The organism is Streptomyces sp. AC512_CC834 (genome assembly GCF_019049325.1).
In the GTDB taxonomy this organism is placed as follows: Bacteria; Actinomycetota; Actinomycetes; order Streptomycetales; family Streptomycetaceae; genus Streptomyces.
Genome location: NZ_JAGMUO010000027.1, coordinates 1 through 55,508, shown reverse-complemented (window position 1 = coordinate 55,508; position 55,508 = coordinate 1). Strand labels below are relative to the sequence as shown.

Here is a 55,508-nt window from a genome sequence, read left to right as displayed (position 1 = left end):
GGAGCGCATGCCTCCGGGGACCGGACGACGGTCACATTGTCCGGACATTGCGACGAACCCGCACGACGGGGGCGGCCACCGGACGGAGCCGGTCAGGGCCGCACGAGCAGCTGGAACTCGAAGGAGTAGCGGGACGGCCGGTAGGTGTGGGTGCCGAACTCGACCGAGCGTCCCGTGTCGTCGAACGTCGTGCGCTCCATGGTGAGCAGCGGGGCGCCCTCGTCCTCGCCGAGCCGCTCGGCCTCACCGGGGGTGGCGGCGCGGGCGCCGATGGACTGACGGGCGCTGTGCAGGGTGATCCCGGCGGCGCGCATCAGCCGGTAGAGGCCGGTGGCCTCGAGCTGGCCGGTGTCCAGGTCGAGGAGGCCGGGCGGCAGGTAGTTGCACAGGTACGCCATCGGCTCCCCGTGCGTCAGCCGCAGCCGCTCGATGCGGTGCACGTCGCTCTCCTCGGCGACGCCGAGCGCGGCGGCGACCTCGGCGGTCGCCGGGACGACGGTGTTGACCAGGACCTTCGTGGCCGGGCGCTGTCCCGCGGCCTCCAGATCGTCGTAGAGGCTGCTGAGTTCCAGCGGGCGCCTGACCTTGCTGTGCACGACCTGGGTGCCGACGCCGCGGCGGCGCACGAGCAGGCCCTTGTCCACGAGCGACTGGATGGCCTGGCGGACGGTGGGCCGGGACAGACCGAGCCGCGCGGCCAGCTCGATCTCGTTGCCCAGCAGGCTGCCGGGGGTCAGCGCGCCGTGCTCGATCGCCGCCTCCAGCTGCTGCGACAGCTGGAAGTACAGCGGCACGGGGCTGCTGCGATCCACGCTGAGGTGCAGCGACACGGTCGGGTCCACTTCTGGTTTCGGCACGGGCCGAGCGTAGCTCCGTGCGCAGGTGACGGGAAGTTGCGCAGTTCGATTGTCCGGACATACGCATTGACAGGGTGCGGGCTGTGAGCCCACTTTGATTCCATGCGCATCGGGATCATCGGAACGGGCCGCATCGGCACCGTTCACGCCAACACGCTCAGCCGCCATCGCGACGTCGGATCCCTGATCTTCACGGACGCGGACCTCGCACGGGCCCAGGACCTGGCCCATCGGCTGGGTGAGACGGCGGCACCGGGGGTCGACGAGATCTTCCACTGGGGCGTGGACGCGGTGGTGATCACCACCGCGACGCCGGCCCACGCCGAACTGATCGGCCGGGCGGCACGCTCGGGTTTACCGGTGTTCTGCGAGAAGCCCATCGCACTGGACCTGCCCGGCACGCTCCAGGCGATCGCCGAGGTGGAGGCGGCCGGGACGATCCTCCAGATGGGCTTCCAGCGCCGCTTCGACACCGGCTACACGGGCGCCCGGGAGGCGGTACGGTCCGGGCGGCTCGGCCGGCTGCACACCGTCCGGGCGGTGACCAGCGACCAGACGCCCCCGCCGGCCGAGTACCTGCCGCAGTCCGGCGGGCTCTACCGGGACACGCTCATCCATGACTTCGACGTCCTGCGTTGGGTGACCGGGCGGGAGGTCGTCGACGTGTACGCCGCAGGATCCGACGCCGGACCGCCGATGTTCCGGGCGGCGGACGACGTGGACACGGGCGCCGTCCTGCTCACCCTGGACGACGGCACGCTCGCCACGGCGACCGCGACGCGGCTGAACGGGGCCGGATACGACGTCCGCATGGAGCTGGCCGGGGAGCTGGACCAGATCGTGGTCGGCCTGGACGACCGTACGCCGATCGCGTCGACCGAGCCGACCGGCCCTCCGGCCGCGGACAAGCCGTGGACCGGCTTCGTCGAGCGCTTCGGGTCCGCCTACGAGGCGGAGCTGGCCGAGTTCGTGGAGGTGGTGCGCGGCGAGCGGGCCAACCCCTGCGACGGGCGCGAGGCGCTGCAGGCCCTGCGGATCGCCGAGGCCTGTGACATCTCCCGCCGCGAGCGCAGGCCCGTACGACTGACGGAGGTACCGGGAGCCACGGCCCCCATGGCTGGGTGAACCTACGCGCCCACCGACTACTGCCGGCCCTCCCGGCCCTCCTCCCGGCCCTCCTCCCGGCCCTCCTCCCGGCCCTCCCTCTGGTGCTCCTCCAGGAGTCCCGCGTCGTACGCCAGCAAGGCGATCTGGACCCGGTTGCCGAGGTCGAGCTTGGCCAGGACGCGGGAGACGTGCGTCTTGACGGTGGCGACGCTCATGTACAGCTCCCCCGCGATGGCGGCGTTGGCCATGCCCCGGCCGACCGCGACGGCGACCTCCCGTTCGCGGTCGTTGAGGGCGGCGATGCGCTCCCGCGCGCGTGTGCGGCGCGTGTCGGCGGCGCCACCGGCCGCGTGCTCCATCAGCCGCCGGGTCACGGCGGGCGACAGGACGGGGTCGCCGGCCGCGACCCTGCGCACCGCGTCGAGGATCTCCGCGGGCGGGGTGTCCTTGAGGACGAACCCGGCGGCACCGGCGCGCAGGGCCCGCAGCACCTGTTCGTCCGCGTGGAAGGTGGTGAGCACGATGATCTGCGGGGCGTCCGCGCGGTCCCGCAGCCGCTCGGTCGCCGTCAGGCCGTCCACCACCGGCATCCGGATGTCCATGAGGACGACGTCCGGTCGGGTGCGGTCGACGAGCGCCTCGACCTCGTCGCCGTCGGCGGCCTCGCCGACGATCTCCACGTCGCCGGCGCCGCCCAGCATCAGGGACAACCCGGCCCGCACCAGCGGGTCGTCGTCGACGAGGAGCAGTCTGATCGCAGTCATGGGGCATACGTAATCACGGTCGCCGGGAACCGACTTCGCCCCCGTGGTGACGGCGGCCCGGCCACCGGTCGCCGCCTCACCCCCACGGCAGCCGTGCCCGTACCTCGAAGCCGCCCCCGGGTGTGGGGCCGTGTTCCAGGGTGCCGCCCGCGAGCGTGGCCCGCTCGCTCAGCCCGATCAGGCCCTGCCCGGATCCGGGTACGTGCGGCACCTCGCCCTCGGGCGGGGCGTTGCGCACCGACATGGCGAGCCCGTCGCCCGGCGCTCCGGTGACCGAGACGGTGACCTCGGTGCCGGGGGCGTGCTTGCGGGCGTTGGTCAGCGCCTCCTGGGCGATGCGGTAGGCGGTGCGGCCGACGGAGGCGGGGACCGAGCCGGGGTCGGTGACGCGGCCCGCGAGGGCGACCTTCATGCCGGCCGCACGGGACTCGGCGACCAGCGCGTCGAGCGCCGCGAGGGTCGGCTGGGGGCGGCCCCCGTCGTCGGACTCCCCGGCCCGCAGTACGCCGATGATCTCCCGCAGGTCCTGGAGGGCCTCGTGCGCGCTCTCGCGGATGACCCCGGCCGCCCGCGCCACGTCCTCGCGGGGCGCGTCCGGCCGGAACTCCAGGGCACCCGCGTGCACGCTGAGCAGCGTCAGCCGGTGCGCGAGGACGTCGTGCATCTCGCGGGCGATGGCCTCCCGGGCCAGCCGCTGCGCCTGCTCGGCCCGCAGCCGCGCCTCGGCCTCGGCGTGCCGGGCGCGGTCACGCAGGCTGAGCAGGAGCTGACGCTTGGAGCGGACGAGCAGGCCCCAGCCGAGCACCGTGACGGCGAGCAGGAAGGCGATGAAGAGGGACGCCAGGAAGGGCAGGTCGGGTTCCGGGCGCATCCAGTAGTACAGGGGCATCACGGCGAGACTCGCGCCGCCGATCCAGGCCACGTACCGGAAGGGCCGGTGCACGGCGAGCGTGAACAGGGCGGCGAGGACGGCACCGCCCGCGGTGGCCGAGACCAGGGAGACGGGCAGCATCGCCACGGCGAGACCGACCGGCCACCGCCGCCGGAGCCAGACGGCGGCGCAGGCCAGGGCGCCGATCAGCTGGTCGGCGACGGCCATGGCGGGTGAGAGGTCCGGTTCCTTGTCCAGCCCGTCGGCGGACAGCAGCCCGATGCCGACCGCGAACAGGAAGCAGGCGAAGTCGACGATCCAGTCGCGTGCGGTGCGCCGGGTCCGGCCGCCGGGCCGCCGCGGCTGTGGGTACAGGTCCTCGACCAGCGCCGCCGGCAGTACCCAGCGCCGCTTCGCGAAGGCCGGGTCCACCGTGGCCTGCTTGTCACTGTTCACAGTCGACAAATCTATGCAGTGGTGGTGGCCCGGACGCCCCTGCGAGGGGGATCGCCGACCAAAGTCGGGCGACCGGCGACTTTCGGCACGCCGGGGCCCGTGCGACGACGCCTTCCGTCGGGCAGGACTCGCCCCGCGGCCGATGTGTGCGGGGGTACCGCGGGGCGAGAGTCGGTGCCATGAAGGAATTGCTGGAGTTCCTGGGCCTGATGGCCGTGATCCAGGGCGCGATGGGCCTGGTGCACGAGTTCACCGACTGGAACTGGGGCCTGGTGCAACGGATCGGTTTCCTCGACGGCTACGAGCTGTACGCGAGCGGCGCGCTGCTGGCTCTCGGCGGGGCACTGTTCGCCGCCGCCGAGAGCCGCAAACCCGGGTGAGAGAACCGCAGATCAACGATCAAGCGATCGAGGAGAGGTTTCAGGTGGCGAGGTGGGCTGCGAGCCGGTCAGCGGCGGTGCGGGGCTCGCGGCCGAGGAGTTCGGCCAGCAGAGGGCCGGCCTCGGCGAAGTAACCGGCGCGGGCGGCCTGGTACCAGGTGAGCATGAGTCGGGCCGCCTGCTCCGGGACACCGATCGCGATCTGGTCGGCAACCCACTGTTCGTCGTCGACCACGATGCGCTTGACGGTGCGGCCGGTGAGCTCTGAGGCGATCTTGGCGAGATCGTCGAAAGTGACGGCAGTTGGTGCGGTGAGGGTGACGGCGCCGTCGAGGGAATGGCCCCTGGCGAGGAGGGCCGCCGTGGCCTCGGCAACGTCGTCACGGTCGGTGTAGGGGGTGGGGCCGTCTGCCGGTTGGGCGATCTCTCCGGTCTGCTGCCACGGGCCGAGCACCTGGTCGAGTGGGCCGTAGGCACCGTTGCGCAGCGCGGTCCAGGCGACACCGGACTCGGCGAGGATCGCCTCGGTGGCGGTGTGGATGTCCGACGGCCGGTACGGGTTGCCGGGGACGGCGGCGTGCTGACTGGTGTAGAGGATCCGCCGGGCGCCGGCCTCGACGGCGGCTTCGACGGCATTGCGGTGCAGGCCGGCCATGTCGGCGGCCGGGTCGTTGCCGGACACCAGAAGGACCTGCTCGGCGTCGGCGAAGGAGTCGCGCAGCGCGGCCGGATCCTCGTAGGAGCCCTGCCGCACGCGCACGCCGCGGTCGGTGAAGTGCCGCGCCTTGGTGGCGTCGCGGACGCTGACCCCGATCTGGTCGGCGGGCATGCGCTCGAGGAGGTGCTCGACGGTGGCGCCGCCCAGCCCACCGGTGGCGCCGGTGACAACGATCATGTGCTTGGCCTCTTCCCGTGTGCCCACCGTGTCCGTCCTGGAGGTGGGCGGAATCACAAGTTGACCATGCTGGTCAGCTTCACTTCTGCCGACGACCGTAGGTAAGCTGACCAGGGGAGTCAAATTACGCCGCTGGGCGACAGCGAGAGATGGTGAGGTCCTTGGCCGGTGCGGTGCCTTCGGAATCCCGGCTGCGCGCCGACGCCAGGCGCAATTCCGAGCAGATCCGCGCCGCCGCGATCGGCGCCTTCCAGGGGCGGGGCCTGACGGTCCCGCTGGAGGAGGTCGCCAAAGCGGCAGGGGTGAGCAAGGCCACGATCTTCAACCGGTTCGGCGGGCGGATCGGCCTCATCGAGGCCGTCATCGAAGAGGTCGTCGCGACGGAGCTGCTCGCCGTCATCGACCACACCCGGACCATCGATGACATCGGCGAGCGGATCACCTACTACCTCACCGCGATCCGGGACCTCCAGTACTGCCAGCCCGCCGTCAACGACGTCCTACTGCAGACATATCCGCACTCGGAACAGCTCATGGACATCTGCCGGGCCGGGAGCGAGGCAAACGACGAACTCATCGCGGCGGCGCGAGCCTCCGGCGCACTGCGGCCGGAGTTCACGGCGGGCGACCTCCACGCACTCGTCGTCGACAACGCCCTCGCCCTCAAGCACGGCAAGCGGCCTCCCCGGGACGACTACGACCGCCGCACCACTTACCTCCTGGACGGAATACGCGGGCGCCCGTCCGCTTCCGGCGGACGATGACGGATGGATGATCTACGTCGGGTGATCTCGTTGCCGAGGCGTTCGGGTCGTTGCCCCGGCGGCTGTTCAACGGGCCGGGCCTCTCAGGTCTCCGGAGCCGGCTCGGGCTCGGTCTCCCAGCGCTGGTCGAGGAAGGCTCTGACGGGTCCCGACAGCTCGTCGGCTCTGCTGATGGTCAGCAGGTCCGGACCGGAGATGCTCTCGTCGAGGGGGCGGTAGGTGAGGTCGGGCAGGTCGACGCGCGCCGTGGCGGCGGGAACCACTGCAACACCCACGCCGGCGGCGGCGAACGCGAGGGCGGCCAGGGTTCCGCCGGCCCGGTGGACTCTGGAGCGGGGCCGGTCGACGTCTGGCCCGAGTTGGGCGAGTACCTGTCCCTCTTCCTGCTGGGTCGCATAGATCACGAGGTCCCAGCGAGCCAGCTCCGCGGCCGACAGTGGGTGCGTTCTGGCCAGTTCGTGGTCGCGTCGCAGAGCGACGGACAACGGGGTGGCGGCGCGCCGCCGCAGAGCGAGACCGTCGGTGTCGCCGAGGCCCAGGCGTGGGCCGTAGCCGATGTCGAGTGTGCCTTCGCGTACGGCCGTGACCTGGGCGGCGGGAGGAAGTTCGGTCAGGGTGATCTCTGTGGCGGGGTGGGCGTGGTGGAAGTCGCGCATGTCCGCGGTCAGCTGCCCCTGCAGGACGGCGACTCCCGAGAAGCCGATCCGCACCACGCCTGTCTTGCCCTGGATCGACTGGCGGGCGACGTGCAGGCTGTGTTCGGCCTGGGCGAGTGTGAAGCGGCCGTGGGTGAGCAGGAGCTCCCCTGCCTCGGTGAGTTCCACGCGTCGACTGGTCCGGCGCAGGAGGGGACCCCCGGCTTCGCGTTCCAGGGCCTGCACCTGGGTGCTGAGGGTGGACTGCGTGACGTGCAGCCGGTCGGCCGCGCGGCCGAAGTGCCGCTCTTCGGCGACGGCCACGAAGTAGCGCAGATGACGCAGCTCCACCAGCTCCACCCTTTCAGTAAAAGCGATTGATCCATCGTATTCATCCATTGGAACGATCACTTCGTCAAGCACAGGATGGGTGGTGTGACAACAACACTGCACGACCGTCAGGACATCGCCGATCTGATGACCGGCTGGATCCACCGAGACCTCGGCCAGTGGGACCGGCTGCGGGATCTGTTCCACCCGGACGCCAGGATCGAGATCACCTGGTTCGAAGGAAGGGCGTACGACTTCGTCGACGCCTCCGCCCGCATGGGCGCCTCCGATCTGCGCACCAAGCACCTGATTACGGCGCCGCTCATAGCCTTCTCGGAAGACGGCAGCCGCGCCGTCAGCGAGACCAACACCTCCATCATCGGCGAGAACATCAGCCTCGGCCTGGGCTGCAACGGCCACGGCCGATTCATCGACAGGCTGGAGCGCCGGGACGGCACCTGGCGGCTCCTGGACCGCAAGAGCGTCTACGACTTCGCCTGCCTCACCTTCCCTACCGCCCCGGTGGACGTCGACCACGCGGCGATGGCCGAGCACCCGCGCGAGTACGCGGCCCTGGCCTACCTGCTGGGGCTCAGCGACTTCCCCGTGGCACGCACCTTCGCCACCAAGGGCAGTGCACTGGAGGAGGGCATCAAGCAGTCCGCGTTCGACTGGTTGAAGGGCCTGTAACCGCGTCGGCCCTCTGCGCCGCCCCCCGTATTCTCGTATTCACGATGGAGTCGCCTTGAAGCGTGCGGCCAGTACGACGATCACCAATGTCCGGGTCTTCGACGGACATCAACTCACCAGCCCCCGATCGGTTTCCATGGCGAACGGGCTGATCTGCGATGCGATCGCGACGCCCGATCAGGTCGTGGACGCCGACGGGGCCACCATGCTCCCCGGTCTGATCGACACACACGTCCACGTCGAAACGCTGGACAATCTGAAGACCTACGGCCACTGGGGGGTGACCACGGTCCTGGACATGGCCACCCCTGATCCCGAGTCGCTACTGAAGCTGCGCCACCACGACGGGGTGACCGACCTCTACAGCGCCGGCTATCCGGCCGTGGCGCCGAAAGCGACGCAGATCACGAAGATGGGCTACCCCGAGTCCATCGGCGTGGCCGGCATCGCGGACGCGGGCCGATTCATCGACGCGCAGGCCCGCTGCTCCGTCGACTACGTCAAGATCATCATCGAGGACCCCAAGCAGCCCGGCACCCAGGCACTCTCCCCCGAGGTGATCTCGGCACTGGTCGAGCGCGCCCACGCCAAGGGTCTGAAAGTGATCGCTCATACCACGACCCCGGTATCCGTCCACAGGGCCGTCGTCGCGGGCGTCGACATCCTCACCCATGTCCCCATCGCCGGTGAACTGGACCCCGAGGTGCCGAGAGAGGTCGCCGCCAAGGGAATCGTGGTGTCGCCGACCCTGACCATGATGCGCGGGCTGACCTCCGCCCTCGGCAGGCGCCCCCTCTTGCGAGCCCAGGCCGCGGCCAGGCTGATGCCGAAGCTGGAGTACGCCGGCGCCCGCAGGTCCACAGCCGCTTACCTGGCGGCCGGCGTGACCGTCGTCGCCGGCACCGACGCCAACCAGGACTCCACAGCGCCGTTCTCCCCATCGGCGGGGGAAAGCCTGCACGACGAACTCGGCCTCCTCGTCGAAGCCGGCCTGACCCCGGTCCAGGCCCTGCGCGCAGCGACCGTCACCGCGGCCGAGGTCTTCGCACTGCCCGACCGAGGCGCGATCGAGACCGGCCGACGTGCCGACCTGCTACTCGTCGATGGCGACTCCACCCGAGACATCAGCACCACCACCCGCATCCAAGGCATCTGGATCAAGGGACAACGCATCCGCTGAACGACACCGGCACCGCCCGCGTTCTCACGCACGCCGCCGGTGCCGGGCGGCCCGGCACCCGGCACCCGTGCACTGCGACCCAGACCTCGGCGCGAAGGTGCCGGTTCGCCGCCATGCCCAACGCCCGCGGCCGTGCGGGGGCATCACCACCGCGTTCAACTCCGTGTCGGCGAAGGCCGCATCACCGACCTGAGGCTCCAGAAACGGATCATGGTCGGCCGCGCAGGAGTCCCGCCGCTACGGGCGACGGAGCACAACTGGCGCACGGCGGCACCTCAGTCGGTCCGTCTCCGCACCCCACTCCTCTAGTGTCGCCAGACTCGACGATATTCATACGGACGCACCCCTTGAGACGCGATAAGTGTCGACAGTATCGTCCATGTCGAACCTCACCGAGGAGAACAGCCATGCACGCCGGCCCCAAGACAGCTCTGTGCGCAGCGACTTCAGGGCCCGCGTCGCAGCCTGCCCCGGGGCCGGTCGGCCGCCCTGCCGCACCGGACAGCCGACCCCTCGGCTTCCCCTGAGCCAGGGCCGGGGGAACGGCAGCCTGCTGCCGTTCCCTCATCGGCCCACCCCTCGTTCCCTACCGTCCCGGCCGGCAGCGGTACCGGTCGGTCATGCCCGAACGCACTGGAAGACAAGGGAGTTCACAGTGGTACGCACGAGCACTACCGACGCCGGCCGCCCGGCCATCACCTCCTTGCAGGACCGCGAGGTCAGCTACCGCGCCCGGCCCCGGGCCATTCTGATCGCGGTCGCCGGGCTCGCGACGGTGCCGGCTCTGGTCACCCCGGCGGCGGCCCAGAGCAGGAAGAAGGGCACGGAGAACTGCAAGACCATCAAGGTGAGGTCCGGGGAGACCCTGGAGCTCACCGAGACGACCACGGTGGGTGCCCTCACCATCGAGGAGGGCGGCACCATCGCCGCCCCGGACGGACACGGTCTGACCCTGACCGTGAACGGAGTGGAGACGGGCGGCAAGCTCAGCGAACTCACCGACGGCTACGGGGGACTCGCCACCGCGATCGCCCCCGGGACCTACCGGGGCAAGGTGATCCTGACGGTCGCCGTGGCCAACGACGTCGACTACAGCGACCTGGTCTTCCCCATCCGCCAGGCCATCTACGTCGACGCGGACGGCGTCGACGAGAGCAAGTCCGTGCCGTCCGACGTCCGCGGCGGCACCGTCGGCGACACCGGGTCGCACAACATCACCCTGCTGTCCAACGGCGAGTCCTTCAACGGCGTGTACGTCACCGGCGGCGCCACCTACGAGCTGACCAAGCCGAAGATCGCCTTCGACGGCAACGGCCGCTGCGACTTCATCGGTTACGGCGCCTCCGTCGTCGGCACCGGCGAGGGAACCAACCTCGTCCTGGACGGCGCCACCATCAGAAACCAGGGCCTGGTCCGCACGGCGGTCATCGCCGACGCCACCGCCAACGTCGTCGTCAAGAACTCCACGATCCACTGTGCCGACGGCGAGCACGTGCCCGACGAGTACCCGGCGACCGGCACCGGCGACACCAGGTACATGATCACCGTGCCCTGGATGCTGGGCATCTCCGGCAACGTCCGCGCCACCAACCTGCTGGGCGCGAGCACCCGGGCCTCCTACATCAACTCCTCCATCTCCTCGGAGAAGTGGGGCGCGCTGTCGGTGGACGGCGGCAGCGACTGCGTCCTCACCGCCATCAACAGCAAGATCTCCAACACCGGCGGCGAGGGCTACGGCTCCTACGCCATCGGCGGCGTCACCGAGCACTTCCTCGGCTGCACCTACGACGTCGGCGACTACGCCCTCATCCACTGGGGCTCCTCGGCCCATTACGGCGACAGCACCCGCGAAGCCGTCGCCGAACTCAACGAGTCCCTCGAACTCGGCCTCACCAGCTCCGAGTTGCGCAAGCTGCCGGAGAAGTCGACCCACATCAGGGCCGGCCGGTTCATGGTGCTGTGGTACGCGGACGGGTCCGTCGACATCGACGGCGGCACTCGCGTCGACACCGGCGAGGCCACGTTCATGTGCAAGTCGGTCGCGGCCACGGTCACCGTCGACGGCAGCAAGGGTGCCCGCCTGAACCCGGGCAACGGCATCATCTTCCAGCTGATGGACACCGACCGGCCCAGCAGCGTCCAGGTCACGGGCAAGCCCTGGACGACCGAGATGATCGGCACCTACACCGACCCCACCGGCTCCGCCACCAAGTCCACGACCTGGGTCACCACCAGTGCCCAGGCCACCGACTCCACGGCCTCGTTCACCGACATCGACCTGGCCGGCGACTTCTACAACGCCGTCCGCGGCGGCGGCAACGCCGACCTCGAGGGCCAGAACCTCGTACTGGACTTCACCCGGTCCACCGTGAAGGGCGTCATCTCGGCCACCACCACCAAGCACCACGTCTCCACCATCACCATCGAGCAGTACCGCGAGATCAGCGAGGTCACCAACACCCCGGGCGCGGTCGTCAACAACGGCGTGGTCGTGACCCTCGGCAGCCGGTCCACCTGGACGGTCACCGGCACCTCGTACCTGAGCGCCCTCACCCTCGCCTCCAACGCGTCCGTCAAGGCGCCCAGGGGCAAGAAGGTGACGCTGACGGTCGACGGCACGCCCACCGCGATCAAGGCGGGCACCTCCTACACGGGGGCGCTCACGCTGACCGTGGCGTGACCCGCGTCTGAAATGGCCCCCAGGATGAGGAGACATCCTGGGGGCCGTTCACGTCGGCACACGGCTACCGCTTGCGGGCCGCGTGCCGACGCAGGAAGGAGAGCAGCAGGCGGTTCCACACCGTGGGCTGCTCCCAGTGGGGGTTGTGGCCGGACTCGTCGACGACATGCATCCGCGCGTCGCACAGGTGCCCGGCGGCGAGGCGCAGGATCGACGGCGGGGTGTAGAGGTCGGCGTCACCGGTGACGAGCTGGATCGGGAGTGTGAGCGTCGCCAGGGCGTCCCAGGTGATCTCGTGCGCGAGGGACTGGGCGAAGGAGTCCGCGGTCCGCGCGCGGGCATTGACCGCCAGCCAGGCCGCCACGCCGTCGGGGTCGCCGGCCCGGTAGGAGGGGCCCAGTTCCCGGAAGTCCACGGGCAGGTCCTCGAAGGGCTCGGGCCGCAGCCCCTCGCTCAGTTCCAGGTACGCGGCGTCCCGCACCCCCATGACACTGCCGGAGACGGTGAGGCTGCGCAGCCGGCCCTGGTGCGAGAGGGCGTAGTCGATCGCGACCGGGCCGCCAGCGGCGGAGCCGGACAGGTGGAAGCGGTCCAGGCCGAGGTGGTCGGCGAGGGTGTCGAGGTCCCCGGAGGCCGTGTCGGCCTCCGCCCTGGTGCCGGCCACCGAGCCGTACGCGCCGCGCCGCGAGTAGCCGATCACCCGGTGTCCCGCCACGGCGAGGACCGGCTGCTGGTACGGCCAGCTCTCGCCGCTGCCCGATCCGGGGTGCAGCAGGACGACGGGTTCGCCACGGCCGCCGGTGTCCCAGCACCACAGGCTGCCGCCACCCGCCACGGGCACCTGGTGCTCGGTGGCCGGCGCCTGCTCGGGCAGCGGCACCGGCTCCCACGGCTCCGCGTCGGTGCGGGAGGCGGCCCGGGCGGTGGTGCCCGCGGCGGTGCCGGCCGTGGCCAGCGCGGCCAGGACGGCCGAACCGACCACGGTGCGTCTGCTGACGGACGGACGGGTTCCACTGTTCTTCTCCACTGTTTCCCTCCAGGATGTGAGGATCGCTGCGGCCAAGTGCCCGTGGCGCCTGCCGAAACCGTCGACCATCGCGTCAGCTGTCGACAGCTGACGACAACAGAAGATGGATCGGCCCATGAGGGCGCCCGGGAGTGCGGTAGTGTCGACACCGTTGTATCGACTGTGAAATCTGCGAAAGAACCGATCACACAAGGGGACACGGCGCATGGCCGGTCAGGACATGGACCTGGTGCTGGAACGTCTGCTGCGACTGAGGGACCGGCGTGAGCCGCTGGTCGCGCAGATCGCCGGATGGGTCGGGGCCGGCATCATCGAGGGCCGGCTGGAGCCGGGGCAGGACCTCAACAGTGTCGAGCTGTCACGCCGGTTCGACACCAGCCGCACCCCCGTGCGTGAGGCCCTGATGCTGCTGGAGCAGGAGGGCCTGGTCGAGATGAAGGCCCGGCGCCGGCCCCGGGTCGCCGCCCCGTCCCTCGCCGAGATCCGGGACACCTACCAGGTACGCAGGCATCTGCTGTCGATGCTCGCCGGACTGCTGGTCGAGCGGGCAGGTGACGAGGAGCTGGCCGAGCTGCGCACCCGGGTCGAGAAGATGCGGGAACTGGCCGACGCCGGGGACGTGGACGCGTACTTCTGGAGCCATGTGCAGCTGCAGGAGCGGATGACCGAGATCGTCGGCAACACCACGCTGAAGCAGATCCTGGACTCCCTCGCGCTGCGGACATTGATGCTGCGGCACCTGAGCCTGACCCGGCCCGGCCGTCTCGCCTACAGCGTCGACGACCAGGAGCGGCTGATCCAGGCGTGCGAGGAGCGGGACGGCGAACTGGCCTCGGCCCTGATCGCCGGCGCGACCGTACGGGCGCTGCGCGCGGTGGAGGACCAGATAGCGCAGGACTCCGGGGCCGACCGGAAGCCGGCCCGCAAGCGGCGCGCGAGCGCCTGAACGCCACCTGGTCCGGGGCGGCCTGTCCGGGGCTACTTGGCCAGGACTCCGCCGTCCACGGGGAAGTTGCCGCCCGTGACCCACGTGGACTCCTGCGACACCAGGTAGACCGCGCACCAGGCGATGTCCTCGGGCCTGCCGACCCGTCCCAGCGGGATGCGGTCGAGCAGGGCCCGCTGGGTCGCGCCCTCGTGGGCGCCGGCCGACTCGGTGGCGGGGGTGCGGACCATCCCGGGCGAGATGGTGTTGGCGCGGATGCCGAGCGGTCCGCCCTCCACCGCGAGTTGCCGGGTCAGACCGAGCACGGCGGCCTTGCCCGCGCAATGGGCGACCATGCCGAAGTTCCCGCTGCCGCGGAAGGCGTTGACGGAGGCGAAGTTGACGATCGAGCCGCCGCCGGACGCCCGCAGATGGCGCCAGGCGGCCTGCACCGGCAGGAAGACGACGTCGACCTCGCCGCGCATGGTCGGGGTCCACTCCTGGTGGTAGTCCATGTCCGCGGCGGTGGCCATGTGCGGGGCGATGGCGCCCGCGGTGACCAGCGCGTCGATCCGGCCGTGCCGGGCGTACACCTCGTCCGCGAAGTGCCGGGCGTCGCCGGGGTCGGTCATGTCGAGCGGGCCGATCACGTCCACGGCGAGTCCGCGGTCGGCGGCGAGCTTGCGGGTACGTTCGGCCGCCGCCGGGTCGATGTCGCAGCCGACGACGGTCGCGCCCTGCTCCGCGAAGAGCAGGGCGCAGCCCTGGCCGATCCCGGCACCCGCGCCGGTGACGAGGGCGACCTTGCCGGAGAGCCGGCCGGTGGCGGGGGTCCGGGCGGGCTCGGGGTGGGGTGCGGTCGTCACATGTCCTCCTGAGTACGGCGGTCCGGGGTGGCGAATCTCCCCCACGCCCTTTCCTAGTGTCGACAGTATGGCCCAGTCAAGCACTTCATGGCCACAGAATGACGAAACTGTCGACAGAAGCTGCCGAGTGCGGCATGCTCTCGCGGTGGCTCCCCGTACATACGCCTCTGGCTCACCTCTGACGCATACCTCTGGCGCATACCTCCGAGAGGACCCCCGTATGAAGCTCAGCCGCACCTACCGCGCTGCTCTGGCCGCCGCCGGATCGGCACTGATGCTGGCCTCCGCCGGTGCCGCCGCCGGGACCGGCGGCCCCGCCCACGGGCCCAGCTGCCCGTGCGCGTTGTCCTACGTGCAGCAGCCCGGCGCCTCGGCCACGACGTCCACCAACCCCCGGCACGTGGTCTTCGCCGATCTGGACGGCGACGGCCGCCAGGACCTCGTGGCCGCGAATCTGGAGGGCGACTCGGTGACGGTGCTGCTCGGCCGGGGCGGCGGGACGTTCGCCCCGGGCGCGACCTACGCCGTCGGCACCCACCCCTACGAGACCGTGGTCGCCGACTTCGACGGCGACCACCACCCCGACCTGGCCACCGCCGACTTCGGTGGCGCCCAGGTCAGCGTGTTGCGCAACAACGGCGACGGAACGTTCGCCGCCGCCACCGCCCTGGACGTGGGCACGGCGCCGCGGGCGCTGGCCACCGGTGACCTCGACGGCGACGGCCACGCCGATCTCGTCGTCGCCGAACAGGGGCCGAACTCGGTGCGGGTACTGCTGGGCCGGGGCGACGGCACCTTCGAGGACCGGGGTGACACCCCGACCGGCGGCCAGCCGCACGGCATCGTCGTGGCCGACTTCGACGGCGACGGCGCGGCGGACGTGGCCACCGCGAGCGTCGGCTCGGACGGGGTGAGTATCCTGCTCGGCGACGGCACCGGGGCGCTCGGCGCCCCGGCCGACCAGCCGGCCACCGCCCGCCTCTACTCCCTGACCCAGGGCGACTTCGACAAGGACGGCACGGTCGACCTGGCCTCCGTCAGCAACGACTCCAACACCCTGGACGTCCTGTACGGCAACGGGGACGGGACCTTCCGGGCCGCCGTCTCCCTCACCACGCCGGCGCTGCCCGTCGCGGTCGCCTCGGCGGACCTGGACCGCGACGGCACCACGGACCTCATGGTGTCCTCGCTGAAGGGCAACTCCGTGACGGTCTACAGCGGTTCGGCCACCGGAACACCGCGGCAGACCGCCGAACTGACCGCGCCGGGCGCGTACGACGCCGCAGCGGCCGACCTGAACGGCGACCGCGTACGGGACATCGTGGTGGCGAACAGCACGGGCGGGCAGGTGGACGTCTTCAAGGGGCGCTGCGGGTAGCGGCCTCGGCGGGCCCGCGTGATCCACGACAGCGATCGTTCGACTGCCCGGCTACGAACCTGTGGTCGAGCCCGCCGGCAGCTCCACCTCCAGGGCGACCAGGAATCGGGACACCATGCTGTACGCGGCGGCGGTGGCGGTCAGTTCCACCAGTTCGGCCGGGGTGAAGTGGTCGCGCAGCGCGTCGAAGACGGGGGCGGGGACGTGCACGTGCCGGGTCATGGCATCCGTGTAGTCGATGACCCGGCGCAGGCGCTCGTCCAGGGCCGGGTGCACCCCGGCGTGCTCGTCGCGGACCGCGTCGAGCTGGGCGTCGCCGAGTCCCGCGGCGCGTGCGTCGCCCTCGTGGGAGGCCCACTCGTAGTCGGCCCGGTTGAGGACGGCGATCCGCAGGATGACGAGTTCGCGGACGTCGGCGGGGAGGGTGATGCGCTGCCGGATCGCGCCGAGCAGGCTGTTCCAGCCGTCCGCCAGCTGCGGGCTGTGCAGCAGCATCCGGTCGAGGGGGCGCAGGCTGCCCCCGCGCCGTTCACAGATGCGGGCGGCGATGTCCCCGTCTCCGTCGGTACCCGGCAGTCGTGCCACGGGGTTTGTCCTCTCTCAGTACTTACGGGCAGTGCTTACGGGCAGTGCTTGCGAGCAGGGGTTACGGGCGGGCGGGGCGGCGCAGGACGTCCTGGCGTACGGATGCACCGAAGACCAGGGCGGGGGTGGTGTCGGGGCCGGTGAAGCGCGGCCAGGACGGCAGTCTTGTGCCGTTCGGATCGCCCGACGTCACGAAGCGCGCCCAGGTGTCGGCCAGTAGCGCCGCCAGGCGCCGGTCGGTGCCCTGCCAGCGCCAGGTGGGGCGCTGGGCCAGGTTGTCGAGTACGTAGGGGAGTTCGGCGGTGTGGTGGACGCCGAGGTCGGGCAGTCCCGGTGGCAGCGGGGGACGGCGGGCGAAGCGGTACATCCACACCGGCGAGGTGCCGGTGTCGCGGTGAGTGCGGGCCCAGTGCCATACGGGGCCCACGAACCGGGCGTCGCCGACGGCCCCGGCGTCCTCGCCCGCCGCGGCGTACACCGTGCCCTCGTCCTCGTTGGTGCCGACCAGCAGCGGGACGTCGTGCTGGCGGCCGGACGCGAAGACGTCGTCGGTCGCCTCGGTCAGGACCCGGCCGTCGACGACCGGCCCGAAGTGGCCGCGTACGACCAGTTCGACGCCCGAGACGCGCCGCAGCGCGCCGATGTCCCGGCCGCCGAACCCGTCCGCGTAGGCCAGTCCCCCCTTCTGGGCGTCGGCCTGTGTCGGGAGCGGTCCCTCGGCCCGGCCCACGCCGGAGGCGCTCTGCCCGAGGGCGGCGCGAAAGAGCGGGCGGGCCGCCCGCGCCGCCATGAGGTGGCAGATGTGCGCGGCCCCGGCGGAGTTGCCGGCCAGGGTGATCCGGTCGGGGTCGCCACCGAAGGCCGCTATGTTCTCCTTCACCCAGGTCAGGGCGGCGACGATGTCGAGCAGGCCGTAGTTGCCGGACGCGCCGCGGTCGTCCTCGGCGGCCAGCTCGGGGTGGGCGAGGAAGCCGAGCGCGCCGAGGCGGTGGTTGAGGGTGACGACGACCACGCCCCGGCCGGCCATGGACCGGCCGTCGTGGATGTCCTGCGAGCCGTGCCCGTAGCGGTTGCCGCCGCCGTGGATCCAGACCATGACCGGCAGTCCGGTGCCCGGCGCGGGGTCGAGTGTCCACACGTTGAGGTAGAGGCAGTCCTCGCTCATCACCAGGGCACGCCGGTCGGCGAAGTTGGTGTGGTACATGACCGAGTCGGCGGGGGGCTGGGGCTGGAGGGGCGCCGGCCCGAAGGTGTCGGCGCGGCGTTCACCGTCCCAGGGCGCGGCGGGCCGGGGCGGTCGCCAGCGCAGGTCGCCGACCGGGGGCGCGGCGAAGGGAACGCCGCGGAAGACGGCGACCGGGCCGTCCCACTCCCCCCGCAGCCGGCCGGCGGCTGGGCGGGCGCGCGGGTCGGGCCCGCCCCCGGTCGCGGCGCTCACACCGACGCCTTGTGGAGCACGCCGTCCTTCATGATCGTCGTCAGCCGGTCGCGGTCCTGGAGGATGCGGATGTCGTCCAGCGGGTCGCCGTCGACGAGGACGAGGTCGGCGAGGAAACCCTCGCGGACCAGGCCGAGTTCGTCGCCCATGTCCATGACCTGCCCGCCGTACTGTGTGGCGGCGCGCAGTGCCTCGGCGGGGGTGAAGCCGAACCAGTCGACGAACAGTTCCAGGTCGCGGGTGTTGCGGCCGACCGGGTTCCAGGCGAAGCCGTAGTCGCCGCCGGGGACGACGCGGATGCCGCGCCGGACCAGTTCGGGGACGACCTGCTTGACCGCCTTCTGGGTGGCCTCGACCTCCATGCCGGGCTCGGGTTCGCTGTCGGCCTCGTGCAGGTTGGCGTGGATGATGCCGGGGGTGGGGGCGACGAACAGGCGGTCCTTCGCGGCTTCGAGGAGGTCGAGGGCCTCCTCGTCGGCGAAGGTGCAGTGGTAGACGGCGCGGATGCCGTGCCGGACGGCCATCTTGACGGACTCGGCGGCGTGCGCGTGGGCGGTCAGCCACACCCCGCGCCGCCGGGCGGTGGCCGCGGCGGCGGCGACCTCCTCGTCGGTGAACTGCACGATCCGCGAGGTGCCCTGCACGACCGCGCTCTCGCCCGACAGGGACAGCTTCACGATGTCGACACCCAGGTCAGCCATCTCTCCGACGAAGTCGCTCACCGAGTCCGGGTCGGAGGCCCGGTCGTCGATGCCGGGGAAGTCGTAGACGCCCGGTTCGCGCATGCCCGCGGTGCCCTCCCAGGAGGCAGCCTTGAAGCGCGGTCCCGGCATCCAGCCCTCCGCGAAGGCCTTGCGGGCGGCGAGTTCGGTGCGAGGCAGGCGGTTGCCGCCGGAGTAGGCGCTGGTGATGCCGTGGTCCAGCAGGACCCGGCCCGCGTGGGCCACCAGCAGGGCCTTCTCCTCGTCGGGCTCGTCGCGGCGGCGCGACATGTGCTCGGTGGTGGAGCCGAAGCCCAGGTGGGTGTGGGAGTCGACCAGGCCGGGGATGAGGGTGCCGCCGCCCCCGTCCACCACCCGGGCTCCCGTCCGCCTGGCGGCCGGGAGCTGCGGGGCGACGGCGGTGATGCGATCGCCCTCGACCAGGACCTCCGCGGGGAAGGGGTCGCGGCCGGTGCCGTCGAAGACCCGGACGTCGGTGAAGACGGTCGTGTCGCTCATGGTGCGCTCCTGAAGGTGTGCCGCATCTCGCCCAGTCCCTCGATCCTGCTGACCAGGGTGTCACCGGGACCTATGAAGCGCTGCGGGGTGCGGCGGTTGCCGACGCCCGCGGGGGTGCCGGTGAAGATCAGGTCGCCGGGGCGCAGGGGACAGATCGCGCTGAGGTGGGCGACCAACCGGGGGATCGGGAAGATCATGTTCGAGGTGCGGTCGTGCTGGACGACGTCCCCGTTCAGTTCGCAGGTGAGTTCCAGGTCGTCGCGGCCGGCGAGGGCGCCGGTGCCGACCAGTGCGGGGCCCACCGGGCCGAAGCCGGGGAAGGACTTGCCCAGCGAGAACTGGGCGGGGCGGCCGGCGAGCTGGGTGATCCGCTCGGACAGGTCCTGTCCCACGGTCAGCGCGACCACCGGGTCCCAGCCGTTCTCCTGCGGCACGCGGTGGGCGTCGCGACCGATGACCGCGACCGCCTCCAGCTCCCAGTCGACATGGCCGGGCGGCAGGTCGATCGTGGTGTACGCGCCGGTGAGGCAGGTGGGGAACTTGGTGAAGACCAGCGGTTCGGCCGGTTCCTCGTACCCCGCCTCGGCCGTGTGCGGGCGGTAGTTGAGGGCGACGGCGAAGATCTGGCCCGGCGCGGGCACGGGCGCGCGCAGGTCGGACTCCTTGTACGGCACGGCCCTGGCCGGATCAACGTCGGCGGACCAGCGCAGCAGGGCGTCCCACTGGTCGAAGAGGGCGGCCGGGTCGGGGTCGAAACCGCCGGTGGCGACGGGGACGGCGCCGTCCCCGGTCAGCAGGGCGATCCGGCCCGCAAGGTTGGCGATGCGCATGGCCTCACACCCACTGTTCGGCGGGCGGCTCGGGCGTGCCGTGCGCGTCCTGCCAGGAGACGACCCGGTTGCGCAGCACGCCCAGCTTCTCGATCTCGGCCTCGACGACGTCGCCGGGCCTGAGGTAGTTGGCGAACGGGTCCTCGGTGCTCGCGGCGACACCGGCGACGGTGCCGGTGGTGACGATGTCGCCCGCGCTGTAGGTCTGCGGCGAGTGGTAGGCGACCAGCTGGGGGATCGACACCGACATGCGGGAGGTGTTCGACTTCTGCCGGACGTCGCCGTTGACCCGCAGTTCCATGTCCAGGTCGTGGGGGTCGCCGATCTCGTCGGCGGTGACGATGTACGGGCCGATCGGGCAGAAGGTGTCGATGGCCTTGGAGAAGGAGAAGACGCCGGACTCCATCTCCCTGCGCTGGATGTCGCGCGCGGTGATGTCGTTGAAGACGAGGTAGCCGGCGATGTGCTCGACGGCCTGCTCGGCGGTGAAGAACTTGCCCGGCTTGCCGATGATCACGGCGAGTTCCAGCTCGTAGTCCAGTTCCCGGGTCAGGTTCGCCGGGTACACGATCGGGTCGTCGGGGCCGACGATCGCGTCGACGTTCTGGAAGAACACGATGCCCTTGTTGACCGGGTGGGACCAGTCGACGCGTTCCAGGTCCTCGTGGTGCTCGCGGAAGTTTCCGGCGGTGTGGAAGAACTTCTTCGGCACGATCGGTGCCCGCAGCCGCACCTCGGCGAGGGGGAACGTCCGTCCCGTCTCGCCGGCTGCCCGGCCTTCGCGCTCGAAGAACTCCCGGGTGGACGGAACGTCGAGTTCCACCACCGTGTCGCCGACCAGGCGCCCCACGAGTCCCGCGTCGAACGTCACCAGTTTCATCAAGGCCTCCGTGTCACTGCTGCCACTGCTGCACCCTTAACTGTCGACACTCAGCCTGCACGATCCCGTTATTCACGTCAATGACGTCAGCACACCTACGAAGTGTGGACACCTTGATTCGGTGTCGACTACGGTCCCGAGGTATGAAGACGATGTGGAACTTCTCCGGCACCCGTGCGCTCGTCGCCGGTGCGGGAGGGATCGGCGGTGCTGTGACAGCGGCGCTCGCCGACGCCGGAGCCGATGTGGTCGTGCTGGACCGGGACGCGGGGCAGTTGGCCAGGCTGTCCCGCGCGCCCGCCGACGGAACCGGGACGGTGCACGGCCTGACCGCCGACCTGACCTCCGCCGACGCCTGCCGTGCGGCGGTCACCGAGGCCGCCGAACGCCTGGGAGGCCTCGACGTGTTCGTTCACGCGGTCGGCCACAACGACCGCAGGCCCGTCCTGGAGACCCCCGACGAGGTCTGGGAACGGATCGTCGCCATTAACCTGAGCAGCGGCTTCTGGCTGGGCCGCGCGGTCGGCGCCCGCATGGTGGAGCAGGGGTACGGCAGGCTCGTCTATCTCTCCTCGGTGTCGGGCCGGCTCGCCCACCGGGACCACGCCCCGTACGCGGCCACCAAGGGCGGCGTCAACCAGCTCATGCGGGTCATGGCGCGCGAGTGGGCGCCGCACGGAGTCACCGTCAACGCGGTGGCCCCCGGCTACACCGAGACCGACCTCACCCGCGCCCACCTGGCCAAGCCCGGCATGCGCGCCTCCCTGGAGGCACTGGTCCCGGCCGGTCGCCTCGGACTCCCGGACGACCTGGTCGGCCCGACCCTCTTCCTCGCCTCCGCCGAGGCCGCGTTCGTCACCGGACAGGTGCTGTACGCCGACGGCGGCCGGACCCTCGTATGACCCACCCCCTCGCGCACCCGCCTCTCACACCCCTTCTCCCCCACTGTCGAACGGAGTCGTCATGACCACCTCCCAGCCGTCCCGGTCCACTCAGCCCTCCCAGCGCTTCATCGGCAAGACCGTACTGGTCACCGGTGCCGGTACCGGGTTCGGTGCCGAGATCGCCGTGCGGGCCGCCCAGGAGGGCGCCGATGTCGCGGTCCACTACCGCGGCTCCCTCGCGGGCGCCGAGGCGACCGTCGAACGGATCACCGCCCTCGGCCGCAAGGCGTTCGCCGTCCAGGCGGACATCGCCGAGCACGGGCAGATCACGCGCATGGCCGACGAGGTGTGGAGCCGCTTCGGTCGGCTCGACGTCGCGGTCAACAACGTCGGTGACGTGGCCCGTGCGCAGATGTCGTGGCGGGACATCACGGAGGAGTCCATCGACCACGTGCTGGCGGTCGACGTGAAGGGCACGCTGCTGTGCACCCACGAGTTCGGCGCGCGGATGCTGGAGCAGGAGGGCGGCGGCACCATCGTCAACATCGGCTCCACCGTGGTGGCGCGGGGCAGCGCGCGGGCCCCGCAGTACGCCGCCGCCAAGTACGGGATCATCGGCCTCACCAAGTCCTACGCGCACGCCTTCGCCCCGGCGGTGCGGGTGAACGTCTTCGCCCCCGGCTTCATCGAGACGCCGGCCACGCTCGGGCGGGACGACTGGCAGAACGGACGCGGTGACCAGCTGCGGAAGCTGACGCCCATGGGCCGGATCCCGGGGCCGGAGGAACTGGCCGGCGCGGCGCTGTTCCTGGCCACCGAGGACGCCCACCACATCACCGGCGGGTTCCTGATCGCCGACGGCGGCTACAACATGATCGGCGCCTGAGCCGCAACACCCCCACGGCATGTGTGGAGGCGGCCCGGGATCCCCGGGCCGCCTCCGCACATGCCGTGCCGTACCTACTTGCGGTCCAGCAGCTCGATCAGGTTGCCGTAGGGGTCGGTCACGAAGGCCATGCGGGCGCCGGGGCGGGGCGCAGCGCGGGGCGGCATGCTCTCCCCCGCGCCGGCCCGCACCAGGCGGGCGTACTCCGCGTCGACGTCGTCCACGCACAGACACATGTGGCCGTAGCCGAGCGTGGCCGCCGCCTCCAGGGGGCTGTCCGCCGCGGGGCCCGGCCGGGCCGAGGGGCGGTGCAGCAGCTCGACGCGGAATCCGCTGTCGTGCAGCAGCATCACCCCGCGCAGGTCGGTGCCCGGGATCGCGAACACGGGGGCGGCGGTGAGGGCGAGTGCCGTGGCGTACCAGGCGGTGGCGGCCTCCAGGTCCGGGACGCAGAGGCCCACGTGGTCGAAGCGCGTCGTCATCCGCCGAGCCCCGCCGGGTCCGTCTCGCGGGCCGCCTCGCCGGGTTCGGCGGGTTCCGCGGGTTCGGCGGATGTCCCGCCGGCCGTCGGCGCCTGCGCCGCGCGGATCAGGGTCAGTACCCGGGTGCGCAGCTCGGTGAAGCGGGCGTCGGCCCGGGTGGTGAGCTGGTCGCGGTCGGGGCCGAGGTCGACGGCGAGGTTGTCGACGACCGTGGTGGGCCGGCCGCCGAGGACGACGACCCGGTCGCCGAGGTAGACGGCCTCGTCGATGTCGTGGGTGACGACGACGACGGTGATGCCGAGCTTGGCCCGCAGCGACAGCGTCAGGTCCTCCAGGTCGAAGCGGGACTGGGCGTCCACCGATCCGAAGGGCTCGTCCATCAGCAGCACGGGCGCCTCGTAAGCAAGGCCGCGGGCGATGGAGACGCGCTGCTGCATGCCGCCGGAGAGCTGCCAGGGGTACTTGTCGCCGACGCCCGCGAGGCCGACGGAGTCCAGGCACTCCTCGGCGCGCTCCGCGCGGGCGGCGCGCTTGACGCCCATGCCCTCCAGTGGGAAGGACACGTTGTCCCGCACCCGCATCCAGGGCAGCAGGGAGCCCCGGTAGTCCTGGAAGACCACCGCGATGTCGGCGAGCGGCTTGGTGACCGGCAGGTCGCCGTAGCGGACGGTGCCCGAGGTGGGCCTGGTCAGACCGGACAGGCAACGCAGCAGGGTGGTCTTGCCAGCGCCGGAGGGGCCGACGACGCAGACGAACTCACCCGGGTCGACCCGCAGCGACAGACCTTCGATCACCCGGTGTTCGTCCGCGCCGTGGCCGAAGGTCTTGCCGACGTCCTCCACGACCAGGCTGGATCCGCCCGTCTTCATGTGTCGCTGCATGATGTGGTGACCTCGTTCCGGGTGCGGGACTTGGTCCGCCGGGTGCGGGGCGGACGCTGGTGATACCAGCCGAGCAGCAGGTACTCGGCCGCGAGGAGCAGCACGCTCAGGCCGTAGCCGAGCATGCCGATGAGCACGGTGCCGGCCCAGGTCTCGGGAACGGCGAAGTCGGAGCCGCTCTGGAGGATGAAGTGGCCGAGGCCCACCGGGGAGCCGTAGATCTCGCTGACGACCATGAGGACCACGGCGATGGACAGGGAGACGCGGACGCCGGCGAAGATCTGCGGCAGGGCGCCGGGCAGGACGACCTTCAGCAGGCGCAGCCGCAGGGGGATGCGGTAGCTGCGCGCGCTCTCGTGCACGGCTGGGTTGACGCCGCGCACGCCGCTGACGGTGTTGAGCAGGATTGGCCAGAGCGAGCCGAGGGCGATCAGGAAGATCTTGGGGCCCGAGCCGATGCCGAGGGCGAGGATGACGACGGGGACGAACGCCACCGTCGGGGTCGCGCGGGCGAAGTCCAGCAGCGGGGCGAGCGCCTGCCGCAGCAGCGGTACCTCCCCGATGACGAGCCCGGCACCGACACCGACGGCGGTGGCGACGGCCAGGCCCAGCACGATGTTCTTCAGCGAGTACAGCAGGTCGCTGACGAGGCCCTCGTGCAGGAGCTGGTCCCACAGGGTGGCGAGGACGTCGGTGGCGGGCGGGAAGTAGAAGCTGGTGCTGCCCGCGGTGGCGAGCAGCAGGACGGCGACGGCCAGTACGGGCAGCCAGAGCTGCTTGAGCGCGGACGTCCAGAAGGCGCCCGGGGTGGTCTGGGACATGGTGCCTCTCCCCGCCTCAGTCGGTCTGCGCCGGCGGTCGCCAGCGCAGCAGCCGGCGTTCGGCGAACTGGGACAGCAGGGTGATCGTGTAACCGATCGCGCCCGCGGTGAGGATGTACGCGTACGCCTGTGCCGACGCGCCGCCCTGCTGGGCCTGGACGACCTCGTGGCCGATACCGGGCACCGTACTGAGGACCTCGACGCCGATGGCGACCAGTACGGACGTGGTGGCCGCGAGCCGCAGCCCGGTCATGATCGAGGGCGTGGCACTGGGCAGGACGACCTTGCGGAACCGCAGGTGCCGCGGGACGCGGTAGCTGTGGACGGTCTCGGCGATCATCGGGGTCACGGCGCGGGCGCCGTACTGGGCCTGGAGGAGGACGGGGAAGACGCAGGCGAGGAAGACGACGGTGCTCTTCATCGTCGGAGTCGAACCCTGCACCAGCAGGAAGACCGGCAGCAGCGCGATGACGGGGAACGAGCGCAGTACGTCCACGAGCAGCCGGGACGACTGCTCGACCGCGGCGTACGTCCCCGTCACCAGGCCCAGCGGTACGCCCACCACGACGGCCACGACGAATCCCGTGACGGCGCCGTTGAGGGTGTCGCCCACCGCCTGCCAGTAGGTGGACGTGCCGAACAGGTCGGGGAACGCGCCGAACACCGGCACCGGGCCGGGCAGGGCCGTCTCGCTCACGAGGCCGGCTGCGGCGATGCCCGCCCAGACGAGGAGGGCCGCGAGGACGGCGGAGAGCTGGAGCAGGAGGAGCCCGCGTCGTCCCGGTTGCCCGACCGGGGCACGCCGGGCGGGGCGTGCCGCGGCCGGGGGCGGGCGCCGGCTCGGAGTGAAGATGGCCATGGTGTACCTCTGCCGTGTGTCAGTTCTGCCGTGTGTCAGTCGCCGGTGACGGTCGGGGCCTGGTCCCAGTAGATGGCGTCGTCCTTGGGGGCGCTGCTGAGCAGGCCGTACGCGTGCATCTTGGTGATGACGGTGCGCATCATGGTGGTGTCGATGGTCTTGTCGTAGACCGAGTTCTGGGAGTTCTCGATGTAGTCCGCGGACAGCTCGGTGTACTTCTTGTCGATCGCCTTGACCGAGTCGGGGTTCTCGTTGGCGTAGGTGATGGCCTTGGCGACGGCGTCGGTGAACTTCTTCGCCGTCTCCTCGTTCTTCGACAGGTACTCCTGGCTGGCGAACAGTACGCCCTGGGTGAGTCCGGGCAGGTCGTTCATCCCCTGCCCGATCGAGGTCAGCCCGGCCTGCTTGCCGGCCGCGTAGAAGGCGCCGAAGGAGAAGACGGCGTCGGTCTTGCCGCTCTGGGCTGCGTCGGTCAGCGAGGTGGTCGGCAGGGAGACGAACTTGATTTCGCCCGGGTCACCGCCGGCCTGCTCCGTCAGGTACTCCACGGCGAACTGGACGGTGCCACCGAGCGCCGACAGGCCCACGGTCTTGCCTTCCAGGTCGGCGAAGGACGTGATGGAGCTGCCCTTCTTGACCAGCAGGCCGTCGGTGGGGTCGATCTCGTCGGTGGCGTTGACCAGTCCGGTCGCGATGCGGATCGGCATGTCCTTCGCCGCGCCCTTGAGGAAACCGGAACAGTCCGTCATCGCGAACTGGGCCTCGCCGTTGAGGACGGACGGCGCGTTCTGCGAGGTGTCCTGGGCGCCGGCCTTGATCGTGACATCCAGTCCGGCGTCGTCGAAGTAGCCCTGCTGCTGGGCTATGTACAGGGGCTCGAACAGCGCGCCGTTGGAGCGCAGCACGGTGATCTTCGAGCTGTCGTCGCCGGAGGCGGCGGAGGAGGATCCGGAGCCGCAGGCGGCGACCGGGGCGGTGACGGCGAGCGTCACGAGGGCGATGGAGAGACGGCCCAGCGGGTTTCTCGTGCGCTTCGGCATGAGTAGGTGCTCCTTTGCACGGTAATGCACAGTGATGCACGGCAATTGCGGCTCGGGGCGGGGCGGCAGGAATGGGCGTCAGGGACGACGGGCGACGGCGTAGGCGGTGGTGGACTCGGCGGGAGTCATGTAGGTCCGGAAGAGTCCGTCGGGGTCGTACGCGGCTCGGATCTTCTCCAGGCGTTCGGCGTTCTCGGCGCTCAGGCCGAGGTCGAAGCGGTCGGCCACGTTGTTGTCGGAGAACTGCAGGCCCTTGGAGAGGTGCTGGACGGCGGCCAGGGAGCCGTGCGCCCAGTTCTCATGCGCCAGGTCCTTGGCCGGGTCGCTCCAGCCGGCGTTGGGCGAGAGGTAGGCTTTGGCCTGCGCGGACCAGCAGGCGTCGGGGCGCGGCGGGTAGTGGCCCCACAGCATCCACAGCACGAAGCCGTTGCCGGCGGGGATGCCGTCGAACACGGGCGCCGCGGCGGTGAGGATCTCCTCGACGGGCCCTTCGGCCCACAGGCCGTCCACGGCCCAGCGCAGCCCTTCCGGGTTGAGCCGGTCGGCGATGTCGTACAGCTCCTCGATGGTGGTCTCCTGGCCGACGAGGGCGCGCAGGGCCCGGTCGCGGAAGGGCGCGTCCTCCAGCGGGGCGAGGGCTTCCGGGCCGTGCTCGGGGGTGCAGAAGGCGGTGGCGGTCAGGGAGACGGTCCGGGTGTCGAGCCCGGGGGTGAAGCCGACCTTGGCGGAGAACTCGACGGTGGTGGGCAGGGTGTCCAGGAGGTCGTAGGCCCAGGCCAGCACCTCGTCGCGCAGGTCGAGCGGGTAGCTGTGCACGGTGCGGACGATGGTCGTGGGGCGCTCGTACACGCTCAGGTGGAAGCGGGTGACGATGCCGAAGAAGCCGGGGCCGCTGCCCCGCGCCGCCCACAGCAGGTCGGGGTGGGTCTCGTCGGTGGCGTGCACCAGGGTGCCGTCGGCGAGGACCACGTCGACGGCGCGGATGCCGAGGCAGGCCGGCCCGAGGTGGCGGGAGTTCCAGCCGTAGCCGCCGCCGAGGATGAAGCCGCCGATACCGACGGTGGGCGCGTGGCCGGTGGGGAAGAACAGCCCGTGCGGGGCGAGTGCCTCCTGGACGGCGGGGCCCTTGGCGGACGGCTGGACGGTGGCGGTGCGGGCGGCGGGGTCGACGGTGATCTCCTGGAGGAGGGAGAGGTCGACGAGGAGCCCGCCGTCGCGCACGCCGTTGCCGACCCAGCTGTGGCCGCCGGAGCGGACGGAGACCCGGTGCCCCTCCTCGTGGGCGAGCCGGACGGCCCGTACGACGTCCCGCTCCTGTTCGGCGAGGACGATGACGTCGGGGAACCGATCGGGCTTGCGGGCGTTCCACACGGCGCCGAGGCGGGCCTCCTCGTATCCGGTATCACCGCGGCGGATGACGGCTCCGCGCATATTCTGGGCAGACATCGGTTCGGATGACGCCGACAACTCAGACAACTCAGACTCCTTTGATGCAGACACCTGACGTTACTGTCGACAGAAAATGACGGTCAAGGGTCAATACGGCGCCAGTTGCGACTTTCTGTCGACACTAGGCGGTTCTCTCGGCGCGCCGTCGGACAGCGAGCGCCGTGGTGGACTCTTCAGGGGACAAGTAGGTGCGGAACAGCCCATGCGGGTCGTACCGCTCCCGCAGCCGCTCCAGCCGCGCGGCCTGCTCCGCCCGGAGCCCGTGGTCGGGCCGGTCGGCGGGGTTGGCGTCGGCGAACTGGGTGCCGTGGGCGACCGGGTCGAGGGCCCGCAGCGAGTCGTGCGCCCAGGTCTCACCCAGCAGGTCGTCGGCAGGGTCGCGCCACACGGCGTTCGGCGAGAAGTACAGCCGGCCCTGGGTGGACCAGCAGGCGTTCTCCCGGGTGGGCTGCCCGCCCCAGAGCATCCACAGCAGGAAGCTCTCCCGGGTGGGAATCCCGTCCAGCACCTCCTGCCCGGCGTCGAGCACCCGCTCCACGGGCGCGTCGGTCCACACCCCGTCGACGGCGTAGCGCCGCCCCTTGGGGGTGAGGCCGTCGGAGAGGGCGTACAGGTCGTCCAGGCTCGACGGACGGCGTTCGATCCGGCGCAGGGCGTGGCGCAGGAAGGGCGCCCTCTCCAGGGGTTCCAGCATCTCGGGGCCGTCCTGCGGGGTACAGAAGGCCGCCGCCGTGATCGTCGTCGTCGGCCGCTCCACTCCCGGCGTGCAGGCGACCTTGGCCGACAGCTCCAGCGAGTCGGAGACCTCGGGCACGGTGTCGTAGCTCCAGGCCAGCACCTCGTCGCGCAGCTCGTGGGGGAAGACGTACGCGCTGCGCAGGATCTGGTCGTAGGCCGGGTGGACGCGCAGGTGGAAGCGGGTGACGACGGCGAAGAAGCCGGGGCCCGCGCCGCGCACCGCCCACATCAGGTCGGGGTGGGTCTCGTCGGTGGCGTGCACGAGGGTGCCGTCGGCCAGCACGGCGTCGACGCCCTCCACGCTGAAGCAGGCGGGGCCGAGGGCGCGGGAGTTCCAGCCGTAGCCGCCGCCGAGCAGGAAGCCGCCCACGCCGACGGACGGGCAGTGCCCGCTGGGGAAGACCAGACCCTCGGCGGCGAGCAGGGCGTTGAAGCGGGTGCCCTGGACGGCCGGGCGGACGGTGGCCCGACGGTTCGGGGCGTCGACGACGACCTCGTCCAGAGCGGAGAGGTCGATCAGCAGGCCGCCGTCGCGCACCCCGTTGCCGATCCAGCTGTGGCCGCCGGAGCGCACGGAGACCCGCAGGCCCCGGGCGACGCCCCAGCGCACCCCCTCCTGGACGTCCCGGTCGCCGGCGGCGACGAGGATGGCGTCCGGACGGCGGTCGGGTTTGCGCTCGTTCCACACGGCGCCCAGCCGCGCCTCCTCGTAGCCGTGGGCGCCTCGGACCAGGAGGCGGCTTTCGAAGTCGGTCATGTCGGCTCCTTGTACGTGTACGGGTCTGCCGGACCGGACGGAGCGACCGGGACCGGCGGGAAGTCGAACAACTCCGCCGGGCTGTCGACCAGGAGGCGGCGCAGCAGCTGCGGATCGGGGGCGATGTCGGCGAGGAGGTTCACCAGCAGTCCGTCGTCGGGGGCCGCGCCCTCGATGTTCACGTGCGGGTAGTCGGTGCCCCACACCACCCGCTCGGGTGCCTGCGCCAACAGGGAGGCGGCCAGCGCGACGGCGTCGGCGTAGGGCGGGCCCTGGCGGGAGATCCGGTCCACGCCGCTCACCTTGAGCCACACGTCTCCGGTGTCGAGCAGGGCGCGCAGGCTGCGCAGGGCGGGGCTGCGGGGGCCGTCCGCGAGGTTCACGCGCGCGAGGTGGTCGATGACCACCCGGCCGGGCAGGGAGCGGATGAGGTCGGCGTGGTCGGCGACCCCGGAGCCGGTGACATGGAGTTCGGCGGCCCAGCCGAGGCCGTCCACCCGCTCCAGGACGGAGTCGATCTCCTCGCGGGTGGGGGCGGTGCGCAGATGCGGCAGGAAGTTGAGCCGGAAGCCGCGGACGCCCGCGCGGTGCAGCTCCTCGATCTCTGCGCGAGTGGTCGCCGGGCCGATCAGGGCGATCCCGCGCAGCCGGCCGGCACCGGCTGCCAGGGCGTCCAGCAGGACCCGGTGGTCGGAGCCGTTGCAGGACGACTGGACGACGACCGCGCGGGAGAGCCCCAGATGGCTGTGGAGCGCGGCGACCTGCTCCTTGGGGGCGTCGACGGGAGTGAAGGTGCGCTCGGGCGCGTAGGGGAAGACGGCGGACGGGCCGAGGATGTGGCAGTGCGCGTCGCAGCTCCCGTGCGGCAGTACCAGGGAAGGCCTGCGCGGGGCGGGGTGCGGGGGCGGGCAGCCGGGCGAGGGCGCCGCCTGGCGCACGACGGGTTCAGTCACAGCGGGCCGTCATTCCACCGTCGACGACTATCTCGGTGCCGGTGACGAAACGGGCCTCGTCGGAGGCGAGGAACAGCGCCGCGTACGCCGTGTCCCGGCCGTCGCCCATGAACCCCAGCGGGATACGCGCCTGGCGCTGGGCGAGGAGCGCCGCCACGTCCCCGCCGGCGCGCTGGTGGGCGAGGCGGGCCTCGACCATCGGGGTGTGCAGCTGGCCGGGGACGACGGTGTTGACCCGAATGCCGTCGGGCGCGTACTGGACGGCCGTGACCCGGGACAGCTGGACGACGGCCGCCTTGGCCGCCGCGTAGCCCACCTGCGCGGCGCCGGTCCAGCGCAGTCCAGAGGCGGAGGCGGTGTTGACGATCGAGCCGCCTCCGCCACGCCGCATGATCGGCACGGCCTGCTTGCAGGCGAGGAAGGCGCTGGTGAGGTTGGTGCGGAGCTGGCTGTCCCAGTCCTGCGGGGAGAGTTCGGCCACTCCCCCGGCGCGGGAGCCTCCGACGTTGTTGACCAGGATGTCGATCCGGCCGGCGGCGCGCTCGGTCTCCTCGAAGTACTCCCGGACGGCGTCCGGTTCGGTCACGTCCAGCAGGTGGGTGAAGACCTCTCCGCCCTCCTCGCGGATCTGCCGGGCGGTGACCTCCAGCGCGTCCTTGTCGCGGTCGGTCAGGTACACGGTGGCGCCTTCGCGGGCGAAGACCACGGCGGTGGCGCGGCCGTTGCCCCAGCCCGGGCCGACACTGCCGGCGCCGCTGATGACGGCGGTTCGCCCGGCAAGGCGGCCGGACCGCGCGGGGGGCTCGTCGTGGGTCACGGATGTCTCCCTCGGTTCGGGTCGTGCGGGTGCGGTGCGGGTGCGGTGCGTTCCGACTGCCGAGAGTTTCACCTAGTGTCGACAGAAAGTAAACATATTCGAAGAAACATGCAGCTCACTCTGCGCCCCAACCGCGTCATGGCGATCATAGTGTCGACAGCAAAGGAGGTGCGGTGCTTGAATGGCGCACAGCAGGACCGTTGCCGAGACAGCCGCCCGGAGGACCCATGGACAAGCCGGCCGTGTTCACCGACGAGGAGGTCTCCCGCTTCCGCGCGGAGCTGGCCGCCGCCCGCGAGCCGGGCGCGTACGAGCCGGGCCGCTGGTCGGTGAGCCCCCTCAACCGCCGTGCCGAGGTGCGGGGCCCGATGCCCGACTCGGTGCGCCTGCGCGACGCCACCCTGCGGTCGGTCGAGACCCTGCCGGGGGTCGTCGCCTCCACCGCGGCGAAGGAGGCCTATCTGCGCCGGCTCGTCGGTGCCGGTGTCCGCGAGGTCGTCACCGCCGGGCTCGCCGGCCGCGACGACAAGGCGCTGCGCACCGAGGTGGAGGTCATCAAGGGCGAGAACGCCGACTGCCGGGCCGTGCTGCCGCTCCTGCGTACCGTGCGGGACATCGACCGCGCTGCCGACGCCGGTTACGACGGGGTGCAGATCTGGGTGCAGGGCCTGGGCGAGGCGTCCCTCATCTACAACCCGGCCGTCTACCAGCAGGCGTGGCGGGGCGAGGAGTGGCGCACCCGGGACACCTCGCGCGGCCGGGCGGGCGTCCTCGCCCGGGCCGTGCCCCTGATCCGCCACGCCCACGACCGCGGCCTGGACGTGATCGTGCCGATGCTGATGGTGTCGTACCTGACCGAGGAGGTGCTGGAGGAGTCGGTCGCCGTGCTCACCGGCGCGGGCGCCACCGAGCTCACCCTCTTCGACGGCCCCGGCGCCATGAGCCCCGAGGCCTATGCGCAGCTCGTCGCCCGAACCAAGGAACTCGCCCCCGAGGTGCAGGTGGGCCTGCACCCGCACAACACCTTCGGGCTGGCGGTCGGCTGCGCGGTCGGCGCGGTCCGGGCCGGCGCCGACGTCGTGGAACTGTCCGTCAACGGCTACTGCGGCGGCCCCGGCAACGCCGATCTCGCCGCCACCGCCATGGCCTTCGAGACGCTGTACGGGGTGAGCACCGGGATCAGAACCCGGCGGCTGACGGAACTGGCCCGCGCAGGAGAGGAACTGACGGGCTATCACCTTGCCTGGAACCACCCCGTGACCGGCACGAACGCCTTCTCCTGGGGCGGGATGGACCTCATCACCCAGGAAACCGCCGTCGACCCACTGCTCCACAACTGCCTGGAGCCCACGCTCGTCGGCAACGCCCGCAAGGTCCCCTTCACCCCCGACAGCGGCCCCTACACCCTCGCCGACAAGCTGGCCGCGCTGGGTGTCGACACCACGGTCGAGCAGGTGGACGAGGTGCTGCGGCGGGCCCGCGCGCTCATGGCGCGCGAGGGCCGGCTGCTCACCGACGCGGACCTGGCATCGTTGGACCGCGAGGTCGCGGACGGGACGGGGACGCGGCCGTGACCGCACCGGACTCCCCCGGCCGGCTGCCCCTGTCGCGCCCCGACCGGCTCTCCCCCGAACAGCGCGCCCTGTACGAGGAGATCACCGGCGGCCCCCGCGCCGCGGGCCCCCGGCTCTTCGACCTCACCGACGCCCACGGGCATCTGAACGGGCCCTTCAACGCCATGCTGACCAGCCCCCGGCTGGGCGGCGCGCTCCAGGCCCTGGGCTCGGCCATCCGCTTCGGCACGCACCTGCCGCCGCGGGTGCGCGAGACCGCGATCCTGGTGGTCGCCACCGTGTGGGACAGCGCGTTCGAGCGGTACGCTCACGAGGCCGTGGGCGGGGCCGCGGGACTGACCGAGGACGAGCTGCGGACGCTGCGCGAGGGCGCCGACCCCGGCTTCACCGACGCCTTCGAACGCGCCGCCTGGTCGGCCGCCCGCACCTTCGCCGCCCGCCCGGACGGACTCGACGACGCCTGGTACACGGCGGCCCGCGCCGCCCTCGGCGAGGCCGCCCTGTTCGAACTGTCCACGCTCGTCGGCTACTACGCCACCCTCGCCCTGCAACTGCGTCTCTTCGACGTCCCCGCGCCGACGGCGCCCGTCCTGGACAAGGAGCCCCAGCCGTGAACAAGGTCTGCGCGAGTGCCGCCGAGGCGGTGCACGACATAACCGACGGGTCGTCACTGGCCGTCGGCGGGTTTGGCCTCAGCGGTGTGCCGGACGTCGTGATCGGCGCGCTGTACGAGCAGGGCGCCACCGGGCTGTCGGTGGTGTCCAACAACTGCGGTGTCGACGGGGCCGGGCTGGGCGTGCTGCTCGCCGACCGCCGCATCGTCCGGGTGACCGGTTCGTACGTCGGCGAGAACAAGGAGTTCGCCCGGCAGTACCTGAGCGGGGAGCTGGAAGTCGAGCTGCTGCCCCAGGGGACGCTGGCCGAGCGGCTGCGCGCCGGGGGCTGCGGCATCCCCGCCTTCTACACGCCGGCCGGCGTCGGCACCCAGGTCGCCGACGGCGGGCTGCCCTGGCGGTACGCCCCCGGCGGAGACGGTGTCGCCCTCGCTTCCCCTCTCAAGGAGAGCCGGGTCTTCGCCGATCGGACGTACGTCCTGGAGCACGGCATCACCACCGACTTCGCACTCGTACGGGCCTGGCGCGGCGACCGCCACGGCAACCTGGTCTTCCGCGCTGCCGCCGGCAATTTCAACCCGTTGGCCGCGATGGCCGGCCGGGTCACGGTCGCGGAGGTCGAGGAGCTGGTCGAGCCCGGGGCACTCGACCCCGGCCAGGTGCGGGTGCCCGGCGTGTTCGTACAGCGGATCGTGCCCCTGACCCGCGAGCAGGCGACCGCGAAGAGGATCGAGAAGAGGACGGTGCGAGCCTGATGGCCTGGACCCGTGACCAGATGGCGGCCCGTGCCGCCCAGGAGCTGACCGACGGTTCGTACGTGAATCTGGGCATCGGCCTGCCCACCGCGATCCCCGGCCATCTGCCGACGGGCGTGCACATCACCCTGCACTCCGAGAACGGCATCCTCGGCACCGGCCCCTACCCGCGCGAGCACGAAATCGACCCGGACCTGATCAACGCCGGCAAGGAGACGGTCACCGTGTTGCCGGGTGCCTCCTTCTTCGACTCGGCGCTCTCCTTCGGCATGATCCGCGGCGGCCACATCGACACCGCTGTCCTCGGTGCCCTTCAGGTGTCCGAGGCGGGCGACCTCGCCAATTGGGCCGTGCCCGGAAAGATGATCAAGGGGATGGGAGGTGCCATGGACCTGGTGCACGGCGCCCGCCGGGTCGTCGTCCTGATGGAGCACACCGCCAAGGACGGCAGCCCGAAACTGGTGGAGCGCTGCACGCTGCCCCTGACCGGCCGGGCGTGCGTGCACCGGGTCATCACCGACCTCGCGGTCCTGGACATCACACCGGCCGGTCTCGCGCTGCGGGAGACGGCGCCGGGGGTCACCGCGGACGAGGTCGTCGCCCGCACGGCCGCCCCGGTGCGCGTGGACGGCCCCGCCGGCACGGCGGACGCTCCGGCCTCACAGACCATTCCCAGCTCCTGCCCATCGCGCTGAGGGGGAGCCCGGCGGCGTGCAGGCGGATGCCGAGGCGCCGGCCGCCCTCGACGGCGCACTCCAGGAGCACGCGTGGAGCCCTCGCGGCAGCGCGGGTCTGCTCGCCGGGGCCCTGTTCCAGGACTCGCCGCCGTCGGTGCGCGTGCCCACCGCGGCGCTCCGGGACCCCAAGCGCATCGAGGACGCCGCCGGAGCCACGCTCGATCAGCTGCTCTGGTGGGGCTCGGTGTTCCGCGACGCCCGCCGCGACCGCCCACGGGTCGCGAACCAGTGACCCGACACCCGGGGGCGCACGAAGGTCAGGTCGACGTCCGTTCGCCGCCAGCGCGGGCGTGGCCGGCCCGCTGGGATGGAGGCATGAACACGGAGACGAACACGATGACGAACACGAACCCCCTCGCCCACTTCCCGGCCCCCCTGTCCGGCCGCACCGCCCTCGTGACCGGCGGCAGCCGGGGCATCGGCGCGGCGACCGCCCTGCGGCTGGCGCGGGAGGGGGCGGACGTGGCCCTCACCTACGTGAACGGCAAGGACGCGGCCGAGGACGTCGTACGGGCCGTCGAGGCGCTGGGGCGCCGGGCAGTTGCACTGCGGGCGGACTCCGCCGACGCGGACGAGGCGGCGGGGGCGGTCGAGCGGGCCGCGCAGGCGTTCGGGGGCGGCCTCGACGTGCTGGTCAACAACGTGGGCCTGGGGCTGCTGGGCCCGCTGGAGAGCATGTCCCTGGCCGATGTGGACCGGCTGCTGGCCGTGAACGTCCGCGGTGTCTTCCTGGCCTCCCAGGCGGCCGCGTCCCGCATGTCCGAGGGCGGGCGGATCATCACCATCGGCACCTGCATGTCCCAGCGGGTGCCGGGACCGGGCGGCACGCTGTACGCGATGAGCAAGTCGGCGCTGATCGGGCTGACCAAGGCCCTGGCCAGGGAGCTGGGTTCGCGCGGGATCACGGCGAACATCGTGCACCCGGGGCCGATCGACACCGCCATGAACCCGGCGGACGGCCCCTACGCGGACGGGCAGGCGGCCATGACGGCGCTGGGCCGCTTCGGCACGGCGGACGAGGTGGCGTCCACGGTGGCGTACCTGGCGAGCGCTTCGTACGTCACGGGCGCGGAGTTCGCGGTGGACGGCGGCCACGCGGCGTAGCAGTCGCCCGGGGGCGGCGCCGACGCGGCGCAGCGGCGGCCCGGAGGCATTGCCCGCGCGGCGCGGCCGCCCCCGGGACGTACTACGCGCGGGGCGCACCGGTGCTGTCCGGCCGGTGCGCCCCGCGCGGGTTAGTGAGGGGTGGGTCAGCCGCCCAGTTCCTGGTGGCGGGCGGCCAGGTGGGCGGCGCCGTCCTCGGTGAGGGAGCCGAACAGGCGCAGGCGGGAGATGCCGCCGTCGGGGAAGATGTCCACGCGCGCATGCGTGCCGACGGCCGTCTCGGGCAGGACGAAGCGGTGGTTGGTGTCGGGCTGGAGCCGGGTGCGCGGGAGCACCTCGCGCCACTCGCCCGCCTCGCCGTCCTTGACGGAGACGGACGCCCAGCCGGCGCTGTTGCCCTTGAGGTAGGCCGTGTCGATCTCGATCGCGCGGATCCGGGAGCGGTCCACCAGGCGGTACCGGATCCAGTCGTTGCCCCGGTCGCGGCGGCGGCGGGTCTCCCAGCCGTCGTCCATCTTGCGGGAGCGGCCCGGCTGGATGGTGTTGGTGGCCGGTGAGTAGAAGAGGTTGGAGGCGTCCTCGACCTGTCCGCCGTTCTCCAGGGCGGCCACGTCGAAGGTGCCGAGGGCCGTGAGCCAGACGGGGTCCGGGACGACCTCGCCGTACACGCGCAGGCGGGCGATGCCGCCGTCGGGGTGCTGCGCCAGGCGCAGGTGGGTGAAGCGCTGCTCGGCCGAGACGGCGAAGCCGTTGGCGGCGTGGCCGCCGACCGGGGTGCGCGGGACCAGGGTCGTCCACTTCACGTCGGCCGCGAGCAGTTCCCCGGGGGACGGGGACCCGGCGACCGAGGTGCCCTCGACGGAGACCGCCTGCGGGTAGTTGCCGCGGAAGTGGGCGGTGTCGACGACGATGCCGCGGATCACGCCGGGGGCGCCGAGGCGGATCAGGGCCCAGTCGTGGTCGTCCTCGGTGGGCCAGGGGTGCTCGGCGGAGGCGCCGCGCCGCCGGCGGGTCTCCCAGCCGTCCATGACCTTGCCCTTGTGCCCGAAGTGCTCGGGGTCGAACTCGGCGGGCCCGGGGACCAGCAGGTTCTCGCGCTGGGCGAAGAACTCGTCGTTGGCGGCGACGACACCCGCGCCGAGCTGCCGGTCGGCAAGGTTGGCGTACTGGGTGAAGGGGAGGTCGGCGGTGCGGTAGTCCGCGTACGGGTCGCCGCCTCCGTAGGGGTTCGCGTCGCCGGTGAAGCTGGCCAACGAGGTGTTCTGCCGGTCCGTCACGGTGATCAGGTGTTCCTTTCGGGTCGTTCGGGGTGGACTGGATTCAGGGGGCCGGGCGCGTCAGGCCCGGTCGAGGAGCTGTCCCTTCGGCTCGGTGAACGCGCCGTCCGTCACGATCCGCGTGCCGCGCAGCCAGGTGGACTTCACGACGCCGTACAGGGTCTTGCCCGCGTACGCGGTGACGCGGTTGCGGTGCTGGAGGGCGGCCGGGTCGACGGTGAACGTCTCGTCGGGCGCGAGGACGGCGAAGTCGGCGTCGTGGCCCGCCGCGATGGCGCCCTTGCGCGCGTCGAGCCCCACCAGCCGTGCCGTCCGCGCCGACATCCAGCGCGCGATGTCCTCCAGGCCGAGGCCGCGCGCGCGGGCCGCGGTCCACATGGCCGGCAGGCTGAGCTGGAGGCCGGCGATGCCGCCCCAGGCGGTGGCGAAGTCGTCGGTCTTGAGGTCGGCGGTGGACGGCGAGTGGTCGGTGACGACGCAGTCGATGGTGCCGTCGGCCAGCGCCTGCCACAGCAGGTCCTGGTTGGCGGCCTCGCGGATCGGCGGGCAGCACTTGAACTCGCTGGCGCCGTCCGGCACCTCCTCGGCGGTGAGCGTGAGGTAGTGCGGGCAGGTCTCGACCGTCACCTGCACGCCCTCGGCGCGGGCCCCGGCGATCAGCGGCAGCGCGTCGCTGGAGGACAGGTGGAGGACGTGCACCCGCGCGTTGAGCCGCTTCGCCTGCGCGAGGAGGGTGGCGATCGCGGTGTCCTCGGCGTCGCGCGGGCGGCTGGCGAGGAAGTGGGTGTACCTGGGTCCGCCCTGCTGCGGGGCCGCGGCGAGGTGGTGCGGGTCCTCGGCGTGCACGATCAGCAGGCCGTCGAAGGCGGCGATCTCCGCCAGCGACCGGGCGAGCTGCTCCTGGTCGAGGTGCGGGAACTCGTCCACACCCGACGGGGACAGGAACGCCTTGAAGCCGAAGACCCCGGCCTCGTGCAGCGGGCGCAGGTCCTTGACGTTGTCCGGCAGGGCGCCGCCCCAGAAGCCGACGTCGATGTGCGCCTTGTCGGCGGCGACCCGGCGCTTGGTGCGCAGGTTCTCCACCGTGGTGGTCGGCGGGATGGAGTTGAGCGGCATGTCGACGAGGGTGGTGATGCCGCCGGCCGCCGCGGCGCGGGTGGCGGTCCAGAAGCCCTCCCACTCGGTGCGGCCGGGGTCGTTCACGTGCACATGGGTGTCGACCAAACCGGGCAGGACGACGTGGTCGCCGACGTCCTCGAGCCGGGCACCCGCCGGGAGGGGGGTGTCGTACGGCAGGACGGCCGTGATCTTCTCGCCGGTCACCGCGATCGACGCGGCGCGTGTCCCCTCGGGAGTGACGACGCGCGTCGAGCGCAGCACCAGTTCGGCTTCGGACACCCGAACCCCTCTCTCCGTCTTTCAACGTTCTGTTGAAGGAGTCTTCATTCCCGGCTCCACCCCGTCAAGAGGCACCCTTTGTGGGGGCATGCCCAATGACCCCGCCCTGGACGTTTCCACAAAGCGGAATTAGAATTCCAGCAAGCAGAACGTAGCTACGTACGAGCCGGTAGTCAACCGGCCGCCGGGTACGCTTCTTTCTCCCGCCAGCCCCGAAAGGAACGTGCCGTGCCGACGTCCAGCGCCAGCACCACCGACTCCGCCAGGTCCGCCACAGGCGGCGTCCAGTCCCTGGAGCGCGCCTTCGACCTGCTCGAACGGATGGCGGACGCGGGCGGCGAGGTCGGCCTGAGCGAGCTGTCGGCCAGCAGCGGCCTGCCGCTGCCGACCATCCACCGCCTGATGCGCACCCTCGTGGCCTGCGGATACGTACGCCAGCAGGCCAACCGCCGCTACGCGCTTGGCCCCCGTCTGATCCGGCTCGGCGAATCCGCCTCCCGGCTGCTCGGCACCTGGGCCCGCCCGCACCTGGCCCGCCTGGTCGAGGAGACCGGTGAGACGGCGAACATGGCGCTGCTCGACGGGGACGAGATCGTGTACGTCGCCCAGGTGCCGTCCAAGCACTCGATGCGCATGTTCACCGAGGTCGGCCGGCGCGTCCTGCCGCACTCCACCGGCGTCGGCAAGGCGCTGCTCGCGGACTTCCCGGCGGAGGAGGTGCGGGCCCTGCTGGGCCGTACCGGCATGCCGGCCGCGACCGACAAGACGATCACCACGCCGGACGGTTTCATCGCGGCGCTGGAGGACGTGCGGCGCCAGGGATACGCGATCGACGACAACGAGCAGGAGCTCGGCGTCCGCTGCCTGGCCGTCTCCGTGCCCAACTCCCCCACGACGGCGGCCATCTCCATCTCCGGCCCGGCCGGCCGGGTCACGGAGAGCGCGACCGACCGGATCGTGCCGCTGCTCCAGCAGGTGGCGGCGGAGCTGTCAAAGGCCCTGCTGGCCTCGAACGGCAACCCGGCCGCCTGACCGGCGCCCGCGCTGACCGGCGCCCGCCCCGACCGGTGCCCGCGCGACGGGGCTCAGCGGCGCGGCGGGTCCCCGAACAGTTCCACGGCGTGACGGACCTCCGTCAGCCCCGGCTTCAGGGCGCTGACGGAGCCGATCGCGCCGGCTATCAGCAGCAGCGAGCGGCGCAGTCGCGGCGCCTCGGGAACGCCGTGACCCGCCATCGCGGCGAGGTCGGCCAGTTCGTCCTCCGCTATCGCCCGGTCCGGGAAATCGGCAGGCAGCAGGGCGAGTTGGCGGCGCAGCCGGGACACCGCGGTCCGCAGTGCCGCCACTCTCACGTCCTCGTCGCCGACGGTCACTTGCCTCTGCCCCAAGCTCCGCAACACAGACCTCCCCCTCGACCCCGTTGTGCGCGGGCCAGTAAACGCCACCCCGCGCCGGACGCGCCAGCGCGCGGACCGAAATTCAGCCTCCGGACACCCCGCGCACGCCGGGGCGTTTGGCGGGCCGTCAGGTATGCAGGACCCATGACGGACAACGAAGGCCAGGTAGCGGGGCTGCTGCTCGCCGCCGGAGGCGGGCGGCGACTCGGCGGGCGGCCCAAGGCACTGCTCGAACACCGCGGACGTCCACTCGTCGAACACGCGGTCGACGCGTTGCGTGCGGCCGGTTGCGCCCGCGTGCACGTCGTACTCGGAGCGCGCGCCGAGGACGTGCGGGCGCGGGCCGCGCTCGACGGTTGCGTTCTGGACGGTTGCGTTCTGGTGGACAACCCCGAGTGGGAGCAGGGCATGGGGTCCTCGCTGCGGGCCGGACTCGGTTCGCTGGCCGGGACGGGTGCGCGGGCCGCGCTGGTCTCGCTGGTGGACCAGCCCGGCATCGGCGCGGAGGCGATGGCCCGCGTACGTGCCGGATACCGGGACGAGACGTCGCTGGTCTCGGCGGCGTACGCGGGCGTGCGCGGGCATCCCGTGCTGCTCGGCGCCGCGCACTGGGCGGGGGTCGCGGCGACTGCCACCGGGGACCGGGGGGCACGCGCCTATCTGAGGGAACACGAGGCGGAGATCGCGCTCGTGGAGTGCGGGGACGTGGCGCGCCCGTACGACATCGACACGGAGGCGGACCTGCGCCACCTTGAGTGAGGAGCGTGGCACTGGGCGCCACTGTCCCTCGACTCGGAGAATCTCGACATCAACAAACCATTGAAGTTCCACGATGAGGAAACTACTATCCACTGACCAGAGGCACCCCGCCGCGCCGTGGGTGCGCAATGCCCCATACGTGCCCGTTGGCACCCGGTGCCACCGCTGAAGGAAGTGACAGCTCATGTCCGCACCAGCGCCGTCCCCGCTGGCCATCGTCGACGCCGAGCCCCTGCCCCGGCAGGAGGAGGTTCTCACCGACGCGGCGCTCGCCTTCGTGGCCGAGCTGCACCGGCGGTTCACGCCCCGGCGTGACGAGCTCCTCGCCCGCCGTGCGGAGCGCCGCGCCGAGATCGCCCGCACCTCCACGCTCGACTTCCTCCCGCAGACCGCCGCGATCCGCGCGGACGACTCCTGGAAGGTGGCCCCGGCCCCGGCCGCGCTGCAGGACCGCCGGGTCGAGATCACCGGCCCGACCGACCGCAAGATGACCATCAACGCGCTCAACTCGGGCGCGAGGGTCTGGCTCGCGGACTTCGAGGACGCCTCCGCACCGACCTGGGAGAACGTCGTCCTCGGCCAGCTCAACCTGACCTCCGCGTACCACCGGGGCATCGACTACACCGACGAGCGCACCGGCAAGTCCTACGCCCTGCGCCCGGACGCCGAGCTTGCGACGGTGGTCATGCGCCCGCGCGGCTGGCACCTCGACGAGCGTCACCTCCAGGTGGACGGCCGTGCGGTCCCGGGCGCCCTGGTCGACTTCGGGCTGTACTTCTTCCACAACGCCCAGCGCCTGATCGACCTCGGCAAGGGCCCGTACTTCTACCTCCCGAAGACGGAGTCCCACCTGGAGGCCCGCCTCTGGAACGAGGTCTTCGTCTTCGCGCAGGACTACGTCGGCATCCCGCAGGGCACGGTGCGCGCCACCGTCCTGATCGAGACGATCACGGCCGCGTACGAGATGGAGGAGATCCTCTACGAACTGCGCGACCACGCCTCCGGGTTGAACGCGGGCCGCTGGGACTACCTGTTCTCCATCGTCAAGAACTTCCGGGACGGCGGCGCCAGGTTCGTCCTGCCGGACCGCAACGCGGTGACGATGACCGCCCCGTTCATGCGGGCGTACACCGAACTCCTCGTCCGCACCTGCCACAAGCGGGGCGCGCACGCGATCGGCGGCATGGCGGCGTTCATCCCCTCGCGCCGGGACGCCGAGGTGAACAAGGTCGCCTTCGAGAAGGTCCGCGCCGACAAGGACCGTGAGGCCGGCGACGGCTTCGACGGCTCCTGGGTCGCCCACCCCGACCTGGTCCCGATCGCCATGGAGTCCTTCGACAAGGTCCTCGGCGACCGGCCCCACCAGAAGGACCGCCTGCGCGAGGACGTCGACGTCAGGGCAGCCGACCTGACCGCGATCGACTCCCTGGACGCCAGGCCGACGTACGCGGGTCTGGTCAACGCCGTACAGGTCGGCATCCGTTACATCGAGGCGTGGCTGCGTGGCCTCGGCGCGGTCGCCATCTTCAACCTGATGGAGGACGCGGCCACCGCCGAGATCTCCCGCTCGCAGATCTGGCAGTGGATCAACGCGGAGGTCGTCCTCGACAACGGCGAGCAGGTCACCGCCGAACTGGCCCGCAAGGTCGCCGCCGAGGAGCTGACGAACATCCGCGCCGAGATCGGCGACGAGGGCTTCGCGACCGGCACCTGGCAGCAGGCGCACGACCTGCTGCTGACCGTCTCCCTCGACGAGGACTACGCCGACTTCCTGACGCTGCCGGCGTACGAGCAGCTGAAGGGCTGACGCCGCACGCGCTCCACGAGCGCGCTCCACACACGCGCTCCATGCGTCCGCGCCCCCGGGACCGAAGCACGGCACCGGGGGCGCGGCCGTGCGTCAGCCCAGGTGCGCGGACCAGTCCTGCTCGGCGGGCGGTTTGCCGTGCAGGTCGGGGACCTGCTTGAGCCAGGCGGGGCGGCCCTTTCGCGTACGTGCCGCGCGGGCGGCGTTCTCGGCGGCGAGCTCCGCACGGCTCGGGAAGCCGGTGGGCAGCCACTGCCGGGAGGCCCGCACGCGCGCGTGCAGGTACTCCACGTAGGCCGCGCGCACCTTCTCCGGCGAGTCGAGGTCGCCCTCGCACGTCAACCAGGCCTCCGGCACCCGGCCCACCACCTCGCGCAACAGCTCCCGCGTCACCTTCGGTGCCAGCTCGGCGTCGGCGGCCGGGAGGTCGGGCGCGTAGTGGCCGAGGGCGTGGTGGCGGAAGTCGTACGCCTTCTCGGGTGCGGAGGCGCCCCATCGGTGGTGGAAGACGAGGGCCGCGCCGTGGTCGATCAGCCACAGGCGCGGGGGTGCGGTGCCGAGGGTGGGCCAGACCATGAGGTTGGAACTGTGCACCGTACGGTCGACGTTCACGGTGAGGGCGTCCAGCCAGACGACGCGCCCGGCCTCCCCCGCGTCCACCGGGAACACCTCGGCGACCTCGGGCGTGAGGTCCGCGCCGCCCGACAGGTAGTCCATGCCGAGGTTGAGCCCCGCGCTGGAGTTCAGCAGGTCCCGCACCTCCTGGTGCGGTTCGGCGGCGGCGAGCGCCGGGTCGAAGTGCGTGAGGACCAACTCGGGCACCCGCAGCCCCAGCTCACGCGCCAGTTCCCCGACGACCACCTCGGCGACCAGTGCCTTGCGGCCCTGCGCGGAACCGGTGAACTTCACGACGTAGGTGCCGAGATCGTCGGCCTCGACGACGGCGGGGACGGAGCCGCCGGAGCGCAGGGGCTCGACGTAGCGGGTGGCTACGACCTCTTTCAACATCACCTCGGACATGAGGTGAGCATAATGACCGGTGGTTCTATCCGGTCGGTGACGGGCTCTCGTCGTAGACCGGGACCTGTGCGTGGATGTCGAAGGTGACCGGCCCGGCGTTCTCGAACCTCAACGTGAACTCCATGAAGTCCCCGCCCCGGACCGTCTCACGCACGTCCCGCAGCACGAGGTGGTTCTTTCCCCGCTCCAGTTCGACGAGCTTGTGCGCCGGGAGGGACACGCCGTCGGCACGCTCCTTGCCGTCGGAGTCGACCACGTCCACCGAGGCCGCGTTCGGCGTACTCGCGCCCACGAGCCTGTCGTCCTCGCCGCCCATGTTGTACAGCCACACGTACGCGGGGACGTCGTCACCCGGCTGCCACGGCTCGTCACGCGGTTCGGCGACGTGCGCGTACCGGATCATGATGTCCCCCACGCGGGCGTTCTGACCCGGCGCGCCCCAGTCGGGCAGGGAGAAGTCGTCATCGCCGCCGCAGCCACTCGCGGCGAGAGCGACGGCCAAGGCGTATGCGGACAGGGTCTTCCGACGCCACAGGACGGGTAGGGCCGCCATCGTCACTCCTGTCTTCAGCCGTCGGTCTCCAGCGTGAGTACCCACCGCTTCCCGCGCAAACGGAGCGTGGCCGCCAGCCGCTCAGCGGGCCGGCAGGTCCAACCCCGGCAGTGCTGTGACCGTCCCCTCCGGTCCGGCCGGGCGGTGGCCGTTGGCCCGTGGCCAAGGCCCAGGTCATCGAGCGCGACGATACGCTGAGACGGTGATGGTCAAGAGGACAGCGGTGGTCAGGAGAACCGCCGGACGGTGGCGCCTCGCAGCCCTGACGGCTTCCGCGGTACTCGCCTCGGGGTGTGCGGGCCCGGTCGACCCCGACGAGTTGCCCGGCACGTACCGCAACGAGGAGACCGGCGGCGAGGTCGTACTCGGTTCCGACGGGACGTTCTCCGCCACGCACATATCGATGGACGAGTCCCCCGGCACGGCCGACTTCAGTGGCACATGGGACTTCGTCGACAGCGAGACGAGGACCGACTTCGTCTACCTGTCGGTCGAGGACGGCGGACTCGGCATGACGGCCGGCGTCCAGCTCTACACGGGCGCCGAGGGGAAGGTGTACTTCCACCCCGACCCCGACGGGCCGCACGGCCTGGTGCTGACCAGGACGACGGCCCCGTAGCTCCTTCCCCGCCGCCCGGAGGAATCAGTCCAGTAGCCTGAGGCGGCCTGTCGCCAAGGGCGCCACCACCGAAAGGATTCGGTTCATGGGTACTGATTCCGCTGCCGCTCTCTCACTGGTGAACACCGTCGTGGCCGAGGCGTTCGATCGCTGGAGTCCGCCGCTCCACAAGGAATTCGACACGAACACGCACCGCGACCAGTGCGGCCAGACACTGCTCCACGACAGCCCTGAGCTGCGCGTCTGGCAGACCCGGCTCGAGCCCGGTGAGCGACTTCCCGTCCATCGCCACGAGCGGGACTATGTCTGGATAGCCCTGACCCGCGGCACGGCACGGCAGCACGAAAGCGATGGGACCAGCCGGGAAATCTCCTTCGAGCGCGGCCGCACCCAGTACTTCACTTTCGACGCGGGGCAGTATCACCTGCACGATCTGAAGAATATCGGCGACGAGACCCTTTCCTTTCTCACCGTCGAGACTGATGGCGGGGCGAAGGCGTACGACTGAGGGCGTCGAGGAACGTCTCGTTCGCGGCCCGCTCGCCGACGGATACGCGGCAGGTGCCGGGGACCAGGCTCCCGACGTCCGCGACGAGGATGCCCGCGGCACGCAGGCGTTCCATGACGTGTTCCTGTTCGTGCAACCGGACCAGCAGGAAGTTGGCCTGGGACGGGAACACCCGCTCCACCGCGGGGTTCTCGGCCAGCAGCGCGGCCATGCGGTCCCGTTCGGCCAGGATACGGCCGACGCTGTCGCGCACGCGGTGTGTGTCCACGAGCCGTTCCCGTACGGCCCGCTGCGACACGTCGGTGAATCCGAAGGGCACCTGAACCCGGCGCAGCGCCTCGACGATGCCGGGACTGCCGAGCGCGACGCCGCAGCGGGCCCCGGCGAGCCCCCACGCCTTCGACAGGGTGCGCAGTACGACGAGGTTGTCGTGCTCGGCGACGAGGCCGGCGTGTGAGGGTTGGTCACTGAACTCGACATAGGCCTCGTCGATCACCACCAGCCCCCGGGTGCGGGCAACGAGCTCGCGGACCTGCCCGGGGTCGGGCCGGGTGCCGACGGGGTTGTTCGGGGCGCACAGGAACGTGACGCGGGGGTCGGCGGCCAGGATCCGCTCCACGTCGAGCCGGTCGTAGTCGTCGCCGCCGAGGGGGACTTCCGTGACCGGCAGCCCCGCGACCCGGGCGAAATGGGCGTACAGCTCGAAGGTGGGGGGCGTCACGCAGACCCGGTCCCCCGGCGACGTCAGTGCCGTCAGCAGCAGGCTGACGGCGTCCACCGCCCCGCTGGAGAAGATCAGGTGGTCCTCCGTCAGGGAGGTGACGCCACCCTGGCTCGGCAGGTCGCCCACGGTGGCGAGGTAGGTACGGGCGAGTTCCGCGGTGTCGAGATCCGGATAGCGGCCGCCGGGGCCCAGGAAGGGATTGGTGTTGCTCGACAGATCGACCAGGTCGAACCGCGGACGGTGCCGGAAGCGGGCCGGGCCGGGGACGGCGACGGTGGTGACGGACGGCGCCGCGAACCGGGTCAACCCAACCTCAGTGGATGCCTGTTCGGGTGCCGTGAGGCCCGGGGCACGCAGCCAGTGGTCCAGCGGGACGAAGAGGTCGGCACCCAGGGCACGCAGCGGGCCGGGCTCGCCGCGGCCGACGTGGACCCAGTCGAGACCGGCACGGTGCGCGTCGGCGTACAGCCGGTACAGGAAGGTCGCGTGGAGGTCGTGACGGGCGGCGGGGTCGTCGTGGTCGGCGGCCAGGGCCAGGCAGTACGTGCCCCGGCCGCTGTGGGAGCCCAGGAGGAGCCCCGCCTGGACCACGTCCGCGCGGCGCCGTACGAGCAGCTCGGCGCGGCCCGCCAACGGGCCCTGCGCCAGGGCCTTCAAGGCCGCCGCGTCGAGGAGACCGTCGAGGAGACCACTGTGCCGGCCCGTCAGGGCGTCGCGTGCGAGCGGCGTCTCGTCGAGCCCGCTCAGCGGGATCCGTTCCCAGGTCAGCTCCTCGGAGACGGCGCGGCTGCGGCGTCGCAGGTCGTCAAGGCGCCCGGCGCCGAGGCGGCCACGCAGCAGCTCGTCCACGTCGCCGCCCAGTCGCGTCACGCACTCGGAGCCGGCCGCGAACGGGACGAAGCCCGCCGCGCGGAGCGCTCCCGTGTCGTCCGTGCGGCGCACACCGGGCACCAGGATCTGCTCGGCCGCCGCCTCCCGGGCCCGGCGGACGAGCGCGTCGATCTCGTGCGCGGTGGGAGCGGGGCTCGTCGGGCCGTAGCCCGCGGCGCCGGCCACCAGGGTGGGACGGTGCATGACGCCGGTGTCTGCCAACACGTCGGCGTCCAGGCCCAGTCGGGCCGGGGAGCACACCGGATCGGCGGACCCGAGGGCCGCGCACAGCACCCGCCGCAGCTCGGCCGTGTCAGTGGCTCTGCGCATACCGTCCCCCTTCCCGGGCCGTCCCCCGGGCCGTCCCCGGGTACGCGTCGACGCGGTCGCGGTACTCCTCGAACAGCTCACCCAGCGTGCGGGCGATGCCGGCCTTCCATCCCACGGTGCAGTCGCCGATGAGGCCGCGCCGCACCACGTGGTCGAAGACCGCCGTCTCGCGGCTGTGGTCGCTGCGCTCCAGGCGCGGCGGCACTCCGGTGAGGGCGGACATGTACTCCAGCAGGTCCGTGACGCCGACCTCCTCGTCGCCGCCCCAGTTCACGACCCGCGCGGGGGTCCGCGCCACCCGCCACAGCAGCGGCACCTGGCGGACGACGTCGTCGGTGTGCAGGAGGTTGCAGTAGTTCTGGCCCCGGTGCGGCACCGCGGCCGGCTTTCCTTCGCGCATCTGCCGGAAGAGGATCACGGGAACTCCGCCGTGGCCGTACGGCCCGTAGGCGATGTTGAGCCGGGCGATCACCGACGGCAGCCCGAGGGCCTCGGACAGGCCGCGGACGACACCCTCGGCCGAGAGCTTGGCCACGGGGTACGTGGGCAGCCAGGGCACCGCACCGCCGAGCGGGTCGTCCTCCCGGTAGCGGTGGGTGGGCTCGTCCCGGTGGTAGACGACGCCCGACGACACGTGGAGGAAGCCCTCGGCACCGGCGCAGTGCGTCATCAGCTGTGCGGTGCCCACGCTGTTGACGCGGGCGGTCCGCTCGAAGTCCCGGCCGTCACCGCGGTGCACCGCGGAGTGCAGGACGTGGGTGAAGTCCCGGGGCAGGTCGGGCAGTACGCCGTCGCCCATGTCCCAGACGACGGTGCGGGCGCCCGCGGTCTCGAGCGCCTCGCGGGCCGCCGGGTCACCGAACCGGCCCAGGCACCACACCTCGTTGTCGCGGGCGAGTGCCTCGGCGACCGGCCGCGCGACCTGACCGGTGCCGCCGGTGACGAGGATCTTCTTGCCGTGCATGCTCATTCGCTCCTCGTTCATCTCCTGCATCGCCTGCATCGCCTTCATAGTTCGAGGGCGCGGGCCAGCTCGCGCCGCAGGGTCGCCTGGAAGGCCTGTACGTGCTGGGGGCTCATGAGGGTGTAGTGCTCCCCGTCGACCTCGGTGTACGTGTTGGGCCGCCGGGTGAACCGGTCCCAGTGCCGCAGCTGTTGGTCGAGCCAGTCCTGCTTCATGCCCTTCAGCGGGGTGCAGTAGAAGACGTCGACCCGCTCGACCGACCCGGCCGGTTCGTAGGTGCGGCCCAGGTGCACCATGCCCTGCGCCAGGTGGACCCAGGCGGTGAACCGTTCGAGGGTGAGGTCGAGTTCGGTCAGCCGGCGCTCGGGTGCGTGTGCGAAGAGGTACGCGAGCTGGTCCGTCTCCGGCAGGGGGCGCAGCGCCGCGGTGAGGTCCGGGACCCGGGCGGGGTCGATCAGTTCCAGGAAGAGGGCGAGGTTGATCGCACCGTCGGTGAAGGTGATCTCGTTCATCCGCCCGGAGATCGACGGAGGCAGGTTGAAGACGCCGACGAACTTCACCTCGTCGCCCTCGGCCTCGAGGCGTTTGGCGATCTCGAACGCCACGGCACCGCCGTAGGAGTAGCCGGCGACCGCGTACGGCCCGCTGCGCTGGGCCCGCCGGATCGCGGCGACGTACGTGGTGACCATCTCGTCGAACGAGGCGAAAGGCGTCTCGCCGCTGCCGAACCCGCGTGCGCGCAGCGCGTGGAAGGGCCGCTCGCCGGTGAAGTACTGGGCGAGGTTCACGAAGACGAGCACTTCGCCCAGGCCCGGGTGCACGCAGAACAACGGCGTGCCGTCCCCGGTCACCTGGAGGGGTACCAGCGGATCGTAGGCGGCGTCGCCCCCGGCCTCGCGGCCGGTGGTCAGCCGGTGGGCGAGCGCTCGCACGGTCGGCGCCTGCAGCAGGGTCGCCATCGGTACGTCGTCGATGCCGAACGCCGTCCGGATCCGCAGCTTGAGCCGGAGCACGTCGAGGGAGGTGCCGCCCAGGTCGAAGAAGCTGGTGGTCGCGGGCACCCGCTCGACGTTCAGTACCCGGGCGTAGAGGTCGGCGAGCCTGGTCTCGACGTCGCCCCGCGGAGCCACGTGACCGCCCAGGAACCGGGTGGTCACCGCGTCCGCCCTGCGCGCCGCGGCGTCCAGGTCGCCGGCCTCGACGGCGGCGCGCAGCCGCGTCCGGAGGATCTTGTTCAGGTTGCTGCGGGGGAGGTCCGACTCGCCCACGGGCAGGATCAGCTGCGGTCTGAATCCCCAGTGCATGACGGTGGAGCTGCGGATCGCGACCAGCGTCCGGTACAGGGACGTCTCGTCCGCCGCGTCCTGGGCGGGGACGAAGGCGACGGCGAGCTGTTCGGAGTCGGCGCCTTCGGGCCGGACCGGGAACGCGGCGACCTGTCCGGGCCGCACACCCTCCAGTGCGTCGAGGGCGGCCTCCAGGTCGTGGCTGTAGTAGTTGACGCCGTTGACGATGATGGAATCCTTGGTGCGGCCGACGAGGGTCAGCCGGCCGTCGGCGTCCAGCTGCCCGAGGTCCCCGGTGCGGAACCATCCGTCCCCGGTGAACGCCTCGGCGGTGGCCTCCTTGTCGCCGTAGTAGCCGCCGGTGACCATCGGGCCGCGCAACTGCACCTCGCCCGGTTCGGTGCGGCCGGGCTGCCGTGTGGAGGCCGGCACGGTGCCGTCTCCGCCCATGACGCGGATCTCCAGTCCGCGCACGGGGTGGCCGAGCGGCGGGAACTCCGCGTCCAGGTCCCGGGCGGCGAATGCGCGGTTGAACACGCTGCCCGCGCAGGTCTCGGTCATGCCGAAGGCGGGCACGACCACGTCACGGCGCAGCCCGTACGGGGCGAGCGCCTCCACGAAGCCGCGCACGGTGGCGGTCACGGTGGCCTCGCCGCCGGAGATGACGTGGCGGACCTGCGACAGGTCCCACGCGTCGGGCGCGGGCGGCCGCCCGGCGAGCTCCTGATTCAGCTGCCCGAACAGGAAGTTGGGGGTGAAGGTCACCCGCACCCGGTGCGCGTCGATCAGCCGGAGGAACTCCAGCGGGTCGGAGAGGACCGTGGCCGGGTCCGTCATGACCTGGTTGGCCCCGGTGAACATGGGCAGCAGATGGGCCTCGACGGCGGCGATGTGGTCGGTCGAGATCCAGTTGAGCGAGGTGTCGTCGCGGCCGAGTCCGAGTGCCCCCGCCTTCCCGGCCTGCGCGGCGAGGAGATTGGCGTGGGTGAGCCGGACGGCCTTGCTCGATCCGGTGGACCCGGAGGTGAGCATCAGCAGGGCGAGGTCGTCCGGTGCGCACGCGTGCGGCGGCTGCGTCCCGCCCACCGCCTGGCCCAGTTCCTCGACGGTCACCGACTTCAGGCCGACGTCGGGCAGTGCGCGTGGGGCCGCCTTCGAGTCGATCACCAGCGGGTCGCCGAGCAGTGCGCGCAGGTGCTCCAACCGTTCGCGCCACCGTGCCGGGTCGGCCGCCGGTGCGACCGGGCACGGGACGACGCCGCTCAGGACGCAGCCCCAGAATGCCGGGAAGAAGCACTTGGGTTCGGTGGCCGTGACGAGGGCGCGATCGCCCGGGGCGATGCCGTGGTCGTGCAGTCCCTGCGCGATGCGAACGGCGGACTCCCGCAGTTCCGCATAGGAAAGGAATGTGTCACCGACGAAGGTGACGCCTCGGGATGTGCCTCGGGATGTGCCTTGGGATGTATCGAGCGCCGCGCGATCGAGCAGGTCGGGGAGCGTCGCGGCAGGACGTATTTCCGGCGTGGGATTTTCGGGCATGGAAAGAGACCTCCGGTGCGAAGGCAGGGGAAGTCAGGGCAGGGGTGCGCCATGACTTCCCTGGTGAGCGTTCTCCTACGGGCGTGGAGCTTTCTTCTACGCTCCGCCGGTCACGTTGAAGCGGACGATTTCGTGAATCGTCTTCTCCAGTTTTGATTCGTCCGGGTCGGACACGATCGCCTGGCCGATACGGCCGTAGGGGCCGACCGGTGCGTCGGGTGACGAGTCGTAGTGGATCTCGTCGAACCGGAAGGCACGCTCGAAGTCCGCCTGGGTCAGGTGGCCGCTGTCGGGGCTCCGCAGGAGGACGTACCCGTGGAAACGTTCGGGCGTTGTGTCGCGTTCCGTCCGGGACGGCGACTCGCCGAGCGCCAGGCTGATCTCGGCATCGAAGAGGTCGACGCCGTAGGTCAATTCATTGACCCGCGGGGAAAGCGCGCCGGGAATCCGGACGGCGCACTCGCCGAAAGTCAGGGCTGTCTCTTCCTCGAAGATCTCCAGATGGAACACGCAGTCGGGTGCGCGCAGACTTCCGAGGACCTGGTGGGCGATCGTCTCGGCCTGCCGGAACAGGTCGGCGTGGAGCCTTCTGTCCAGCACCCACGCGGCGAGGGTCCCGGCGCGCGCGGCGTCGACCGGCGCCTCGTAGTAGCGGCTCATGGACGACCAGCGGAGTTCACCGCCCTCCCAGATGCCGTCGATGTAGACCTCCGGCGCGTCGACGAACGACTCGGCGACGATCGCCACGTCCGAGGCCCCCGGGAAGAGCGCGAGGGCGTCTTCGTACTCGCGCGCGGAATGGATGACGCTCGTACGCAGGGCGCCGGCTCCGGCGGCCGGCTTGATCACGAACGTCCCACCCAGCTCGTCGACGAGTCGCCGATAGGGGGTCCCCACGGGCACATGCCGGCAACGTGCCCTCCGCACCTCGGGCGGAAGGCTGCTCTTCTGGAGGTACTTGTCGCGGAAAGAGAGAACGGTGCGCGGGTCCGCGTTTCCCGGAAGATTCAACTGCTGCCGCAGAAACGCCGCGGTGAACACTCCCATTTCATGGAGGGACAGCGCACCGACCACATCGTCGAGTCGCCGGGCGAGCACCGCACGCAGCACTTCCTGGGCGTTCTCGAAGTCGGCGACCCGGCAGGACTGTCGGCCGGCCGGCCCGCCGCTGGAATCCTGCACCACATAGAAGGGATCGAGACCACGACGTCGTAACGCCTCATCGAGATCACCCCGATACCCGATGACGATCATTCTCGGCATTGTCGCCCCCCGTTTTCGATTCGAACCTCAAAGATCAGATGATCGTTTGCGCCTTGCTCGATCGAGGACGTGCACGTCGGCATCTTTTCACAGGGATCCCGGAATGTGGACATGTGAACGTGCGCCCATTCACCAGCACGCTGTGACATGACTCACAGGAAAATTTGCCCAATAAAGTGGGCGGGAAAGCATCGAACCCATTCGACCCAATGAATTCCGCCATGCCGGGCAAACCCGATAAGTACGGCGACGGCGCGCCGTCGCGCTCACCCTGGTCGTCTCAGGGGCTGAGCGCCCTGCGCCAGTGCTCGGTGACGTGTGCGCGCAGCCGTTCGGTGTCCATGTGGCCGGGATCCACGAGCTGTTGCATGCCGATGCCGCGCAGTTGCGCGAAGAGGGCGGTCGCCGTTTCCTCGGGTGCCACGTCGGGGCGGATCGTGCCCTCGGCGACGCCCGCGGTCAGCTCCTCGCGCAGACCCGTGCGGAACGCCTCGGACCGCTCGCGGAAGACGGGGGCCAGGGCGGGCGCCGTGGCGGCCTCGGCCCACAGCAGCAGGAAGACCCGGTTCAGCACGCTCATGCGGCCGAGTTGTCCGACGTATCCGTCGATCAGACGCAGCAGCCGGTCCAGTCCGGGCGGCAGGTCGGCGAGGCCGGGGACGAAACCCGCCTGGGCGGTGTGTGCCAGGCGTTCGACGAGCGCCTGCTTCGATCCGAAGTGATGGGTGACGAGTCCCCGGCTGTAACCGGCCCGTTCACCCACGCGCGCCAGGGTCAGCGAGCGCACACCTTGCTCGTCGATCAGTTCGGCGGCGGCCATGAGCAGCGCGGCCTCCGCCTCCGCGCGGCGCTGCGCCTGGGTGCGGCGAGTGGTGGTCATAGCGTGGAGCCTACAACATACTTGTCATCCGACTAGCAAGTATAGAAGGATGGTCGCATGGTCGCTCCAGGGCGCGAGACGGGAGGCACCGGATGACGCATCCCCATGGACGCGTGCTGCGGTCGGACGCCCGGGAGAACCGCGCGCGCATCGTGGCGGCCGCACGCGCGGTCCTCGACGGCAACCCCTCGGCGCCCCTTCAGTCGATCGCGCGGGCGGCAGGTGTCGGTCAGGGGACCCTGTACCGCCATTTCCCCGACCGGGAGGCCCTCCTGGTCGCTGTCCACCGGGAGGACGTCGCCGCGCTCACCGACACGGCCTCGGCACTGCTGGCCGCGTACGAACCGTTGGAGGCGCTGCGCCTGTGGTTCGAGCGCCTCACCGCCTACGGCCGCAGTGGGCACGGAGCGGCCGTGGCCGTCGAGGCCGCCGCACGCGCCGGTGACGGAAGGGACCGTCCCCCTGCCGTCGCGGCGCTGGACCTGCTGCTCCGGGCCGGGAAGGAGGCGCGGCAGGTACGGCCGGACGCCGAGGCGGAGGAGGTCCTGCTGCTGGGGTCCTGCCTGTGGCGGGCCGATGACGGGCCGGTGTGGCGGGAACGCCGCCGGCGGATGCTCACCGTCCTCATCGACGGCCTGCGCGTCGACCCATCCCGCTGATCGGGCCCGTCCCCGCCCCCACACACACAACGGTTTCACTCAGCGGCACGAAGCAGCAGGTCCAGCTCGGCACGCACAGTCTTGCCGACGGGTACGCGATCGAACACGCCCCATCGGTCCGCCAACGCGTCCACGATCAGCAGCCCTCGCCCCTGCTCGGCCTCCGGCGCCGCCGTGACCGTCCCCTCCGTTCCGGTCGGACGGCGCTCCCCGCGACTGTCGGACACATCGATCCGCAGCGTGTACGCGTCCAGCCGCAGCAACACCTCGATGTCCCGCCCCGGCACCCGCCCGTGCGTCACGGCGTTCGCTCCCAGCTCCGCGACGAGCAGCGCGGCCGTGTCGGACACCGCCGAGCCGTACGGGACGCCCCAGGTGTCCAGGCGGTGCACGACGAGGTGCCGGGCCAGTCGCGCACCGCGCGGGGTGGAGCTGAACCGCTGGACGAACACACGCGCGGTGACCGGGAGTCGGGGGGTGGAAGCTGGTCTCATGCCGCCCATCCCACCTGCGGCGACGCCCCCTCACCAGCTCGACGACCGGTACGCAGGGTCAGCGTACGGGTACGGAGGGTGGACGGTAGGGGTAACCATCCGTGACCATGGGCCCGTTGGAACGGTTGGGCCGGGTGTGTGTACGTGCGGGAGGTGTCCTGGATGTCGGACGGTACGGGCGGCGCGGAAGCGCTCTGCGGGGGCGGGGAACCGGAGAGGTCGGACAGCCTCAGGACCTTCGGCGAGGTCGTCAAGGCGTTCCGCAAACGGGCGGGCCTGACGCAGGAGGAGTTCGCGCCACAGGTGCGGTACTCGGTGCCCACGGTGGCGTCGATCGAGCAGGGGCGGCGGTTCCCTCCGGGGGACTTCGTGGAGCGCGCGGAGGAGATCCTCGACGCTTTCGGGGCGTTGCGAGGTGCGGCACGGCATCTGTCGCGGCAACCGGGACTGGCGAGCTGGTTTAGGCAGTGGGCGCGGTTCGAGGCGGAGGCGGTGAGTCTGTACACGTATGAATGCCGGGTGGTGCCGGGGTTGTTGCAGACGGAGGGGTATGCACGGGCGGTGACCGTGAGCGTGCCGCCCGTGAAGGACGACGAGCAGGTGAACCAACAAGTGACCGCGCGTCTGAGCCGCCAGGAGCTCTTTCAGCGCAGGCCACCGATCTCATTCAGCTTCATCATCGAGCAGGCGCTGATCGAACGCGACACAGGTGGACCCGAGGTCACAAGACTGCTGATCGACAACTTGCTGGCACGAGCGGATCAGTTCAACGTGGAGTTGCAGATCATGCCGTTACGGCAAGTGGATCACGCTGGCTTCGACGGCCCTCTCCAGGTGCTGGAGACGGCGGAGAACAGGTGGTTCGGTTACGCGGAGGGTCAGCGTGGCGGGCTACTGATCTCTGACTCGAAGGAGGTCAGCATCATGCTCCAGCGCTATGCGAGACTGCGTTCTCAGGGTGCGACACGAAGTCGCTCCGGGTAAGTAAGTGCAGTTGAGTGATGGGGAGTTGGTGAAGCTGGACTTCGGGCCTGTGTCCGGGCCCGTTCCCG

At 71.4% G+C, this 55,508-nt stretch carries 56 protein-coding genes; 24 read left to right on the top strand and 32 right to left on the bottom strand.

What is annotated here, in order from left to right; all coding sequences use genetic code 11:
• Positions 1-92 precede the first annotated feature (92 nt).
• On the bottom strand, positions 93-830 hold the full coding sequence (locus KUM40_RS10725) for a myo-inositol degradation transcriptional regulator (protein ID WP_217165540.1): 738 nt from the start codon (positions 828-830) through the stop codon (positions 93-95).
• A 129-nt stretch (positions 831-959) separates the two neighbouring features.
• Between KUM40_RS10725 and KUM40_RS10720 the strand changes: the two genes are divergently transcribed.
• Positions 960-1,982: a Gfo/Idh/MocA family oxidoreductase gene (locus KUM40_RS10720; RefSeq protein ID WP_217165514.1), complete on the top strand. Its 1,023-nt coding sequence runs from the start codon at positions 960-962 to the stop codon at positions 1,980-1,982.
• Between the two features lie 17 nt (positions 1,983-1,999).
• On the opposite strand, the gene KUM40_RS10715 is transcribed toward KUM40_RS10720, so the two are convergent.
• Positions 2,000-2,728 (bottom strand): response regulator transcription factor, encoded by a 729-nt coding sequence (locus KUM40_RS10715; protein WP_217165512.1) that lies wholly within the window; start codon positions 2,726-2,728, stop codon positions 2,000-2,002.
• A gap of 76 nt (positions 2,729-2,804) precedes the next feature.
• The gene (locus KUM40_RS10710) at positions 2,805-4,055 is read right to left on the bottom strand and encodes a histidine kinase (RefSeq protein WP_217165510.1); all 1,251 of its coding nucleotides are present in this window, start codon (positions 4,053-4,055) and stop codon (positions 2,805-2,807) included.
• A gap of 179 nt (positions 4,056-4,234) precedes the next feature.
• Between KUM40_RS10710 and KUM40_RS10705 the strand changes: the two genes are divergently transcribed.
• Entirely contained in the window at positions 4,235-4,435 is a 201-nt protein-coding gene (locus tag KUM40_RS10705) for a hypothetical protein (protein ID WP_217165508.1), read from the top strand.
• Between the two features lie 40 nt (positions 4,436-4,475).
• Here the strand turns inward: KUM40_RS10705 and KUM40_RS10700 are convergent, their stop codons facing one another.
• Entirely contained in the window at positions 4,476-5,330 is an 855-nt protein-coding gene (locus KUM40_RS10700) for an NAD(P)H-binding protein (RefSeq protein ID WP_217165538.1), read from the bottom strand.
• A gap of 149 nt (positions 5,331-5,479) precedes the next feature.
• On the opposite strand from KUM40_RS10700, the gene KUM40_RS10695 reads away from it, so the two are divergent.
• Positions 5,480-6,094: a TetR/AcrR family transcriptional regulator gene (locus KUM40_RS10695; RefSeq protein ID WP_217165506.1), complete on the top strand. Its 615-nt coding sequence runs from the start codon at positions 5,480-5,482 to the stop codon at positions 6,092-6,094.
• 83 nt (positions 6,095-6,177) lie between these two features.
• Here the strand turns inward: KUM40_RS10695 and KUM40_RS10690 are convergent, their stop codons facing one another.
• Positions 6,178-7,089, bottom strand: coding sequence for a LysR substrate-binding domain-containing protein (locus tag KUM40_RS10690; RefSeq protein ID WP_217165504.1), 912 nt, complete (start codon positions 7,087-7,089; stop codon positions 6,178-6,180).
• Between the two features lie 75 nt (positions 7,090-7,164).
• Here KUM40_RS10690 and KUM40_RS10685 point away from each other — a divergent pair, with 75 nt between their 5' ends.
• The 3 genes from KUM40_RS10685 (at position 7,165) to KUM40_RS10675 (ending at position 11,609) form a co-directional block, all read left to right on the top strand.
• Positions 7,165-7,749, top strand: coding sequence for a nuclear transport factor 2 family protein (locus KUM40_RS10685; RefSeq protein ID WP_217165502.1), 585 nt, complete (start codon positions 7,165-7,167; stop codon positions 7,747-7,749).
• A gap of 55 nt (positions 7,750-7,804) precedes the next feature.
• Complete coding sequence (locus KUM40_RS10680; protein ID WP_217165500.1) at positions 7,805-8,929, top strand: amidohydrolase family protein; 1,125 nt, start codon at positions 7,805-7,807, stop codon at positions 8,927-8,929.
• A gap of 655 nt (positions 8,930-9,584) precedes the next feature.
• Positions 9,585-11,609 carry a hypothetical protein gene (locus KUM40_RS10675; RefSeq protein ID WP_308401118.1) on the top strand — a complete coding sequence of 675 codons (2,025 nt, stop codon included), beginning with the start codon at positions 9,585-9,587 and terminating at the stop codon, positions 11,607-11,609.
• 64 nt (positions 11,610-11,673) lie between these two features.
• Here KUM40_RS10675 and KUM40_RS10670 read toward each other — a convergent pair whose 3' ends face one another.
• Positions 11,674-12,636: an alpha/beta fold hydrolase gene (locus KUM40_RS10670; protein WP_217165498.1), complete on the bottom strand. Its 963-nt coding sequence runs from the start codon at positions 12,634-12,636 to the stop codon at positions 11,674-11,676.
• Between the two features lie 205 nt (positions 12,637-12,841).
• Between KUM40_RS10670 and KUM40_RS10665 the strand changes: the two genes are divergently transcribed.
• Complete coding sequence (locus KUM40_RS10665) at positions 12,842-13,582, top strand: GntR family transcriptional regulator (protein WP_217165496.1); 741 nt, start codon at positions 12,842-12,844, stop codon at positions 13,580-13,582.
• Positions 13,583-13,614: 32 nt separating this feature from the next.
• Here the strand turns inward: KUM40_RS10665 and KUM40_RS10660 are convergent, their stop codons facing one another.
• Positions 13,615-14,427 carry an SDR family NAD(P)-dependent oxidoreductase gene (locus KUM40_RS10660; RefSeq protein ID WP_217165494.1) on the bottom strand — a complete coding sequence of 271 codons (813 nt, stop codon included), beginning with the start codon at positions 14,425-14,427 and terminating at the stop codon, positions 13,615-13,617.
• Between the two features lie 220 nt (positions 14,428-14,647).
• Between KUM40_RS10660 and KUM40_RS10655 the strand changes: the two genes are divergently transcribed.
• Positions 14,648-15,805 (top strand): VCBS repeat-containing protein, encoded by a 1,158-nt coding sequence (locus tag KUM40_RS10655; protein ID WP_217165492.1) that lies wholly within the window; start codon positions 14,648-14,650, stop codon positions 15,803-15,805.
• A 51-nt stretch (positions 15,806-15,856) separates the two neighbouring features.
• Here the strand turns inward: KUM40_RS10655 and KUM40_RS10650 are convergent, their stop codons facing one another.
• The 5 genes from KUM40_RS10650 to KUM40_RS10630 form a co-directional block, all read right to left on the bottom strand.
• Positions 15,857-16,390 (bottom strand): carboxymuconolactone decarboxylase family protein, encoded by a 534-nt coding sequence (locus KUM40_RS10650; protein ID WP_217165490.1) that lies wholly within the window; start codon positions 16,388-16,390, stop codon positions 15,857-15,859.
• Between the two features lie 61 nt (positions 16,391-16,451).
• A complete protein-coding gene (locus KUM40_RS10645) occupies positions 16,452-17,828 on the bottom strand; it encodes a carboxylesterase/lipase family protein (RefSeq protein ID WP_217165488.1) in 1,377 nt (458 codons plus the stop codon).
• Positions 17,825-19,048 (bottom strand): amidohydrolase family protein, encoded by a 1,224-nt coding sequence (locus KUM40_RS10640; protein ID WP_217165486.1) that lies wholly within the window; start codon positions 19,046-19,048, stop codon positions 17,825-17,827. The genes KUM40_RS10645 and KUM40_RS10640 overlap by 4 nt, the downstream gene beginning before the upstream one ends.
• Positions 19,045-19,878 (bottom strand): fumarylacetoacetate hydrolase family protein, encoded by an 834-nt coding sequence (locus KUM40_RS10635; RefSeq protein ID WP_217165484.1) that lies wholly within the window; start codon positions 19,876-19,878, stop codon positions 19,045-19,047. The genes KUM40_RS10640 and KUM40_RS10635 overlap by 4 nt, the downstream gene beginning before the upstream one ends.
• Positions 19,879-19,882: 4 nt before the next feature.
• Positions 19,883-20,758 carry a fumarylacetoacetate hydrolase family protein gene (locus KUM40_RS10630; RefSeq protein WP_217165482.1) on the bottom strand — a complete coding sequence of 292 codons (876 nt, stop codon included), beginning with the start codon at positions 20,756-20,758 and terminating at the stop codon, positions 19,883-19,885.
• Between the two features lie 143 nt (positions 20,759-20,901).
• Between KUM40_RS10630 and KUM40_RS10625 the strand changes: the two genes are divergently transcribed.
• On the top strand, positions 20,902-21,660 hold the full coding sequence (locus KUM40_RS10625) for an SDR family NAD(P)-dependent oxidoreductase (RefSeq protein WP_217165480.1): 759 nt from the start codon (positions 20,902-20,904) through the stop codon (positions 21,658-21,660).
• Between the two features lie 61 nt (positions 21,661-21,721).
• The gene (locus KUM40_RS10620; protein WP_217165478.1) at positions 21,722-22,528 is read left to right on the top strand and encodes an SDR family NAD(P)-dependent oxidoreductase; all 807 of its coding nucleotides are present in this window, start codon (positions 21,722-21,724) and stop codon (positions 22,526-22,528) included.
• Between the two features lie 74 nt (positions 22,529-22,602).
• Here KUM40_RS10620 and KUM40_RS10615 read toward each other — a convergent pair whose 3' ends face one another.
• The 9 genes from KUM40_RS10615 to KUM40_RS10575 all read right to left on the bottom strand — a co-directional run bounded on the left by KUM40_RS10615 (position 22,603) and on the right by KUM40_RS10575 (position 31,325).
• Positions 22,603-23,010: a VOC family protein gene (locus KUM40_RS10615; RefSeq protein ID WP_217165476.1), complete on the bottom strand. Its 408-nt coding sequence runs from the start codon at positions 23,008-23,010 to the stop codon at positions 22,603-22,605.
• The gene (locus KUM40_RS10610) at positions 23,007-23,891 is read right to left on the bottom strand and encodes an ABC transporter ATP-binding protein (protein WP_217165475.1); all 885 of its coding nucleotides are present in this window, start codon (positions 23,889-23,891) and stop codon (positions 23,007-23,009) included. The genes KUM40_RS10615 and KUM40_RS10610 overlap by 4 nt, the downstream gene beginning before the upstream one ends.
• On the bottom strand, positions 23,876-24,712 hold the full coding sequence (locus tag KUM40_RS10605) for an ABC transporter permease (RefSeq protein WP_217165473.1): 837 nt from the start codon (positions 24,710-24,712) through the stop codon (positions 23,876-23,878). Before KUM40_RS10605 ends, KUM40_RS10610 begins: the two co-directional genes overlap by 16 nt.
• Before the next feature lie 16 nt (positions 24,713-24,728).
• Positions 24,729-25,571, bottom strand: a complete 843-nt coding sequence (locus KUM40_RS10600; RefSeq protein ID WP_217165471.1) for an ABC transporter permease — start codon at positions 25,569-25,571, stop codon at positions 24,729-24,731.
• A 35-nt stretch (positions 25,572-25,606) separates the two neighbouring features.
• Positions 25,607-26,611 (bottom strand): ABC transporter substrate-binding protein, encoded by a 1,005-nt coding sequence (locus KUM40_RS10595; protein WP_217165469.1) that lies wholly within the window; start codon positions 26,609-26,611, stop codon positions 25,607-25,609.
• A gap of 78 nt (positions 26,612-26,689) precedes the next feature.
• On the bottom strand, positions 26,690-28,057 hold the full coding sequence (locus tag KUM40_RS10590; RefSeq protein ID WP_254394899.1) for an FAD-binding oxidoreductase: 1,368 nt from the start codon (positions 28,055-28,057) through the stop codon (positions 26,690-26,692).
• 124 nt (positions 28,058-28,181) lie between these two features.
• Positions 28,182-29,555 carry an FAD-binding oxidoreductase gene (locus KUM40_RS10585; protein WP_217165467.1) on the bottom strand — a complete coding sequence of 458 codons (1,374 nt, stop codon included), beginning with the start codon at positions 29,553-29,555 and terminating at the stop codon, positions 28,182-28,184.
• Positions 29,552-30,508, bottom strand: a complete 957-nt coding sequence (locus KUM40_RS10580) for an amidohydrolase (RefSeq protein WP_217165465.1) — start codon at positions 30,506-30,508, stop codon at positions 29,552-29,554. The genes KUM40_RS10585 and KUM40_RS10580 overlap by 4 nt, the downstream gene beginning before the upstream one ends.
• Entirely contained in the window at positions 30,501-31,325 is an 825-nt protein-coding gene (locus tag KUM40_RS10575; RefSeq protein WP_217165457.1) for an SDR family NAD(P)-dependent oxidoreductase, read from the bottom strand. Before KUM40_RS10575 ends, KUM40_RS10580 begins: the two co-directional genes overlap by 8 nt.
• Before the next feature lie 227 nt (positions 31,326-31,552).
• Between KUM40_RS10575 and KUM40_RS10570 the strand changes: the two genes are divergently transcribed.
• From KUM40_RS10570 to KUM40_RS10545, 6 genes are all read left to right on the top strand, one after another.
• Positions 31,553-32,899, top strand: a complete 1,347-nt coding sequence (locus KUM40_RS10570) for a hypothetical protein (RefSeq protein WP_217165455.1) — start codon at positions 31,553-31,555, stop codon at positions 32,897-32,899.
• The gene (locus KUM40_RS10565) at positions 32,896-33,513 is read left to right on the top strand and encodes a carboxymuconolactone decarboxylase family protein (protein ID WP_217165453.1); all 618 of its coding nucleotides are present in this window, start codon (positions 32,896-32,898) and stop codon (positions 33,511-33,513) included. The genes KUM40_RS10570 and KUM40_RS10565 overlap by 4 nt, the downstream gene beginning before the upstream one ends.
• Positions 33,510-34,268 carry a CoA transferase subunit A gene (locus KUM40_RS10560; protein WP_217165451.1) on the top strand — a complete coding sequence of 253 codons (759 nt, stop codon included), beginning with the start codon at positions 33,510-33,512 and terminating at the stop codon, positions 34,266-34,268. The genes KUM40_RS10565 and KUM40_RS10560 overlap by 4 nt, the downstream gene beginning before the upstream one ends.
• Positions 34,268-34,963 carry a CoA transferase subunit B gene (locus KUM40_RS10555; protein ID WP_217165449.1) on the top strand — a complete coding sequence of 232 codons (696 nt, stop codon included), beginning with the start codon at positions 34,268-34,270 and terminating at the stop codon, positions 34,961-34,963. Before KUM40_RS10560 ends, KUM40_RS10555 begins: the two co-directional genes overlap by 1 nt.
• A gap of 16 nt (positions 34,964-34,979) precedes the next feature.
• Positions 34,980-35,237, top strand: coding sequence for a hypothetical protein (locus tag KUM40_RS41200; protein WP_254394898.1), 258 nt, complete (start codon positions 34,980-34,982; stop codon positions 35,235-35,237).
• An 83-nt stretch (positions 35,238-35,320) separates the two neighbouring features.
• Positions 35,321-36,109, top strand: coding sequence for an SDR family oxidoreductase (locus KUM40_RS10545; RefSeq protein ID WP_254394897.1), 789 nt, complete (start codon positions 35,321-35,323; stop codon positions 36,107-36,109).
• A gap of 146 nt (positions 36,110-36,255) precedes the next feature.
• On the opposite strand, the gene alc is transcribed toward KUM40_RS10545, so the two are convergent.
• Positions 36,256-37,386 (bottom strand): allantoicase, encoded by a 1,131-nt coding sequence (gene alc, locus KUM40_RS10540; RefSeq protein WP_217165447.1) that lies wholly within the window; start codon positions 37,384-37,386, stop codon positions 36,256-36,258.
• A 60-nt stretch (positions 37,387-37,446) separates the two neighbouring features.
• Positions 37,447-38,784 (bottom strand): allantoinase AllB, encoded by a 1,338-nt coding sequence (gene allB, locus KUM40_RS10535; RefSeq protein WP_217165445.1) that lies wholly within the window; start codon positions 38,782-38,784, stop codon positions 37,447-37,449.
• A gap of 228 nt (positions 38,785-39,012) precedes the next feature.
• Here allB and allR point away from each other — a divergent pair, with 228 nt between their 5' ends.
• Complete coding sequence (gene allR, locus KUM40_RS10530; protein ID WP_217165443.1) at positions 39,013-39,816, top strand: allantoin degradation transcriptional regulator AllR; 804 nt, start codon at positions 39,013-39,015, stop codon at positions 39,814-39,816.
• Positions 39,817-39,869: 53 nt separating this feature from the next.
• Here the strand turns inward: allR and KUM40_RS10525 are convergent, their stop codons facing one another.
• On the bottom strand, positions 39,870-40,184 hold the full coding sequence (locus KUM40_RS10525; RefSeq protein ID WP_217165441.1) for a DUF5955 family protein: 315 nt from the start codon (positions 40,182-40,184) through the stop codon (positions 39,870-39,872).
• 141 nt (positions 40,185-40,325) lie between these two features.
• Here KUM40_RS10525 and KUM40_RS10520 point away from each other — a divergent pair, with 141 nt between their 5' ends.
• Together KUM40_RS10520 and aceB are read left to right on the top strand one after the other, a co-directional pair.
• The gene (locus tag KUM40_RS10520; RefSeq protein WP_217165439.1) at positions 40,326-40,940 is read left to right on the top strand and encodes an NTP transferase domain-containing protein; all 615 of its coding nucleotides are present in this window, start codon (positions 40,326-40,328) and stop codon (positions 40,938-40,940) included.
• Positions 40,941-41,124: 184 nt separating this feature from the next.
• Positions 41,125-42,747, top strand: coding sequence for a malate synthase A (aceB, locus tag KUM40_RS10515; protein WP_217165437.1), 1,623 nt, complete (start codon positions 41,125-41,127; stop codon positions 42,745-42,747).
• A gap of 93 nt (positions 42,748-42,840) precedes the next feature.
• Here aceB and KUM40_RS10510 read toward each other — a convergent pair whose 3' ends face one another.
• A complete protein-coding gene (locus KUM40_RS10510) occupies positions 42,841-43,755 on the bottom strand; it encodes a HipA family kinase (protein ID WP_217165531.1) in 915 nt (304 codons plus the stop codon).
• 37 nt (positions 43,756-43,792) lie between these two features.
• Positions 43,793-44,320 carry a copper chaperone PCu(A)C gene (locus KUM40_RS10505; RefSeq protein ID WP_217165435.1) on the bottom strand — a complete coding sequence of 176 codons (528 nt, stop codon included), beginning with the start codon at positions 44,318-44,320 and terminating at the stop codon, positions 43,793-43,795.
• 205 nt (positions 44,321-44,525) lie between these two features.
• On the opposite strand from KUM40_RS10505, the gene KUM40_RS10500 reads away from it, so the two are divergent.
• A complete protein-coding gene (locus KUM40_RS10500; protein WP_217165434.1) occupies positions 44,526-44,939 on the top strand; it encodes a hypothetical protein in 414 nt (137 codons plus the stop codon).
• An 85-nt stretch (positions 44,940-45,024) separates the two neighbouring features.
• On the top strand, positions 45,025-45,447 hold the full coding sequence (locus KUM40_RS10495; protein ID WP_217165432.1) for a hypothetical protein: 423 nt from the start codon (positions 45,025-45,027) through the stop codon (positions 45,445-45,447).
• Here KUM40_RS10495 and KUM40_RS10490 read toward each other — a convergent pair.
• From KUM40_RS10490 to KUM40_RS10475, 4 genes are all read right to left on the bottom strand, one after another.
• On the bottom strand, positions 45,407-47,371 hold the full coding sequence (locus KUM40_RS10490) for a histidinol-phosphate transaminase (RefSeq protein ID WP_217165430.1): 1,965 nt from the start codon (positions 47,369-47,371) through the stop codon (positions 45,407-45,409). The two genes, KUM40_RS10495 and KUM40_RS10490, sit on opposite strands and share 41 nt — an antisense overlap.
• Positions 47,355-48,335, bottom strand: a complete 981-nt coding sequence (locus tag KUM40_RS10485) for an NAD(P)-dependent oxidoreductase (protein ID WP_217165530.1) — start codon at positions 48,333-48,335, stop codon at positions 47,355-47,357. Before KUM40_RS10485 ends, KUM40_RS10490 begins: the two co-directional genes overlap by 17 nt.
• A gap of 44 nt (positions 48,336-48,379) precedes the next feature.
• Positions 48,380-51,160: a non-ribosomal peptide synthetase gene (locus KUM40_RS10480; RefSeq protein WP_217165428.1), complete on the bottom strand. Its 2,781-nt coding sequence runs from the start codon at positions 51,158-51,160 to the stop codon at positions 48,380-48,382.
• Between the two features lie 96 nt (positions 51,161-51,256).
• Positions 51,257-52,057, bottom strand: coding sequence for an ATP-grasp domain-containing protein (locus KUM40_RS10475; RefSeq protein WP_308401116.1), 801 nt, complete (start codon positions 52,055-52,057; stop codon positions 51,257-51,259).
• A gap of 153 nt (positions 52,058-52,210) precedes the next feature.
• Here KUM40_RS10475 and KUM40_RS41195 point away from each other — a divergent pair, with 153 nt between their 5' ends.
• The gene (locus tag KUM40_RS41195; RefSeq protein ID WP_254394920.1) at positions 52,211-52,375 is read left to right on the top strand and encodes a hypothetical protein; all 165 of its coding nucleotides are present in this window, start codon (positions 52,211-52,213) and stop codon (positions 52,373-52,375) included.
• Between the two features lie 328 nt (positions 52,376-52,703).
• On the opposite strand, the gene KUM40_RS10470 is transcribed toward KUM40_RS41195, so the two are convergent.
• Complete coding sequence (locus tag KUM40_RS10470) at positions 52,704-53,303, bottom strand: TetR/AcrR family transcriptional regulator (protein ID WP_217165424.1); 600 nt, start codon at positions 53,301-53,303, stop codon at positions 52,704-52,706.
• Positions 53,304-53,395: 92 nt separating this feature from the next.
• Between KUM40_RS10470 and KUM40_RS10465 the strand changes: the two genes are divergently transcribed.
• Positions 53,396-53,962 carry a TetR/AcrR family transcriptional regulator gene (locus KUM40_RS10465; RefSeq protein WP_217165422.1) on the top strand — a complete coding sequence of 189 codons (567 nt, stop codon included), beginning with the start codon at positions 53,396-53,398 and terminating at the stop codon, positions 53,960-53,962.
• 35 nt (positions 53,963-53,997) lie between these two features.
• Here the strand turns inward: KUM40_RS10465 and KUM40_RS10460 are convergent, their stop codons facing one another.
• Positions 53,998-54,456, bottom strand: a complete 459-nt coding sequence (locus KUM40_RS10460; RefSeq protein WP_217165420.1) for an ATP-binding protein — start codon at positions 54,454-54,456, stop codon at positions 53,998-54,000.
• A 162-nt stretch (positions 54,457-54,618) separates the two neighbouring features.
• On the opposite strand from KUM40_RS10460, the gene KUM40_RS10455 reads away from it, so the two are divergent.
• The gene (locus KUM40_RS10455; protein ID WP_217165418.1) at positions 54,619-55,440 is read left to right on the top strand and encodes a helix-turn-helix transcriptional regulator; all 822 of its coding nucleotides are present in this window, start codon (positions 54,619-54,621) and stop codon (positions 55,438-55,440) included.
• The last annotated feature ends 68 nt before the right edge of the window (positions 55,441-55,508 follow it).

Bases quoted from the DNA above. Each gene is read 5' to 3' on its own strand.
- KUM40_RS10490 (WP_217165430.1), bottom strand. From the start codon at position 47,371: ATGCGCAGAGCCACTGACACGGCCGAGCTGCGGCGGGTGCTGTGCGCG.
- KUM40_RS10505 (WP_217165435.1), bottom strand. From the start codon at position 44,320: ATGGCGGCCCTACCCGTCCTGTGGCGTCGGAAGACCCTGTCCGCATAC.
- KUM40_RS10695 (WP_217165506.1), top strand. From the start codon at position 5,480: ATGGTGAGGTCCTTGGCCGGTGCGGTGCCTTCGGAATCCCGGCTGCGC.
- KUM40_RS10715 (WP_217165512.1), bottom strand. From the start codon at position 2,728: ATGACTGCGATCAGACTGCTCCTCGTCGACGACGACCCGCTGGTGCGG.
- KUM40_RS10470 (WP_217165424.1), bottom strand. From the start codon at position 53,303: ATGACCACCACTCGCCGCACCCAGGCGCAGCGCCGCGCGGAGGCGGAG.
- KUM40_RS10720 (WP_217165514.1), top strand. From the start codon at position 960: ATGCGCATCGGGATCATCGGAACGGGCCGCATCGGCACCGTTCACGCC.
- KUM40_RS10595 (WP_217165469.1), bottom strand. From the start codon at position 26,611: ATGCCGAAGCGCACGAGAAACCCGCTGGGCCGTCTCTCCATCGCCCTC.
- KUM40_RS10635 (WP_217165484.1), bottom strand. From the start codon at position 19,878: ATGCGCATCGCCAACCTTGCGGGCCGGATCGCCCTGCTGACCGGGGAC.
- KUM40_RS10480 (WP_217165428.1), bottom strand. From the start codon at position 51,160: ATGCCCGAAAATCCCACGCCGGAAATACGTCCTGCCGCGACGCTCCCC.
- KUM40_RS10610 (WP_217165475.1), bottom strand. From the start codon at position 23,891: ATGCAGCGACACATGAAGACGGGCGGATCCAGCCTGGTCGTGGAGGAC.
- KUM40_RS10495 (WP_217165432.1), top strand. From the start codon at position 45,025: ATGGGTACTGATTCCGCTGCCGCTCTCTCACTGGTGAACACCGTCGTG.
- KUM40_RS10615 (WP_217165476.1), bottom strand. From the start codon at position 23,010: ATGACGACGCGCTTCGACCACGTGGGCCTCTGCGTCCCGGACCTGGAG.
- KUM40_RS10460 (WP_217165420.1), bottom strand. From the start codon at position 54,456: ATGAGACCAGCTTCCACCCCCCGACTCCCGGTCACCGCGCGTGTGTTC.
- KUM40_RS10585 (WP_217165467.1), bottom strand. From the start codon at position 29,555: ATGACCGACTTCGAAAGCCGCCTCCTGGTCCGAGGCGCCCACGGCTAC.
- KUM40_RS41195 (WP_254394920.1), top strand. From the start codon at position 52,211: ATGGAGGGACAGCGCACCGACCACATCGTCGAGTCGCCGGGCGAGCAC.
- KUM40_RS10590 (WP_254394899.1), bottom strand. From the start codon at position 28,057: ATGTCTGCCCAGAATATGCGCGGAGCCGTCATCCGCCGCGGTGATACC.
- aceB (WP_217165437.1), top strand. From the start codon at position 41,125: ATGTCCGCACCAGCGCCGTCCCCGCTGGCCATCGTCGACGCCGAGCCC.
- KUM40_RS10465 (WP_217165422.1), top strand. From the start codon at position 53,396: ATGACGCATCCCCATGGACGCGTGCTGCGGTCGGACGCCCGGGAGAAC.
- KUM40_RS10555 (WP_217165449.1), top strand. From the start codon at position 34,268: ATGGCCTGGACCCGTGACCAGATGGCGGCCCGTGCCGCCCAGGAGCTG.
- KUM40_RS10625 (WP_217165480.1), top strand. From the start codon at position 20,902: ATGAAGACGATGTGGAACTTCTCCGGCACCCGTGCGCTCGTCGCCGGT.
- KUM40_RS10545 (WP_254394897.1), top strand. From the start codon at position 35,321: ATGAACACGGAGACGAACACGATGACGAACACGAACCCCCTCGCCCAC.
- KUM40_RS10655 (WP_217165492.1), top strand. From the start codon at position 14,648: ATGAAGCTCAGCCGCACCTACCGCGCTGCTCTGGCCGCCGCCGGATCG.
- KUM40_RS10605 (WP_217165473.1), bottom strand. From the start codon at position 24,712: ATGTCCCAGACCACCCCGGGCGCCTTCTGGACGTCCGCGCTCAAGCAG.
- KUM40_RS10620 (WP_217165478.1), top strand. From the start codon at position 21,722: ATGACCACCTCCCAGCCGTCCCGGTCCACTCAGCCCTCCCAGCGCTTC.
- KUM40_RS10640 (WP_217165486.1), bottom strand. From the start codon at position 19,048: ATGAGCGACACGACCGTCTTCACCGACGTCCGGGTCTTCGACGGCACC.
- KUM40_RS10705 (WP_217165508.1), top strand. From the start codon at position 4,235: ATGAAGGAATTGCTGGAGTTCCTGGGCCTGATGGCCGTGATCCAGGGC.
- KUM40_RS10455 (WP_217165418.1), top strand. From the start codon at position 54,619: ATGTCGGACGGTACGGGCGGCGCGGAAGCGCTCTGCGGGGGCGGGGAA.
- KUM40_RS10665 (WP_217165496.1), top strand. From the start codon at position 12,842: ATGGCCGGTCAGGACATGGACCTGGTGCTGGAACGTCTGCTGCGACTG.
- KUM40_RS10600 (WP_217165471.1), bottom strand. From the start codon at position 25,571: ATGGCCATCTTCACTCCGAGCCGGCGCCCGCCCCCGGCCGCGGCACGC.
- KUM40_RS10630 (WP_217165482.1), bottom strand. From the start codon at position 20,758: ATGAAACTGGTGACGTTCGACGCGGGACTCGTGGGGCGCCTGGTCGGC.
- KUM40_RS10520 (WP_217165439.1), top strand. From the start codon at position 40,326: ATGACGGACAACGAAGGCCAGGTAGCGGGGCTGCTGCTCGCCGCCGGA.
- KUM40_RS10700 (WP_217165538.1), bottom strand. From the start codon at position 5,330: ATGATCGTTGTCACCGGCGCCACCGGTGGGCTGGGCGGCGCCACCGTC.
- KUM40_RS10570 (WP_217165455.1), top strand. From the start codon at position 31,553: ATGGACAAGCCGGCCGTGTTCACCGACGAGGAGGTCTCCCGCTTCCGC.
- KUM40_RS10485 (WP_217165530.1), bottom strand. From the start codon at position 48,335: ATGCACGGCAAGAAGATCCTCGTCACCGGCGGCACCGGTCAGGTCGCG.
- KUM40_RS10500 (WP_217165434.1), top strand. From the start codon at position 44,526: ATGGTCAAGAGGACAGCGGTGGTCAGGAGAACCGCCGGACGGTGGCGC.
- KUM40_RS10510 (WP_217165531.1), bottom strand. From the start codon at position 43,755: ATGTTGAAAGAGGTCGTAGCCACCCGCTACGTCGAGCCCCTGCGCTCC.